The organism is Pleurocapsa sp. PCC 7327, from assembly GCF_000317025.1.
Lineage (GTDB): Bacteria > Cyanobacteriota > Cyanobacteriia > Cyanobacteriales > Microcystaceae > Hydrococcus.
Window position 1 is genome coordinate 4,157,258 of sequence record NC_019689.1, and the last position, 57,671, is coordinate 4,214,928.

At 44.6% G+C, this 57,671-nt stretch carries 44 protein-coding genes, 1 tRNA gene and 3 pseudogenes (2 of these 48 running past the window's edge); 24 read left to right on the forward strand and 24 right to left on the reverse strand.

All coding sequences use genetic code 11. The annotated features are described in order from the left end of the window. Positions 1 to 1,778, reverse strand: partial view of an ABC transporter ATP-binding protein gene (locus PLE7327_RS18785; protein ID WP_015145355.1) — the 5' portion only. It extends 46 nt beyond the left edge of the window; 1,778 of the gene's 1,824 nt are visible here — the first part of the coding sequence; the start codon lies at positions 1,776 to 1,778; its stop codon lies off the left edge, out of view. A 531-nt stretch (positions 1,779 to 2,309) separates the two neighbouring features. On the opposite strand from PLE7327_RS18785, the gene PLE7327_RS18790 reads away from it, so the two are divergent. Together PLE7327_RS18790 and PLE7327_RS18795 are read left to right on the forward strand one after the other, a co-directional pair. Next, positions 2,310 to 3,104 (forward strand): Crp/Fnr family transcriptional regulator, encoded by a 795-nt coding sequence (locus tag PLE7327_RS18790; protein ID WP_015145356.1) that lies wholly within the window; start codon positions 2,310 to 2,312, stop codon positions 3,102 to 3,104. Further along, the gene (locus tag PLE7327_RS18795) at positions 3,101 to 3,397 is read left to right on the forward strand and encodes a hypothetical protein (protein ID WP_186005338.1); all 297 of its coding nucleotides are present in this window, start codon (positions 3,101 to 3,103) and stop codon (positions 3,395 to 3,397) included. The genes PLE7327_RS18790 and PLE7327_RS18795 overlap by 4 nt, the downstream gene beginning before the upstream one ends. A 998-nt stretch (positions 3,398 to 4,395) precedes the next feature. Here the strand turns inward: PLE7327_RS18795 and dprA are convergent. Then, positions 4,396 to 5,523 carry a DNA-processing protein DprA gene (gene dprA / locus PLE7327_RS18800; protein WP_015145358.1) on the reverse strand — a complete coding sequence of 376 codons (1,128 nt, stop codon included), beginning with the start codon at positions 5,521 to 5,523 and terminating at the stop codon, positions 4,396 to 4,398. A gap of 962 nt (positions 5,524 to 6,485) precedes the next feature. On the opposite strand from dprA, the gene PLE7327_RS18805 reads away from it, so the two are divergent. Next, positions 6,486 to 8,672 carry a PAS domain-containing sensor histidine kinase gene (locus PLE7327_RS18805; protein WP_015145359.1) on the forward strand — a complete coding sequence of 729 codons (2,187 nt, stop codon included), beginning with the start codon at positions 6,486 to 6,488 and terminating at the stop codon, positions 8,670 to 8,672. A gap of 26 nt (positions 8,673 to 8,698) precedes the next feature. Here the strand turns inward: PLE7327_RS18805 and PLE7327_RS18810 are convergent, their stop codons facing one another. Then, positions 8,699 to 10,495 carry a sodium:solute symporter family protein gene (locus tag PLE7327_RS18810; RefSeq protein WP_015145360.1) on the reverse strand — a complete coding sequence of 599 codons (1,797 nt, stop codon included), beginning with the start codon at positions 10,493 to 10,495 and terminating at the stop codon, positions 8,699 to 8,701. 65 nt (positions 10,496 to 10,560) lie between these two features. On the opposite strand from PLE7327_RS18810, the gene PLE7327_RS18815 reads away from it, so the two are divergent. Continuing rightward, positions 10,561 to 12,276, forward strand: coding sequence for a glycosyltransferase family 39 protein (locus PLE7327_RS18815; RefSeq protein ID WP_015145361.1), 1,716 nt, complete (start codon positions 10,561 to 10,563; stop codon positions 12,274 to 12,276). A gap of 2 nt (positions 12,277 to 12,278) precedes the next feature. Here the strand turns inward: PLE7327_RS18815 and PLE7327_RS18820 are convergent, their stop codons facing one another. Continuing rightward, complete coding sequence (locus tag PLE7327_RS18820; protein ID WP_015145362.1) at positions 12,279 to 13,061, reverse strand: hypothetical protein; 783 nt, start codon at positions 13,059 to 13,061, stop codon at positions 12,279 to 12,281. A 141-nt stretch (positions 13,062 to 13,202) separates the two neighbouring features. Between PLE7327_RS18820 and PLE7327_RS18825 the strand changes: the two genes are divergently transcribed. The 5 genes and pseudogenes from PLE7327_RS18825 to PLE7327_RS18845 all read left to right on the forward strand — a co-directional run bounded on the left by PLE7327_RS18825 (position 13,203) and on the right by PLE7327_RS18845 (position 17,280). Further along, positions 13,203 to 13,412, forward strand: coding sequence for a hypothetical protein (locus PLE7327_RS18825; protein WP_015145363.1), 210 nt, complete (start codon positions 13,203 to 13,205; stop codon positions 13,410 to 13,412). Positions 13,413 to 13,702: 290 nt separating this feature from the next. After that, positions 13,703 to 14,546 (forward strand): annotated as a pseudogene (locus PLE7327_RS23705) (IS5 family transposase). A 137-nt stretch (positions 14,547 to 14,683) separates the two neighbouring features. Then, complete coding sequence (locus PLE7327_RS18835; protein ID WP_015145364.1) at positions 14,684 to 14,971, forward strand: hypothetical protein; 288 nt, start codon at positions 14,684 to 14,686, stop codon at positions 14,969 to 14,971. A gap of 148 nt (positions 14,972 to 15,119) precedes the next feature. Continuing rightward, positions 15,120 to 15,458 carry a hypothetical protein gene (locus tag PLE7327_RS18840; protein ID WP_015145365.1) on the forward strand — a complete coding sequence of 113 codons (339 nt, stop codon included), beginning with the start codon at positions 15,120 to 15,122 and terminating at the stop codon, positions 15,456 to 15,458. Between the two features lie 376 nt (positions 15,459 to 15,834). Further along, entirely contained in the window at positions 15,835 to 17,280 is a 1,446-nt protein-coding gene (locus PLE7327_RS18845; protein ID WP_015145367.1) for a S8 family serine peptidase, read from the forward strand. On the opposite strand, the gene PLE7327_RS18850 is transcribed toward PLE7327_RS18845, so the two are convergent. The 4 genes from PLE7327_RS18850 to PLE7327_RS23710 form a co-directional block, all read right to left on the reverse strand. Then, positions 17,275 to 17,688: a cytidine deaminase gene (locus tag PLE7327_RS18850; RefSeq protein WP_015145368.1), complete on the reverse strand. Its 414-nt coding sequence runs from the start codon at positions 17,686 to 17,688 to the stop codon at positions 17,275 to 17,277. The two genes, PLE7327_RS18845 and PLE7327_RS18850, sit on opposite strands and share 6 nt — an antisense overlap. A gap of 43 nt (positions 17,689 to 17,731) precedes the next feature. Then, positions 17,732 to 18,241: a TM2 domain-containing protein gene (locus tag PLE7327_RS18855; protein ID WP_015145369.1), complete on the reverse strand. Its 510-nt coding sequence runs from the start codon at positions 18,239 to 18,241 to the stop codon at positions 17,732 to 17,734. A gap of 148 nt (positions 18,242 to 18,389) precedes the next feature. Continuing rightward, positions 18,390 to 18,788 (reverse strand): helix-turn-helix transcriptional regulator, encoded by a 399-nt coding sequence (locus tag PLE7327_RS18860; protein ID WP_015145370.1) that lies wholly within the window; start codon positions 18,786 to 18,788, stop codon positions 18,390 to 18,392. 143 nt (positions 18,789 to 18,931) lie between these two features. Then, the gene (locus tag PLE7327_RS23710; protein ID WP_071880655.1) at positions 18,932 to 19,096 is read right to left on the reverse strand and encodes a metallothionein; all 165 of its coding nucleotides are present in this window, start codon (positions 19,094 to 19,096) and stop codon (positions 18,932 to 18,934) included. A 137-nt stretch (positions 19,097 to 19,233) separates the two neighbouring features. Here PLE7327_RS23710 and PLE7327_RS18865 point away from each other — a divergent pair. Next, positions 19,234 to 19,306 (forward strand) — tRNA-Phe (locus PLE7327_RS18865). 47 nt (positions 19,307 to 19,353) lie between these two features. Here the strand turns inward: PLE7327_RS18865 and purN are convergent. From purN to PLE7327_RS18880, 3 genes are all read right to left on the reverse strand, one after another. After that, on the reverse strand, positions 19,354 to 20,019 hold the full coding sequence (gene purN, locus PLE7327_RS18870) for a phosphoribosylglycinamide formyltransferase (RefSeq protein WP_015145372.1): 666 nt from the start codon (positions 20,017 to 20,019) through the stop codon (positions 19,354 to 19,356). Between the two features lie 162 nt (positions 20,020 to 20,181). Next, complete coding sequence (pbpC, locus tag PLE7327_RS18875) at positions 20,182 to 22,548, reverse strand: penicillin-binding protein 1C (protein ID WP_015145373.1); 2,367 nt, start codon at positions 22,546 to 22,548, stop codon at positions 20,182 to 20,184. Positions 22,549 to 22,697: 149 nt separating this feature from the next. Then, positions 22,698 to 23,303, reverse strand: a complete 606-nt coding sequence (locus PLE7327_RS18880) for a hypothetical protein (RefSeq protein ID WP_015145374.1) — start codon at positions 23,301 to 23,303, stop codon at positions 22,698 to 22,700. A 585-nt stretch (positions 23,304 to 23,888) separates the two neighbouring features. Here PLE7327_RS18880 and PLE7327_RS18885 point away from each other — a divergent pair. The 5 genes and pseudogenes from PLE7327_RS18885 (at position 23,889) to PLE7327_RS18905 (ending at position 26,663) form a co-directional block, all read left to right on the forward strand. Then, on the forward strand, positions 23,889 to 24,218 hold the full coding sequence (locus tag PLE7327_RS18885) for a metalloregulator ArsR/SmtB family transcription factor (protein WP_015145375.1): 330 nt from the start codon (positions 23,889 to 23,891) through the stop codon (positions 24,216 to 24,218). Between the two features lie 117 nt (positions 24,219 to 24,335). Continuing rightward, positions 24,336 to 25,490, forward strand: coding sequence for an ACR3 family arsenite efflux transporter (arsB, locus tag PLE7327_RS18890; protein WP_015145376.1), 1,155 nt, complete (start codon positions 24,336 to 24,338; stop codon positions 25,488 to 25,490). A gap of 5 nt (positions 25,491 to 25,495) precedes the next feature. Then, positions 25,496 to 25,756: pseudogene (locus tag PLE7327_RS18895) on the forward strand (arsenical resistance protein ArsH); the annotation flags it as partial. Between the two features lie 26 nt (positions 25,757 to 25,782). Then, on the forward strand, positions 25,783 to 26,199 hold the full coding sequence (gene arsC / locus PLE7327_RS18900; RefSeq protein WP_015145377.1) for an arsenate reductase, glutathione/glutaredoxin type: 417 nt from the start codon (positions 25,783 to 25,785) through the stop codon (positions 26,197 to 26,199). A gap of 5 nt (positions 26,200 to 26,204) precedes the next feature. Beyond that, positions 26,205 to 26,663 carry a dual specificity protein phosphatase family protein gene (locus tag PLE7327_RS18905; RefSeq protein WP_015145378.1) on the forward strand — a complete coding sequence of 153 codons (459 nt, stop codon included), beginning with the start codon at positions 26,205 to 26,207 and terminating at the stop codon, positions 26,661 to 26,663. Here the strand turns inward: PLE7327_RS18905 and PLE7327_RS18910 are convergent, their stop codons facing one another. Both PLE7327_RS18910 and thrC read right to left on the reverse strand, forming a co-directional pair. Continuing rightward, positions 26,664 to 28,601 carry a polysaccharide deacetylase family protein gene (locus PLE7327_RS18910; RefSeq protein WP_015145379.1) on the reverse strand — a complete coding sequence of 646 codons (1,938 nt, stop codon included), beginning with the start codon at positions 28,599 to 28,601 and terminating at the stop codon, positions 26,664 to 26,666. 514 nt (positions 28,602 to 29,115) lie between these two features. After that, positions 29,116 to 30,264, reverse strand: a complete 1,149-nt coding sequence (gene thrC / locus PLE7327_RS18915) for a threonine synthase (protein WP_015145380.1) — start codon at positions 30,262 to 30,264, stop codon at positions 29,116 to 29,118. Positions 30,265 to 30,719: 455 nt separating this feature from the next. Between thrC and PLE7327_RS18920 the strand changes: the two genes are divergently transcribed. From PLE7327_RS18920 to accD, 5 genes are all read left to right on the forward strand, one after another. Then, positions 30,720 to 31,385, forward strand: coding sequence for a hypothetical protein (locus PLE7327_RS18920; protein WP_015145381.1), 666 nt, complete (start codon positions 30,720 to 30,722; stop codon positions 31,383 to 31,385). Between the two features lie 144 nt (positions 31,386 to 31,529). Next, on the forward strand, positions 31,530 to 31,748 hold the full coding sequence (locus PLE7327_RS18925) for a hypothetical protein (RefSeq protein WP_051036479.1): 219 nt from the start codon (positions 31,530 to 31,532) through the stop codon (positions 31,746 to 31,748). A 45-nt stretch (positions 31,749 to 31,793) separates the two neighbouring features. After that, positions 31,794 to 32,609 carry an A24 family peptidase gene (locus PLE7327_RS18930; protein WP_015145383.1) on the forward strand — a complete coding sequence of 272 codons (816 nt, stop codon included), beginning with the start codon at positions 31,794 to 31,796 and terminating at the stop codon, positions 32,607 to 32,609. Between the two features lie 52 nt (positions 32,610 to 32,661). Then, complete coding sequence (locus PLE7327_RS18935) at positions 32,662 to 32,871, forward strand: hypothetical protein (protein WP_015145384.1); 210 nt, start codon at positions 32,662 to 32,664, stop codon at positions 32,869 to 32,871. A gap of 20 nt (positions 32,872 to 32,891) precedes the next feature. Next, on the forward strand, positions 32,892 to 33,827 hold the full coding sequence (accD, locus tag PLE7327_RS18940; RefSeq protein ID WP_015145385.1) for an acetyl-CoA carboxylase, carboxyltransferase subunit beta: 936 nt from the start codon (positions 32,892 to 32,894) through the stop codon (positions 33,825 to 33,827). A 215-nt stretch (positions 33,828 to 34,042) separates the two neighbouring features. Here the strand turns inward: accD and dacB are convergent, their stop codons facing one another. Continuing rightward, positions 34,043 to 34,912, reverse strand: coding sequence for a D-alanyl-D-alanine carboxypeptidase/D-alanyl-D-alanine-endopeptidase (gene dacB, locus PLE7327_RS18945; RefSeq protein WP_015145386.1), 870 nt, complete (start codon positions 34,910 to 34,912; stop codon positions 34,043 to 34,045). 47 nt (positions 34,913 to 34,959) lie between these two features. Next, a complete protein-coding gene (locus tag PLE7327_RS18950; RefSeq protein WP_015145387.1) occupies positions 34,960 to 36,033 on the reverse strand; it encodes a J domain-containing protein in 1,074 nt (357 codons plus the stop codon). Positions 36,034 to 36,486: 453 nt separating this feature from the next. Between PLE7327_RS18950 and PLE7327_RS18955 the strand changes: the two genes are divergently transcribed. Beyond that, on the forward strand, positions 36,487 to 37,752 hold the full coding sequence (locus PLE7327_RS18955) for a serine protease (protein ID WP_015145388.1): 1,266 nt from the start codon (positions 36,487 to 36,489) through the stop codon (positions 37,750 to 37,752). Positions 37,753 to 37,974: 222 nt separating this feature from the next. After that, positions 37,975 to 40,137 (forward strand): iron uptake porin, encoded by a 2,163-nt coding sequence (locus PLE7327_RS18960; RefSeq protein ID WP_015145389.1) that lies wholly within the window; start codon positions 37,975 to 37,977, stop codon positions 40,135 to 40,137. Between the two features lie 648 nt (positions 40,138 to 40,785). Here the strand turns inward: PLE7327_RS18960 and PLE7327_RS18965 are convergent. Then, entirely contained in the window at positions 40,786 to 43,953 is a 3,168-nt protein-coding gene (locus tag PLE7327_RS18965; protein ID WP_015145390.1) for a serine/threonine-protein kinase, read from the reverse strand. A gap of 222 nt (positions 43,954 to 44,175) precedes the next feature. Here PLE7327_RS18965 and PLE7327_RS18970 point away from each other — a divergent pair, with 222 nt between their 5' ends. Then, positions 44,176 to 44,745: a fasciclin domain-containing protein gene (locus PLE7327_RS18970; RefSeq protein ID WP_015145391.1), complete on the forward strand. Its 570-nt coding sequence runs from the start codon at positions 44,176 to 44,178 to the stop codon at positions 44,743 to 44,745. Positions 44,746 to 44,790: 45 nt separating this feature from the next. Here PLE7327_RS18970 and PLE7327_RS18975 read toward each other — a convergent pair whose 3' ends face one another. The 5 genes and pseudogenes from PLE7327_RS18975 to PLE7327_RS26755 all read right to left on the reverse strand — a co-directional run. Further along, complete coding sequence (locus PLE7327_RS18975) at positions 44,791 to 45,534, reverse strand: circadian clock KaiB family protein (protein ID WP_015145392.1); 744 nt, start codon at positions 45,532 to 45,534, stop codon at positions 44,791 to 44,793. A gap of 117 nt (positions 45,535 to 45,651) precedes the next feature. After that, positions 45,652 to 46,809: a type IV pilus twitching motility protein PilT gene (locus PLE7327_RS18980; protein ID WP_015145393.1), complete on the reverse strand. Its 1,158-nt coding sequence runs from the start codon at positions 46,807 to 46,809 to the stop codon at positions 45,652 to 45,654. Positions 46,810 to 46,965: 156 nt separating this feature from the next. Then, a complete protein-coding gene (locus PLE7327_RS18985) occupies positions 46,966 to 48,306 on the reverse strand; it encodes a hemolysin family protein (RefSeq protein ID WP_015145394.1) in 1,341 nt (446 codons plus the stop codon). A gap of 249 nt (positions 48,307 to 48,555) precedes the next feature. Beyond that, positions 48,556 to 49,243, reverse strand: a protein-coding gene (locus PLE7327_RS18990) for an IS1 family transposase (RefSeq protein WP_371265047.1) whose coding sequence is annotated in 2 segments (ribosomal slippage) — positions 48,556 to 48,921 and positions 48,923 to 49,243 — 687 coding nt in all. Because the reading frame shifts where the segments join, the coding sequence is not laid out codon by codon here. Positions 49,244 to 49,340: 97 nt separating this feature from the next. Further along, positions 49,341 to 49,490, reverse strand: a pseudogene (locus PLE7327_RS26755) (TetR/AcrR family transcriptional regulator); the annotation flags it as partial. Positions 49,491 to 49,630: 140 nt separating this feature from the next. Between PLE7327_RS26755 and mfd the strand changes: the two are divergent. Next, positions 49,631 to 53,164, forward strand: a complete 3,534-nt coding sequence (gene mfd, locus PLE7327_RS18995; RefSeq protein WP_015145395.1) for a transcription-repair coupling factor — start codon at positions 49,631 to 49,633, stop codon at positions 53,162 to 53,164. Positions 53,165 to 53,188: 24 nt separating this feature from the next. On the opposite strand, the gene PLE7327_RS19000 is transcribed toward mfd, so the two are convergent. From PLE7327_RS19000 to PLE7327_RS19010, 3 genes are all read right to left on the reverse strand, one after another. Continuing rightward, positions 53,189 to 53,848 (reverse strand): bifunctional 4-hydroxy-2-oxoglutarate aldolase/2-dehydro-3-deoxy-phosphogluconate aldolase, encoded by a 660-nt coding sequence (locus PLE7327_RS19000; protein WP_015145396.1) that lies wholly within the window; start codon positions 53,846 to 53,848, stop codon positions 53,189 to 53,191. A 77-nt stretch (positions 53,849 to 53,925) separates the two neighbouring features. Then, positions 53,926 to 56,133 carry a response regulator gene (locus tag PLE7327_RS19005; protein ID WP_015145397.1) on the reverse strand — a complete coding sequence of 736 codons (2,208 nt, stop codon included), beginning with the start codon at positions 56,131 to 56,133 and terminating at the stop codon, positions 53,926 to 53,928. Between the two features lie 96 nt (positions 56,134 to 56,229). Beyond that, positions 56,230 to 57,671: the 3' end of a peptidase domain-containing ABC transporter gene (locus PLE7327_RS19010; protein ID WP_015145398.1), read on the reverse strand. The gene runs 1,567 nt beyond the window's last position; only the last 1,442 of its 3,009 coding nucleotides appear in the window; its start codon lies off the right edge, out of view — the gene reads right to left on this strand; its stop codon occupies positions 56,230 to 56,232.

Consider the following 57,671-nt stretch of genomic DNA (forward strand, 5'->3'; position numbering starts at 1 on the left):
TAGCCATTTTGCGCTAGCAGTTGTTCGTGGCTGCCCAACTCGACAATGCGACCTTTATCTAGGACGGCAATTTGATAAGCTTTTTGAATAGTAGAAAGGCGGTGAGCGATCGCGAGAATTGTTCTATTTCGAGATAAGCGATCGAGTGCTTGTTGTACCAGTCGCTCGGAAGCCGTATCGAGGGCGCTAGTGGCTTCATCTAAAATTAAAATATCGGGATTGCGGATCAAGGCACGAGCAATCGCCAAACGCTGCCTTTGCCCGCCAGAGAGCATCACGCCGCGATCGCCGATTTCGGTGTCGAAGCCGTTGGGAAGTTGCATGATGAATTCATAAGCGTTGGCCAGTTTAGCGGCATCAATCAAGCGCTCTTCGCTGACATCTTCGAGTCCATAAGTAATGTTGTAGCGAACGGAGTTATTAAATAAAAAGGTATCTTGACTGACGATGCCCATCGCTTGTCTGAGACTTTTGAGGTCGTATTCTCTGAGGTCGATGCCGTCGATGGTAATGCGTCCTCCGCTTGGGTCGTAAAATCTTGGCAGTAGATCGGCTAGCGTTGATTTACCAGCGCCAGAAGAACCAACTAGCGCGATTGTTTTGCCTTTGGGAATCCACAAATTAATCTCGTTGAGTACCGCTCTGTCGGTGTCGGGATATACGAAACTGACGTTTTCAAAGCGAATGCCTTCCTCTAATTGTGAATAAATCTGAGGGCGATCGCGATTGACCATAAAAGGTTTGTTTTCTCTTTGCAGGAAGTTAGTTGCCATCTTGACGCTAAAGGCTTTTTTAGCTAATTCGTTACGAGCATGATTCAACTGACTTACAAAAGGAAGTAGCTTGTATAAAAGTAGAAGATAGGCTAATAAAACTGTTGTCACTGATGGTAAGTTACCTGCAAATAGATAGCGTCCCGAAATAACGATAGTTAGCAGTACGATAATTCCGAAAACTTCATTAATCGGCTGAATGGCTTGATCGTTGATTTGTAAGTAAAATTGAGATTTTTCTAAAGCTAAAACTAGCTGTTGAATTCTTTGATATTCTTTTTCTTCAGTTTTAGCAACTCTAATTAAACGATTTGCTGTTACAATCTCTAAAATTTTATTAGAGTACTGTTTGGAAACCTGAGAGAGTTCCTGCCCGAGTTTTTTGGAAATTCTTAAAAAATTTTGATTGAAAAAAAATATTCCTGCTATTAAAACAGTAGATATGACAGTTAGTTGCCAGGAAATTAAGATTAGAAGCCCAATATAAGTCAAGACAGTAACAGCAGTTCTTAAGATTAAAATCCCCGTCTGAATCGTTCCAGCCGTCTCATTAATGTCATGGGCCAGATAACTGATGATGTCGCCAGTTTTATTTTTGGCATAATAATCCAAATCTACTTCTAAGAGTAATTTAATCCCGTCTAGCTTCATGCTATTGACAAGGGAACGAGACAAGTGTCCGTTGACTAAAGAACTAAGATAGTTAGTAGCATTCTTGAGAACGATCGCGATAAAACCGACCCCAAACATAATCAATGGTTTAATCTCGTCAGAAAAACCATCAAAGCAAGACATAAAGTTTTTAAGAAGTTCTGGAGCTTTGTCTAACTTCAGTAAATTTCCTGACAAACCTCCTAATAATAAAGGAACAATTAAAGCCGTACTAATCCCATTAAAAAGTGCTGCTGAAAAACTCAGAATAAAAGTTAGAAAAATTAGGGAAGGATATTTGGCAGCATACCTAAAAACAAGCTGTTCGGGGAATATGGATGTTACTTTTGCCATTTTGACAAAAATTGGGGGATTACATTGTTTACAATAAGCCTGAGAGCATCAATGGTTCAATTGTAGAACTACGCATTCTCTATGTGTTCGCTCGGAACAATCCTGGTGTTATTACAGAAAAAGACGGGAAAAAACTTGTCCGGTTTGCGGAAGAGAGCACTATTCGAGCAGAAGTTGCTTAGAAGATGTAGGTTGGGATTTCTCTCCTCGTTGGCAACTCCTGCCAGATCGCGTTACAATTCAGAGTCCCTCAGTCAGCGATTTTAATCGCTGTTTCATAGGTAAAGTCGTTTTCATACGACTGTATAAGTATCTGAGTCCATTAAAATGGACTTCAGAGGTGGGTTTCAGGAAATGAATTTCCTGGCAGCTAATGCGAAGAGTGCAAGATATAAGTCGAACTTACTTTAAAATTTAATCCTGTATAACAAGAAATAAATTTCAATACATTTAAAATTCAATTGAATTTCAAAACTAGGTAATGCCGATTTGTGCCATGCTAAGAATAGAGATAACGTCTAAACCTAGAGTATGGCAAAAATCGCCAAACAGCAACAAAAGAACAGTCTGCTCAGACAACTAATTGAGGGAAACTACTTATTTAGGGGACTAGAGGAGACTTGGTTGAGCGATTATCTTCAAGACGATCGCCTTAAAATAGAGAAGCTGTTTTCCAATCGTCCGGTCTATACGGCTTTTCTTCCCAAGCAATATCTAGACGTGTTGTACGTCATTCTGGACGAGGGTTTAGTCATTACCCACAGTACCCCTCTCGATCGCATCATTGCTATCAACTATCCAGGGAGTTGTTTTGGCATGAGAAGCTTGCCGTTTAGCTACGGGTTGGCAAGTAGGGCATTTCCCTGTCTGGTAGAAGCTTATAAAACCACCCACGCGCTCAAAATTCCTTTGGAAACCGTTCAGAAAATGTATGAAGATAGCGAAATTTTCCGCGATCGCTATAGAATGTTATTTGAGTTGGGAGAAAAATTCCAGTATCACTTGCTCAATTGCAGTACCTATCCGCCACAAGCAGTAGCTTCATTGCTAAGGGCGCTAATTTATCAAGAACGCGAGTTAGGCAACCAACCGGATGCCAACGGTGTCTATTTATTCGATTTGCCTGTAGATGTCATTGCCCGCGCCTGTCAGCTTAACCAGCGCACCGTCGAACAGGTACTCAAAGGAATGCAACAGGTAGGTTTGCTAGAATCGCCTAAAGCTAGCGATCCTTCTGGAGATATCGTGCGCGTCGTCTCCCCAGAAGGGTTAAAAGAAGTCTACAGTGCGACTAGAGATAAAGTTTCTTGGTGGCCTCTGAAGTGATAAGATCGATCGTCGTGCTGTTGCTACTAGCGTTATCGTTGGCAGTTACTCTACCTGTCCAAGCAACTCCATTGTGTCGTAATTACAGCGATCGCGTCATTTGTATCCTGAGTATCAAGCGAAGTGCGAAATATCATTGGCAGTATCTAGCCACCGTCAGCATCGATGGCATTGTCAGACCGATGGAAGTTTATAACTGTCGCGATCGCTTTAGAATTCAAAAAGATGGAACCGTTCTATCGTTTGAACCCCATGGTGCAGGCGAACTCATTTGCAATTTTTTTAAGCGATGAAAGTTTGTAAGCTGCCGCACTCGACTTAACAACTCTCTTCCAAAAGAAGTCCCCCGATTTATCGGGGTGATGAATTTTGGGGCAACAGCTAAGATTCTTGACAAAATCTTCATATTGCTTGCACCAAAAGCGATATAGGATATAAAGAGCTGCTGAAATTTATCCGATCCTTGGCAAAATATACGAGTGAACCAGCCGTATTGGTTGTAGCCGCTAGCTCTACACTGTCTGTGAACATAAATCGGAGTAGCTAAAGAATCTGAGTTACAACTCAAAGAGTACCGCAGGACTTGCGGGAATCGAAAACGCCTATGCAGTCGGTCTGTCGGGGAACCAACGGTGGGAGTAGTCATACGCAATTCCCAACGTGTTCTAGATAAGAGACGAAAAGCCAGCAATGGAAATAACTAGGAATGCCCAATCGCGAGGTTGGAAAGCTCCCGATAAATCGGGAGAGGATGTCACCAGAAAATCATAGCGATATAAATAGTTCTCCCCAAGCACTTAGGTACTTGGGGGGAACTTGATTATTATATGCCAGCCATGTATAGAGAAGCGGCTGGCGGTTTTGAATCTCTAATCTTAAATGTAAACTTACATGTACTTTTCTTAGAAATGTTTTAATATTTTCTCAAGATTTGTACCGTTTCCAGTCAGCCAAGATGAACTCTAACTGTCTCAGTCTATAGATTTAGACTGCCACAAAATCATCGGTAGCTACTTAAGCCGGATAAACATTAAAACTTTTTTTGGTAAGTTTTATAAAAATTTTTAATATACAGAACCCGACCGACAAAAAAATGTCTCCAATTGGAGACATTTTCTGGGATTGTCGGCTGTAGGTGTTTGGGACAATGTGGAAATGGACCAATGGTAATAATCGAACCCGAACATATTTGGTACTGGCGGGTTCGTTCCGATGAAGTTTCGCTTATAATCGAACAACATTTACGCTCATCGCGTCCGTTAGTTAAAATGTTGTATCCGAAGTTTCACCGCTAATCTTTTCTTTGATACCGCATTCCTGGTAACTGAGAGACTAGCCCTAACAATTCCAGTTGCAACAAGATTCCCGAAATTTCTCCGGCTGGTAAACCCGTATTTTGCACGACGAGATCGAAAGAAGTTGGTTGAGTTGCGATCGCGCCCAAAACTTTTACATATTCTGGGGCTAAATCCGAGATGGGCGTGGTCTCTGCTGGCTCAAATAGAGATAGCTGTTTGCCCGCATCCAGCTTGGGAATCGCACCCAACATTTCTAACAACTCATTTTCTTGAATAATCATTTCCGCCCCGCCATGAATTAACCGCAGACAGCCACGCGCTTCTTCAACGTCGGGGGAATTGGGCAGCGTATAGACATCGCGACAAAAATCGTTGGCATATTGCGCTGTAATCAGAGCGCCCGATTTTTCTGGGGCTTCCATCACCAAAATAGCACGTGACAAGCCGGCAATAATGCGATTGCGAGCCGGAAAATTTCCTTTATTAGGCTTAGTTTCGGCTGGATATTCGCTCAAAAGCAATCCCTGCTGCTGGATCTCTTCGTAGAGTTGGCGATGACTTGGGGGGTAAATAATATCTAATCCCGTTCCCAATACGGCTAGGGTTCTTCCCCCTGCTTCCAGACAAGCGCGATGTGCCTCGCTGTCAATTCCCATTGCCATGCCCGAAACAACGGTAAAGCCGTGTTTGGCAAGGGCTGTACCAATCTTGCGAGTCCAACGGCGACCGTGTGCGGTAGGGAAACGAGTTCCGACGATGCTGATAAGTGGAGTAATGCCTTGATTTTCTAGAGAATCGGTTTGTCCTCGATAGTACAAAACTGGCGGCGGACTGGGAATCTCTAGCAGCAGGCGGGGATAGTCGCGATCGCTAGGAGTCCAGAAATTGGGATTGGTCTGAAGGTGTTTTTCTAAAAATTCTTTGGGATCGAGGCGCGATCGCGTTTCAATAATAACATTCGCCAACCGCACTCCCAATCCCTCTACTTGTGCCAAGGCATGCTCCGATGCCGTCCACGCCTCTCCTAACGTCCCGAAATGTTGCTGCACTCGTTTGAGCAGTATAGAACCGATTCCGGGAATTTGCGACCAAGCTAACCAGTAGGCGCGTTCTTCAATCAATTGTTTCTCTCGTTCTTCTCGTTTCGTTATTTGATAATGCTATTATTCCCCAATTCCAAAAAAAGGAAGCTAAAAGCTCCCCCGTTTTTTGGTTATGTTATCAAAACCTTCTCAGGCAGCGCGTTGCGTTTTCTTAAGCTTGCGACATCGGCGAGAAAACCTCTTACTCAGTATCTAGACCTGGTTGACTGACAAATCTTTGTTCCCTCATCTCTAAATCCCTTCTCCCATAAGGGGCGAAGGGACTTCAGGCAAAATTCTTAAGTGGAAAGCCCCTCTCCCGCTCGGGGAGAGGGGTTGGAGTGAGGGCGATTTGAGTTTTGTCACTCAACCAGGCATCTAGACATACATAGCAGTTTTCAGTTAAATGAGAGACAAAATTAGTAGATTGGGGGAAAGGGTGAAACAATCCTGTATTCTCTTTACTTGAAAATTGGTATAGATTCACCTTGCGATCGCCACAGCGCAGCCAAGCAGCACTATCGAACCAAATAAAGCTTCTAGTTCATTTGGTAAACTTTTGTTACTTAAGTTCGATCGAAAGAAGATGATTTGTTCTATATTTAACTTGCATAGCTTTAAAAAATCGATAAGAAATTATAATTCCTTTCTTTACTTGGTTATTTGCCCGATCTTTAAAAATTTAATTTAACCAAATAAATACTTGACAACTTAAAGTTGTATAAGTTTTCACAATTATTTATAATTAACATTTCATCGATTAAAAATAACACTCTAATCGATCGAAAACATAAAAGAGGCAAATGTTTAATTACCGATAACCGATGCAGCGTCTGTCATTGTATGGCAAGACCCCGTTAGTTCTTCGTAGATTTTGGCGATCGCAAAAAAGAAACAAGAGATGGGGAATTGCCGAGCGCTAATTCCTCTACGTTACCTATGGCAAGAGGAGAGGTCGAAATCTCCGATTATTACTCAAGCAAAGGGGAAGTATCCGAGCAATGAGGAACTTTAACAGGTTAGAGCAAGAACTTCAAGAGGCGCAACAGCGGTTGCAAACGATGCGGCATCATGCCAACGACTTGCCAAATCCGATCGAGGAATGGCAAACAGAAGCGATCGCAGAATTCTCTTTTGCTGTAGAGAAGTTGGATGTTGCATTAGAGGAACTGCGATCGCACAACGAGGAATTAAGCGCCGCTCGTCAAGAAGTAGAATTGGAGAGACAGCACTACCAAAAGTTATTTGAGTTCGCCCCGGACGGATACTTAGTCACTGACGAGCGAGCGACTATTCAGGAGGCAAACTGTGCGGCAGCCAATTTGCTCAACATCCCTAAACAGGATCTGGTGGGCAAACCGCTAGACATTTTCATCGCCCTAGCCGATCGAGATGCTTTTCACGGCCAATGGGTGCGAGTCACGAAATTGTTAGCTAGGAGCTGTAGCAGTCAAGAATGCGCGTCACAACAATGCGATCGCTACGCCAGTAAGCTCCTGGTCAAGGACTGGGAAATCCTTCTCCAGCCACGGGAGCGAGAACCGTTGCCAGTAGCGCTTTCTCTGTCTGCCACCTGTAACCGCCAAGGTAAAATCATTAGCCTGTGTTGGTTACTGAGGGATTTGAGCGATCGCCAGCATGCCGAACAGAAAATTCGCGAACAAGCGGCTCTGTTAGATATTACCACGGACGCGATTTTCGTTCGCGATCTAGGCGATCGAATTAGATTTTGGAATAAAGGAGCCGAGCGCCTTTACGGTTGGAGTGCAGAAGAAGTACTGGGAAGAAATGTTGATGAGCTTTTAAATCGAAAACCATTGCCTAAATTAGCCCAAATCCAGCAAGAAGTTTTGGAGAAAGGCAGATGGCAGGGAGAACTGCCTCAAGTTACTAAAGATGGCGAGGAGATTGTTGTTGAAAGCCGCTGGAATCTAGTGCGCGACGAGCAACAAAACCCCAAATCGATCCTTGTCGTCAATACGGACATTACTTCGACTAAACAATTGCAAGAGCAATTGCTCCGCACCCAGCGTCTGGAAAGCCTTGGCACTCTTGCTAGCGGGATTTCTCACGATTTAAACAATATCTTGACACCAATTCTGGGAATTGCTCAGCTTCTCCCGCTCAAATTCCCCGAAGCTGACGAGCACGGACAGCAGATGTTTAAGGTTCTCGAAACCAATGCCAAACGCGGCGCGGCATTGCTCAAGCAAATCCTGGCTTTCTCGCGCGGAGTCGAAGGGAAGCACGTGCTTCTAGCCGTCCGTTCCCTAGTCTGTGACATCGAGCAAGTCATTCGAGAAACCTTTCCTAAGTCGATCGCTATCCATCTAAATATCCCGCGCGATCTATGGGCAATCCGTGGCGATCTTACGCAGTTAGAGCAAGTTTTGATGAATCTGTGTTTGAATGCGCGAGATGCCATGCCAAACGGAGGCACTCTGGCAATTACTGCTGAGAATCTCGCGATCGACAAAAATTATGCCAGCAGGGAACCCGAAGCCAAGGTTGGTTCTTACGTTGCGATCGCAGTCTCGGATACTGGCATTGGCATGTCTGCGGAAACATTGGAACGGATTTTCGAGCCATTTTTTACTACTAAAGCAGCAGATAAGGGCACGGGACTTGGTCTTGCAACGACAATGGGAATTATCAAAAGCCACGGCGGTTTTATTAAGGTTTCTAGCGAAGTTGGCAAGGGAACGCAGTTCGCGGTATTCCTGCCAGCAGAAGAGACAAGGGTAGTCGTATCGGAGGACAAGCCAGAACTACCGAGGGGAGACGAAACGACGATCTTGATCGTGGACGACGAACCCGTGATTTGCCATATGATAGAAGCATTACTGAGAACTTATGGCTATCGGGTGCTAACTGCCACTGATGGAGTTGAGGCGATCGCGATGTACGCTCAATATCAGCACAAAATCGGTGCTGTCTTGATGGATATGGTCATGCCTTCTATGGACGGTCCGACAACCATCCTCGCCTTGCAAAAAATGAACCCGCAAGTCAAGATTATTGTTACTAGCGGACTGGTTTCGAGCGATCGCACTATTGAAGCTTTGGGGGCAAGCGTCAAGGCATATTTGGGAAAACCTTATACCTCAGAAGAATTATTGACAACCCTGAAAGAGGTTCTCGATTCTAACAGCGATACCAAGCCCAGAAATCAATTTCTATGCTCATAGCCAGGAACTTAAGTTCCTGGCGGACTTCATTCCTCTAATCCCGGTCGCGGTATTGGCAGGATTTTTCTCTTATTAAGCTGGCGCAACCAGAATCCGCCAGTCACGGCAACGACTAAAGCTATCCATCCCGTCAAAGACTGAAGCAGTAAAAACCCTCCGATTGCGAACATAGATCCAAACAAAAGTAAAGTAGCTGCAACAATTCGTAAAAACTCTTGAGCTAAATTTTGCGATGGTTCGACACCCGTTCGTTTTTGTTGCAACCTCCAGCCGATGCCTCCAGGTCGCACGCGCCGATAAAATTCATCTAGGGTTTCATCGGATTCTGGCGGGGTTAAAAACATGACTGCAATCCAAACGATAGCAGTGATAGAAGAAATTACCGCCAACCGAAGCCCAAAATCGGAGAAGATCTCGTCAAAACCGGGAAAAACGCTAGTAATCAAGCCAATAACAAACCCCGTTACCATTGCTGCCAATTCTGCCGCCGCATTCACCCGCCACCAAAACCAACGCAGAATTAACACCAATCCCGGACCAGTACCAATGGCAATCACTAAGCGAAAGACCGTCGCTACATCTGTCGCCAAAAAGGCTGCCACTGCCCCAAAAACGGTCACTACAACCGAGGCAATCTGCCCGACGAACACCAATTCCCTTTGACTAGCTTGGGGACGGAGAAAGCGCAAATAGAGGTCATTGGTTAAATAGGATGCCCCCCAGTTGATGGAAGTGGAAACGGTACTCATAAAAGCTGCCAGCAGCGAAGCGACCACCAATCCCAACATCGCTGGGGGTAGGAAGTCCAGCATCAGCTTGGGATAGCCCAATTCTGGATCTTCTAAATTGGGATACACCGCGATCGCGACTAATGCCGTCAAAATCCAGGGCCAAGTGCGGATAATATAGTTGAGGATATTAAAACACCAAGCAGATTTTTCTGCTTCTGCTTCATCTTTTGCTGCCGCCAAACGCTGGATAAACTCTCCGCCTCCATCGCTGCGGCGAAACGACCACCACTGCACTAATAAATAGGCAGAAAAAGTGGTTGCCGTAATCCCCGCCGCATCACTCCAAGTCAGCCCTAAAAAACCATCCCCGCGCGTTAGCGGAACGAAGGATAAAACGTCGAACTCCTTAGCTTGCTGTACCCGTGGCAGAAGTTCGCGAATGCCTCCTACATCGTTGACGGCTATAATTGAAACCGCGATCGCGCCGAATATGGCAAGGAAAAATTGAAAAAAGTCAGTGGTGACAACTCCCCACAAACCTGCAAAGCTGCAATAAATCAGCACGAAAAGGCTAACCCCCACCACACTCCAGAGTTTGAGGTTTTCGCCCGGATCGAATCCCAGACTCTGCCATAATTCCAACGCATCGACGGCTTTTACCATCGCTAGCATAGCATAGCCGATCCCGATACAATTAATCGGGACGGCAAAGAGAAAGGCTTTTGTCGCGCGTAAGATTGCTGCCATCTTGCCCCCGTAGCGGATTTCTATCAGTTGGGCATCGGTGACAATTTCGGATCGCCGCCAGAGTCGAGAAAAGATGTAAATTAGAACGATATGAGAAATCCCGAAACTCCACCATTCCCAATTACCTGCAATTCCTCGCGTGGCAACGATCCCGCAGATATAGAGAGGAGTATCGATAGAAAACGTCGTCGCCGCCATACTCGTCCCTGCCAACCACCAAGGCAGCGATCGCCCGGATACAAAAAAATCTTCTAAACTTTTAGAAGCTTTGCGAGATAAATGCAATCCTACTCCCATCGTCACGACGAGATACAGCAGGATAATTAGCCAGTCGATCGATTGCATAGTTTTTTATTTTTATTTGTTATTAGGTATTGGTTAGCGATCGTTGGCAGATAGCCATTTATTTTATGGAGTCAATCCAAAATCTGAAATCCCATAATCTGCTTTTACTGCTTTTATGGACTCTCATCGGTTGTCTGCTGCGATTCGATCGATTAACTGGCAAACCTCCGTGGACGGACGAATTTGCAACTTTAGTCTTTAGTCTGGGGAATGACTTTAACTCCGTACCGATCGATCGGATTATTTCCATCGATACTCTACTACAACCCCTACAACCTAACCCAGACGCAACTATATCGGATGTAGTTTCTCTTTTGCTTGATGAAGATAACCACCCTCCACTTTACTTCGTTCTGGCTCATCTATGGATGAAATTATTTCCTTTGGGAGGGGAATATGTCAATTTATGGGCAGCGCGATCGCTTCCTGCTATATTCGGCGTAATCTCTATTCCAGCTACCTATGGGCTAGCAAGAGTAGCTTTTAATTCTCGATTAGTCGCACATTTATCGGCAGCATTAATGGCTGTTTCTCCCTATGGAATTTTTATCGCCCAAGAAGCCCGCCATTATACATTGGCTATTTTATTTGTTATTGCTTCTTTGGGATGTTTTATCGGTGCAGCAAAACATTTATGGTATCGAACTAAATTGCCAATTAAGTTGGTTTTTCTATGGATAATTATTAATAGCTTAGGTCTGTCAGTTCACTACTTTTTTTGTCTAACTTTATTAGCGGAAGCCCTCGCTTTAATTATCTTATTCGTCTCTCCCTCTCCCCGTCCCCACCGTCTCCTTCTCTCAAAAAATTTGTGGCGTATAGGCATCGTTGCTGCTGGCGCGATCGCGGCTGGTTTGGCGTGGCTGCTGGTTATCCCAGAAGACTATGGCAATGGCATGATTGACTGGATTCAACACGAACAAACTAACCCTTTAGCATTAATTAATCCAATTTTTCAGCTATTAGCAGCCTGGATTACTTTTATCTCTCTTTTGCCTGTAGAATCTTCTTTTTTAGCTGTTGTCATTTTTTCTGGTTTTATCATGCTGGTCTTTTTCGTGTGTTTGTTCCCCAAAATAAAATTAGGACTTCAGGAGCTTTGGAAAATTCCTAATACCTATTTATCTACAAAAATCCTGACTAATTTTATTATTATTATTCTTTTTTTGTTTTTTATTCTGACTTATTTTTTGGAGATCGATATTACTCGCGGAGCAAGATATAGTTTTACTTACTTCCCGGCTATCATCGTTTTAGTAGGAGCTATATTATCTATCTTTTGGTGCGAACGAGACAATAACTCAAGTATCCTTTTTAAACTACCTCAAAATCCTCCAAAAAATGGATTAAAGATGTTTTCAATAGTTTTTTTAATGGGCTTATTGAGTGCTATTACAGTTACCTCTAATTTAGGGTATCAAAAATATTATCGCCCCGATCTTTTAGTGCCGATTATTCAACAAAAATCGGCTTCTGTTCCCGTTCTCATCGCTACAACTCATGAAAGTTTAGTCCAAACGGGAGAAATGCTAGGGATAGCTTGGGAATTGAAACAAAATGCTCTGCGATCGCAAGTGTCATTTCTACTCGCCCATCAAGAACGAAAGAATTCCCCAGAACCCACGATCGCTCTTCAAAAAAACTTGTCTCAACTCTCAAAACCTTTGGACTTATGGACAGTTAATTTTCATGCTAATATTAAATTAAATAATTGCCAAACTGACTCTCAATCCTTTCCATATATTAATGGATATAGTTATCAGCTTTATCACTGTTTTTAATTCTAGCGATCGCTATTGATAAATTTATTAATAGCATCGATAATTTTTTGTTTGTTTTCTCTATCTCCACTGTAAAAGTAAGCAGTTAGAGGAACGCGATCGCCAGAAGCTAAAATCAAAACAACTCTATCGGTATCCTTAGAGCTATCCGGATCGCTATAAGTTTCTCTAATCGCTTTAGTAAACTCTTGAAGGCGATATTTGAGAACTTTAGTTCCCAATAAACCTTTTTTAGTAAGAGTTACGCTTCCAAGAGTTTTGTTAAAGTTCAAATCAAGCGTTTGGGCAAAAAATGCAACGATCGAAATTCCAATAATTACAAAAATTATCGTTATAATAACAAACCAGCGATCGTCTTGTACAACCGTCAATTCCATCTGGTTAGAATTCTCTAAGAAACTATTTATTTGAGAAACTATAGCTCTTTTTGGAGCTTGATTAGAACTAGAGTAAGAAGTCAAGGGAATCTCGCCATTAATCGTCAGTAAAATCACTCGGTAATTATAATCATCATCGCTTCTGCTTTGCTCAACTCTCGCTCCCTGTAATATATTAAGTGGAATCTTCTTTACTGTTGAGTCAAGCAAACCTGTCTGTATCAAATTACAAGTTCCTTGAGCTTGAGTCGGTTCGATTAGCTGACGCTGACAAGTCAAAGTCGTTAATTTACAGAAAAGTACGCTCGTCAGAAGTCCTGCCAAAACAAAAATCCCGCCAAACATCCACAGGAATACAGGACGATGTTGGATAATAAGTTTAGTAGAAGTTTGTTTTACTATTTCCATAAATAGTGACTTTATCTTGTAATAGACTCTTTTTTAAGATTCCCGAAAAAGCCTGACGAAGATAAGCTGTTAAAATTAATTCATAAATTTTCTAGCTTAAAAATCTGCTCGGAATAACCTAAAGAATTTAAAGGGAAGCACATGACAATTTGGGTGAACGAACAAATCGATCCCTGTGGCATTATTCATTCCTGTCTTGCCTGTTATGACGAACAAGCAGCAAAAGAATGTCACCAAACTTGGCAAGACAACTTAACCGAAGAACAAAAACAAGAAGGATGGGAGGCGAGATTGAGAACAGTTGACTCTTGGGATGAAGTTCCCGTCAACGCCTTAAAGCTTAGTTATTAGGACTTACCTGACTAGCTTTTTATCTTTGCGCCTCTGTGACTCGGTGCGAAATAAAAAATCCTCGAAAGTATCACGATGTAATCTACCCAGGCGTTTGAAGTCTTTCTGCGGCAGCAGCTCTATCAAGCACTTAGGGGCAAATTTTCGTGCATCCTCTTAGGGGTAGTTTTTTTGGAAATAATTGCTGTATTTATGTCCTAAATTTATCTCTGATAAGGCTTTGATTTATTAGACCTCCAGCAAAAGTCAGAGTAAGTTAGGTAAAATAAAACCAAATTACAATTCGAGTTATGACTTACTCTCAAGTAAAAAATTTAAAACCGACAGAGTTTAAACGGCTTTGTGGAGTATATCCAGAGACGTTTAAAGAGATGGTAAAAGTTCTAGAAGCCGAAAAAGTCTTACAAAAAAAAACAGGACGACCAAATAAATTAAGCGCAGAAGACCAAATCTTAATGACTCTTGAATATTGGCGAGAGTATCGCACCTATTTTCATATCGGAACTAGCTGGGGAATAAACGAGACAACGGCTTTACGAATCACCAGAAAAGTAGAAGATATTTTAATGAAATCGGGACTTTTCAATCTGCCTGGGAAAAAAGCTGTTCAACCCCAAAATACAGAAATTGAAATTGTCGTAGTAGATGTAGCAGAACATGAAATAGAAAGACCGAAAAAAAACAAAAAGCTTACTACAGTGGTCGGCAAAAGTGTCACACGATAAAATCGCAAGTTTTAGCTGACGCAAAAACGAGACAAATTCTTTGTATTGCTCATGAGAAGGGAAAAAGTCATGATTTTAAGATTTGGAAAAATAGTAAAATAGGAATCGAACAACAGATAGAATGTTTGGCTGATAAAGGATATCAAGGAATTCAGAAACTTCATCCCAACAGTAGAATTCCCAACAAAAAAAGCGCAATCAACAGTTAAGTCTAGAGCAAAAGAAGTTTAATCGTAAGTTAGCAAGTGAAAGGATTGTAATTGAAAATATTCATCGCAGTCTAAAAATATTCAGAATTCTTTCAAGTCGATATCGCAACCGAAGAAGACGGTTTGGGTTGAGATTTAATTTGATTGCTGGCATTTATAATTATGAACTTCTTTCCCACTCCAATTATGCGATCGCGTAACACTTTTGCAGGAGGTCTATTGCTTTTTTTTGGATTTATGTAAATTACTAATCAAGTTAAACCCAATGGAAAAAATCACAATATTTTCCATTAATCTTGACTCCTGTTGTTGATAGTTAATTTAGAAGGAAACTAAAATGATCGAGATCGACAATCTCATGAATTCTCGTCAGGAAAATTTTCTAACTCAATCTACTTTAGTTGACTTAACTGAACGGGAACTAAAAGACTTGAAGGGTGGTGGGGCTGCTGGTTTTGCCAGTGGTTTTCTCGGTAGCTTAGCTGGCTCGGCTTTTGACGCTAGAAGTACTGGTCAATTTGGCTTTTCTAATCTCGGACGAGCTGCAACTGTAGGTCTTGCCACAGGAACTGTTGGCGCTTTGGCGGGATCGGTAACTGGCGCTAGTTTAGCTGGAGATGACTAGATCGTAAACTAGATCGTAAAATATATCCCTACTTGAACTCTCCCTCGCATTTCAACCGAGAGAGAGTTCAACTGCTGAAGTAAGTTAGGTTTAGTTATAATAGGTTTAATTATAGACTGTCGATTATTTAATTAAGAAAGATTTAGATATGCATAATTTGACAGAAATAGACCAAGCTGTAGGAATCGGTATCAGTGCTGGCTTTGTTAGTGGTGTGGTTTATGGGGCTATAGATGAAGTGTCCGAACTACTTATTAAAAGTAGAGAGATAAGCCTTGGAAACACTATACGTAAATGCATTGTCTTGGGCTGTACTATGGCGATTATTCTTGGTGTAATGACATTTGCTTTTATTTCTATTACGTCTATCCCCATCCAAATAATTACTCAAGTTATTGTTGTTGTTGCAATTAGTTTTGTAGTGGTCGGTTTGTTCGCTGGAAAGGTATTTGAAATGATCTCTTCAAAAATCTTTTCTCAGCGTTGAACTAATAATTAATTACGAGCATTTCAATATGTATAAAATTGCGAGATTCAAGCTATCCAAACCTTACCTCTTCTCTTATTTTTAGTCCTCACTGAGAAATTTACATTTAATATAAAGCTAAATCAACATTTTACATTTTTATTTTGAGTTTGGTAATAAATTTAGTAAGTTGTATGATTTACACTTTATTTGCTGAGTATTCCCCCCTAGAACATGGGTATGGATCGAGCCGGTTACTACTAGGAGTAGATTATAGTGAACAGCGTTTGCCTAAAAATGCCCAATTATAAACTTTTCAGAATGTCGAAGGTAAACTAATAATCGCTCTCATTAGTAATTTCTTTTCTATAAACCAAAGCATGTTGGATGGATTCAAATGAGTAGCAAGGTTATAACTGAAGGCGATCGAGCATTAAAGGCTAATGTTGCTCGCGAGCTTTTTAATATTGATGGCGCTGGAATTAAGGTAGGCATTATTTCTACCAGTTTTGATACACTTCAACAAGCTTCAGATGATGTAATTAGCGGTGACTTACCTGGAACGGGTAATCCAGATGAAAGAATTGCGCCAGTTCAAATTTTGAGAGATCTTAGGCAGGGTTCTATATTTGCTAATGACGAAGGTAGGGCTGTAGCTCAAATAATTCATGACATAGCACCGGGGGCTAAACTACTCTTCCATACAGCCATTGGCGATGATGGTGGCGATCCTAGCGATGTAAATGATGAGAGTTACACTAAAGCAGTTAATGCGCTTGTGGAGGCTGATGTAGATATTATCTTCGACGATGCTCAATTTTCGACATCAATTTTTCAAGACGGTAAAGCTGCACAGGCAGTTCAGGATGCTGTGTCTGACGGAGTTGTTTATGTCTCTGCTGCTGGCAACAACGGTATCCTTTCCTATCAAGATGATTACAGAGGTAGCAATGAAGCTTTTTCTTTCGGCGGTAAAAATTTTGAGGCTTATGATTTTGACCCTGGAGGCAATGTAGATCTATTTCAAGATATAACTGTAACTAGAGACGGTACTTTGCTCCTTCCAACTCTGACTTGGGATAATCCAGTGGGTAAAGTAACCTCTAATCTGGAGATGTTGTTGCTCGATAGTCCGAGTCTTCCAGGACAAGGTGGGAATGTTTTGGCGGTTTCTGACATTCCTTCTCCTAGTGCTGCTGAATATCCCATACGGTCTTTAGCTTATGCACCTATTAAGGATCGAAAACTCTATTTGTCAATTGGTAGAGAGTTGAATGATGCTCCTGCTCCCGATCGAGTTAAATGGATTAGTCTTGCTAATGGACTCGATCGCACTACCAAGTATCAATATGTCAACGATAGCGATCGAGAAACAGGTAGTCCAACTGTGTTTGGTCCTGCAAATACGGATGAAACAATTACAGTCGGTGCCACGGACTACCAGCAAAATCTAGATGCTGGAGTAAATTTACCAGAACTCAGAAGTTATTCCAGTCGTGGTGGAATTCCGATTTTATATGATGAGGATGGCGATCCTCTACTCAACCCAGACATGAGGTCTAAACCAGAGGTAACAGCACCTGATGAGGTTTTGACTACATTTGAAGCTGGGACGCAATTCAATCCCTTTAGAGGAACTTCAGCTTCTGCTGCTCATATTGCAGGAGTGGTAGCTTTAATGGAACAAGCTGCTGGAGGATCTGAGAATCTTTCACCAGAAGAGATAAAAACCATTCTACAACGCACATCTATTCCTCTATCCCCACAACCAGGAGTACCTAGTTCCACTGGTTTTGTCCAAGCAGATTTGGCAGTAGCTGCCGCAGAACTCACTAGCTTATGAATCCTCTAAACGAAAAGACAGAGGCAATAAATCTTCGATCCCAAAAGATCGATCGCACCCACAAATAATAATCTCAGCCGTCGCCGCTAGTTCTGCAATCCATTGCCTACAAGCGCCGCAAGGTGTTATCGATTCAATCTCTTCGGGATTGGGGGCATCAATACAAGCGATCGCGACCGCCTGAAATTTTCTTTCTCCTCTCGCGATCGCACTCGCAAAAGCAGAACGTTCCGCACATAAAGTCAACCCATAGCTAGCATTTTCTACATTCGTGCCGACATAAATCCCTCTCTGTCCCAAAATCGCCGCACCAACCCGAAATTTAGAATAAGGCGCATAGGCTAACCGAGCAACTTCTCGCGCTGCTTGGCAAAGCTTTTCTCGCTCTTGTGAAGATAATTGACTCACCTATAAAAGAAACATTTAAATTTAATCTTAAAAATCTTGTCTTTTAAATATCGAAATAATAACGAATTGCACCCGATTTAGGGTCGTTATCAATGTATGCTATTCCTTTGCGCTGGGCTTTCTTTAGCAATTCTTCTACCTCTTCGTGAGACATCCCTGTAGATATCATCGCCTGACCGATAGAAAGGACATTGCCATTAGCTGCCGCTGCTTTTAAAAGCTTAAGCATTGGATCGATTTTCTCTTCTAATTGCTCTGATGCGTCGCTAGCGACGGGATTAATTTTTATATTTTGTCCCGTTTCTATCATATTTAATAATCTATCTGCTCGCGCTTTCTCCCACAAATAAAGATTTCTTTCTTGCACCATGCCAGGAATGAGAACTACGTCAATAAATTGACCAAAACCACACAAACCTGCTGTTAATAACCAGACGATCCCGCTAGTAGTTTTGCCCATGTAAAAACGGTGAATTCCACAGATACCAAAAAAACCTAATGCCCACAAAAGATAGGCAATGCCTACATTGATTTTTGGTTTTTGAGGATACATAATATTTTTCTAGCTTGCTCGATCTACATCGATACTAGCCTACAATTTAGCAACAAGACGGCACTAAGCCAGTATCGGCGACGCGATCGCTTTTTTTCGGGTTGAGATTTTACAATAATGCTTCTTATTTTTCTAAAATCTAGGTCGCTTACTCTTCGCTAACGGATTCATCCAAATGTTCGGCGACGGAATGATAGAGATCGAGTACGTGATGGTCTGAAAGCTGGTAGAATACTTTGCGTCCTGCCTTATGATAGCGCACCAATCGCATTGTACGTAGCGTTCGCAATTGATGAGAAACGGCAGACTCGCTCATGTCCAAAGTGGCTGCTAAATCGCAAACGCAAAGTTCTTGTTTTGCCAATAGGGAAAGAATGCGCAAGCGGTTAGGATCTCCCAATAGGCTAAAAAATTCCGCCATCCTTTGTGCTTTTTCTGTATCCAGAATCGTCTCTTTGAGATGAGTGACGTTATCGGTTTCTATAGGATGGGGTGGGTTACAAGTAGGAGTTGCACGAGGGGCTTGAGCAGAAAATTGAGCCGACATTGAATTGTTATTTATAACTTTTATCTAGCCTAGCGAATTTGTATCGCAACGTTGGTAAAAGACTCTATAAAAGGAATCGGGCTTGAGAAAATCTTTTAATAGCTAATCGAATTGGTATTGAGTCCCGATTCCCTATCGGATCTTTAGCCGCAAGTACAGCCTGTATGACCGCAGCCTTTTTCGTTTACATGACCGTCAGCACACGCTTCGCAGCAGTAGTACTTTCCATTTTTTTGTAAGGCGTTCTCCAGCGAAACAATGCACAGACAGGATTCGCAGGCACATTTCATAGAAGTGACGGTTGTCATGGTTTTTTCCTTATTGCTAGCCGTTATACTCAAAGTATAACATTTGAACATATGTTCAGATATTAAAAAAATTAATTTCGATAAAGACTTGCAATGAACTGTTAATTTTGCTACCTTAGATAAGCGCCAAATCAATTGCCGGGATAGCTCAGTTGGTAGAGCAGAGGACTGAAAATCCTCGTGTCGGCGGTTCAATTCCGCCTCCTGGCATTTAGAGAAATCAAACCAAACACTGCGAGAGCTGATTTGCAGGTAGCTTAAGTGCCAAATTTTTTAGCAGCTAGCGCGATCGCAACTGGAAATATTCTATGTTCTTGGACTTGTATTCGCTCGTGTAGAGTTTGGGGGGTATCGTCTGGTAGGATGGGAACTGCAGCTTGCATCAAAATCGGACCGCTGTCTACGTCTAGAGTTGCGATGTGAACCGTACACCCCGTAATTTTTACCCCCGCCTCCAATGCTTGTTCCACTGCACGAACGCCTTTAAAACTGGGCAACAGACTGGGATGGATATTAATGACTCGATTGGCAAAAGCTTCTAGAAGGACTGGCGTGACAATTCGCATCCAACCCGCCATAATAACCCATTCCACTTGGCGTTGCTGGAGAACTTCTACAATTGCCCGATCTAAGTCTTCCCGACGCTTGAAGGCGCGATGGTCGAGCAAGACTGCCGGAATACCCCATTTTTCCGCCCTTTCCTTGACTTTAGCTTCGGGATTATTATAAATCAAGACTTGAATTTGGGCATTTAATTTCTTATCCCGAATAGCTTGAGCCAAAACTTCAAAATTCGTGCCGCTTCCAGAAGCCATTACCCCTAGTTTCAAGGGACGATCTAAATGAAGTTCCTGAGGCGGTAATGTGGGCGAAACTAATGCTGGGGTAGAAGAATTTTGCTTTTTATCGAGTTGAACGGTCATAATACCATTTCTAAAAAAGAACGCTACAGATGCTCGATGAAAAAGCCTTACACACAGAGCTGCTGACTAATTGCGAACTGATAATTGCGAATTGATATAAGCTAGTCAACATCAATTGAGAAGGCAGATGTCAAGATATTTTATGGAAGGTCTCTACATATATTAGGGGGTATTTGCAGGCGCTGCGGTAGAAAATCCGCGACGATTATTTTTTTTCTCGCCCACTCGCACTTGAAAAGTAACTCGATCCATCATCTCGCCGCTTTTAACGTCTAAAGTCCAATTCCCCGGACGCAGTTGCCAGAATAAAGAACTAGATGAATTTGTAGCTATTTTCTCTCCATTTAACCGCCACTCTACAGGTTGATTTCCGATTCCCCCTAATTTGAACTCCAATCTCTGCCTTTGAGGGTCGGCAGGATTGATGAGAAAATAATCTCCAGTATTGGGCGATAAAATCTTGAGCGCACTCGGCATTAGGTTGGACGACTGTGGTTGCTTTGCCAGCCATTCGTCGTACTCTCTTGGCAAATTTAAGCGATATTGTCCTTTCTGGGCAGATACGGTTTGATAAAAAGTATCAGGATGACTTTCATACTCGCTGAGGTCTTCTGGATAAAAATATTCTTGCACTACCGAAGGACAAGCGGCAGTTGGTTTTAAACCAGAAAGGGCGCAAATCGGTCGCTTGACCATTCCTGGCGGAGAGGGAAAAGATGCGGGTTCGCGCTTTTCGTGCAAGTGCAACATAATTCGATTCCATAGCGGTGCAGCACCCGTCACGCCTGAAACTTGTTTCATCGGTTCGCCGTCGAAATTGCCAACCCAAGTGGCAACTGTATAGTCGGTGGTAAATCCAACCGTCCAAGTATCCCGAAAATTAGAAGAGGTTCCAGTTTTGACAGCAGCGGGAAAGGGTAAATTCAGTGCCGATTCTACTCCAAAGGATTTGGCACGCGCATAGCGATCGCTCAGCATATCAGTAACCAGCGACCAACTTGATGAGGAGATAAGGGGACTTGGGGAGATTATAGAACTGATAACTGGTAACTGTACGGGCGGGTTTAGAGTTATCGCTATCGAATCAGATTGATTGCCTTGACCATACCTGCCCTTACTAATTACTGATAACTGATAATAGGCGCGGGCTAATTCCCAGAGACTGACTTCGCCGCTGCCAAGGGTTAGCCCCAATCCATAGTATTCCGGATCTCGTTTGAGATGTTCAAAACCAAGTTGGTGGAGCCTCTCTAGAAATGCAGCCACACCAACTTTTTCTAAGACTCTGACGGCAGGAACGTTAAGAGAATTGGCTAGGGCAATGCGAATGCGAACGGGACCTTGAAAGGTTTCGCTATAATCTTTAGGACTATAGAGTTTTGCCCCAGGAATAGCGTAATGGGTTGGCACGTCGGCTAAAACAGTGTTGGGACGAATGAGGTGCTTTTCTAGGGCAAGTTGATAGAGAAAAGGTTTTAATGTCGATCCGGGCTGGCGGAGGGATTGTACGCCATCGTTGCGTCCTAATCGTGTCTGGGCAAAGTAATCTGTCGAACCGACATACGCTAAAATTTCTCCCGTGCGGTTGTCAATGACGATCGCAGCCGCTTGATGAACGTTATGAGGCGCGAGACTGCGAACGATGTCTTTGACTTGAGCTTCGACAAATTGTTGTAGGGGGCGATCGATTGTCGTTTGGATTTGTGAGGGATGTTCTTTTGGAAGTTGGCTAGCTACCCAGAATAAAAAATGAGGGGCAGCGATAATTCCTTGCTGGCGAGGTTGAAGGACAACGACTTCTTCATAGGCGCGATCGCGTTGGCTGCGATTAATATATCCATCCTCGACCATGCGATCGAGAACGTATCGCTGTCTCTTCTTTAAAGGTTCCCAGTAATCGTAGGGATTGAGATAGTTAGGATTGTTGGGAATTGCCGCCAGCAGGCTAGCTTGGGAGAGATTTAAGTCAGCGGCAGGAATGCCGAAATAAACGTGGGAAGCTGCTTCTACGCCATAGATATTCCCTCCCATCGGCAAGCGATTGATATATGCCTCCAGGATGTCATCTTTATTCGTGCCTGCCGCTATGCGCCAAGAAAGCCAAATTTCTTTAATTTTTGCCGAAAAAGTGCGCGGGGCGGGTTCAAGCATTCGTGCCAGTTGCATGGTGATGGTAGATGCCCCGCTGACAATTCGTTTGGCTTGAATCGCTTGCAGCAGGGAACGAGCGATCGCCCGCATATCTAAGGCACCGTGTTGATAAAATCGCCCGTCTTCGGCAGCGAGGATGGCATGAATAAACTGAGGCGAAATCTGTTGGAGAGGAACGACAGCCGTATGATTTTGGTCGCGACTTAAAATAGTTCCCAATGGAAGTCCGCGACGATCGCTAAATTCGATCGCGACTCCTTCTCGAACCAGATCGCTCGCTCGAATCGGCGCTAAATAAGGCAGCGATCGCACTATCAGAACTGCTAACAGCAAAACCAGAACGGCTCTTGTTTTGCCTAAAATCTTTCTCAGAGCCACTCCGTTCAACGACCGTTCTTCCTTCCTTAAGAATTAGCCCCTCAATCCTAAATTTTAATACATTGAAAATTGGGTTGGTCTGGCAGAAATTCCGCGATCGCGATGAACCCATCACAGCTATTCATGCAACAACTCATAGTTGGTGGTTTTTATTGGGAAGAGTCAGATGGTTGCGCTTTCTCTGTTGGGGTTAACCTCTGAAAAGGTGACTGGGGTTTCTCTGGTTGCGGTTCTTCGGCGGGAATGGGTTGTTGGGTTTCGGGGTTTGGCGGTCGTTGGGGAGTTTGCGGTTGTTCTGCTGGAGCTGGTTGCTGTTGCCCTGCTGGAGGTGTTGCTGGTTGAGGCTGTGCGATTGGCTGCTCGAATCCGAGCAAAAATTTGCTATCCGGGTAGTAAGTCGCCCAACGCTGGATTTCTGGGGACTTACTCCAACCACTACGACTAACTTTTAAGGATAAGATTGGCGCGATCGCGCCTTGATTTTCTCCATTAATCGCCACTCTCAGCTCGGAAATGGAAGCATCTTGCTTAAAGCGACTTTGAATCGTTTTCGCTGCCATGGCTTCCGCACGCCGCAAAAAGTTTTCATAAGTCTCTTCCTTCTCGCGCGCGATCGATACGTTAATGTTGGCTGTTTGAGTAGCAACGGCTTGAGAGGAAATCATTTCTGGCGTTAGCAAACTTACTCCCGTACAGCTAACCAGAATAAACAAGCTAATAGGAATCGTTGGTTTTTGAGTAATGCTTCTAATCATAAGTATTTCTTTTAATCGAGGCACTGATTAACCTTGAGGCTATGCAGTTATCTTAGACTCTAACAGCCATTTAAATGTGCCTCGTTTCAAGCTAGCTCCATCGAATCTCTTTTTTGTCAATAGCTTGTCAAAAATATTTATCTTAGTTTGGATGACTTTACAAAAAAAAGTGCTTTGGGAGCGAGTAAAGTTTTTGCCTTTGAGACTTTAGGAGATTAAAAAATAATGAATTAACTAAGGTTTTAGAAATTTTAAAGATTTTAAAGTTAAAAATTAACCAATTATATCCTTACATTGAAAATAGCAAAATCTCTAAAAAAATGCAAATTCGTCGATCGATTAAGCCAATTTCAAAATATAAAGTTAAGTTAAGAAAAACGATTAATTAAATATTTAAAACCTAATAAAGATTAATCCAATTTTTTTTTATAAAAAAGCGATCGCGTCGCTTCTGCATAAAATTCCGTCTTAACTTCTCCGGGACAACTGGAGGATTTAGATAATTCTGCGAAGGGCAAACCGATATCAGCAACGGAAATAGGTTAAGGTGGTGTTAATCATTCTCAAAAATTTCAATTTTATTTGATGAAGGCAACTCTTTCCAATCCATCAACAGATATTATTTTGGGATTTCACGCCTTGTCCGACCCAATCCGGCTTCAGGTGCTAGAACTGTTGCGATCGCAAGAACTATGCGTGTGCGAGTTGTGCGAACATTTGCAAATGAGTCAGTCGAAACTCTCGTTTCACCTCAAAACCCTCAAAGAAGCAAAATTAGTGCGTTCTCGTCAGGAAGGACGATGGATTTACTACAGCTTGAACTTAGCCCAGTTTATCGCCTTAGAAGAGCATCTCGCTTCCTATCGCCGTTTTAGCCCTATCTTACCGGCTCGGAATTGCTTGGAGCCGACCTAATTTATCAATATTTTTCAGAATTTTGCCTAAAATCTCGCCAGCCAGATTGCTTGACATATCAATTTTTTTTGAAATAACCTAGTCTCTAAGTAATATTTTAATTCCAACAGAGATTTGATGAGTTCAAAAAAATCTCGCGCTAACACATTAGCCGTTCGAGCTGGGAGTAATTTAAGTTTTTTTGAAAGATACCTGACCTTATGGGTGTTTTTATGTATCTTAGCTGGCATTGCGCTAGGTCGTATATTTCCCGGTGTGGCTGTCGCACTCGATGCCATGAGCATCTATCAGGTGTCAATTCCGATCGCGATCTGTCTCTTCTTCATGATGTATCCCATCATGGTGAAGATTGACTTCACTCAGGCAGCAAATGCGATACGCGCTCCCAAACCCGTGATTCTGACCTTGGTAGTGAACTGGTTAATCAAGCCATTCACGATGGTAGTATTCGCTCAGTTTTTCTTAGGATGGCTGTTTCGTCCTCTAGTTGAAGGGGCAGAGTTAATTCGCGGCAGTGAAGTCGCCCTAGCAAACTCTTACATTGCAGGCACGATTTTATTAGGAATTGCCCCTTGCACGGCGATGGTACTGATGTGGGGATATCTCTCCTATGGCAACCAAGGACATACGTTAGTGATGGTGGCGGTAAACTCTCTCACTATGCTGTTTCTGTATGCTCCCTTGGGAAGGTGGTTACTGGCAGCAAACGATTTAACCGTGCCTTGGGAAACAATTGTCCTGTCGGTACTCATTTATGTGGGATTGCCGTTGCTAGCGGGAATGTATAGCCGCTATTGGATTCTCAAGCATAAGGGGCGGCAGTGGTTTGAGCGCGAGTTTCTTAAATATCTCAGTCCGATTGCCATAACTGCTCTGTTGATTACCTTGGTGCTGCTATTTGCCTTCAAAGGGGAACTGATTGTCAATAATCCCCTGCATATTCTGTTAATCGCCGTGCCGCTGTTTATCCAAACTAATTTCATTTTCCTGATTGGTTATGTAGCGGCTCTGAAGCTAAATATATCCTATGAAGATGCCGCACCCGCGGCCTTGATAGGAGCAAGCAATCATTTTGAAGTAGCGATCGCGACGGCAGTAATGTTGTTTGGCTTAAACTCCGGTGCTGCCTTGGCTACCGTAGTGGGCGTGTTAATTGAAGTACCAGTAATGTTGATGTTGGTAGAGTTGTGTAAACGAACAGCAGGATGGTTTCCCAGAGAACCAGAAAAAGCAACTCTGCGCGATCCTCGATGCACCAGTGCTTTTAAGTAATATGAATGCGGATGTTTACCATTCCCAATCAATTTTCGGTTGCCAAAGCCTATCAAGAGTTTCACGAAGACGGAACGATGAAGGATTCGCCTTACCGCGATTGCGTTGTTGATGTGATGGAAGAACTTTATAAATTTACCTTGTTGTTGCGCGACCAGCTAGATTATTTGACAGATCGCTATAGCGAACGAAAGGAAAAAGCAGCAAAAGAAACAATTGCAGTAGCGAATAAAGCTCTTGAAGTTAATGCTACCAGAAATGCTTAAGCGATCCAGTAATTGGAGGTTAAACGATGAAAAAAGTGATGTTTGTGTGCAAGAAAAACTCTGCTCGTTCCCAAATGGCAGAAGGATTTGCTAAAACGTTGGGAGCAGGAAAAATCGAAGTCACCAGTTCGGGGTTAGAAGCGAGTCAGGTACGTCCAGAAGCGATCGCGACCATGAGAGATATCGGGATCGATATTAGCGACCAAACCTCGAAACCCCTAAGCGATTTTAGTCCAGAAAATTTTGACGCGGTGATTTCTCTATGCGGTTGTGGGGTGAATTTGCCACCAGAGTGGGTGACGCGAGAGGTGTTCGAGGACTGGCAACTCGACGATCCCGCAGAACAACCGGAGATCTTTCCCAGAGTACGAGATGAGATTAAAGAACGGGTGATGCGACTGATTGAATCCCTTGAAGCTGCATCAGTGGGACAAAGCGGATAGCAACAATGGATCGGCAAGCAATTGAACCGATTAGAGCAAACTTGTGGTGGGTAATTGAAGGTAAACTAGCTGGCGTTCGTAAGCCAACAGCAGAGGAAATATCCGAACTACACGAGGCGGGGATTGGGGCTATTGTCTCTGTAATGGACGACCCTTCTAATTTGGATTTGTATCAGCAAGCGGCTATGCCTCACCTGTGGTTGCCCACCAAAGGAGGCACGGCACCCACTACCGAACAGATTCAGCAGTTAAAGCATTTTGTTGAGATGCAAAATCAGTTAGGTCATGCCGTTGCGGTGCATTGTACCAGTGGCAGACGGCGGACGGGAACGATGCTGGCTTCTTACCTGATTCTATTGGGTTACTCTTATGATAAGGCAATGCAGACAATTTTGGATGCCAATCCTGATGTTGAACTACGAGAGGCACAGATTGCCTTTCTCAAAGAGTTAGCAGGAGAATAGCTACTTCTGTGGCTTACAAGAATCTGCATAAAGAACGCAGGGCAATCCCACATGACCTACACTTAGTGTCGGAGAAGGCGGAGGAAACAGCGCTACTACATGAGGAACGGGACGGGGGGTGTATCCTACTAGCGATTCTCCTTTATATGCGAGTGAAGTACTTGCGCCCGAATCTAACATAATCGCATCCCGCAAACCTAACTGATGCAAAATTTTTCCTAACGATACAGAATCAACAGGAGTTTTCGATACGCCGATCGCGGGTTGCCCGGCTTGGTTAATCCCCCAGAAGGCACGATGGCGGGATGCATCGAAGTCAAATAAGCTACCAAAGGCTTCGGCAGGTTGGGGTTTGCTGTTTTTCACCAGCCATGCCGCCCCAACAAAAGCATCTGTCACCCCCTCTGCATCCGAGGCTTCTGAGAGAATACCAGACAGGGTATTGTGTTTATCGGGATCGAAAGGAATAAACTTAACCCACTCAGAATTAATCAACACTAGCGGTCTTCCTTTCAGCTTGAGATTTTCTTTTACATTGCCAGGAATAAAGCCTCGATTTTGACTCAATACCGGACCAATCATCGCATTGGAGTCGAGGTATTTAAGAGAGAAAAAGCCGCCATCGACGGCTGCTACTGCCCCAGTTCCTCGCTTAATTTCTGGGACTTGATAGCGACTGTCTGCATGAATTGTATTCGGTTTGCCGCCAGTAATAAGAATTAAAGAAGTTCCGTCAACGGTATATTCTTCTCTATGGATGGGAGTATTAAAGTTAAATCCGCCATCATTTCTCGGCAGCGGATGACCTCCCCAAGCTTGCAACGCAATTTCCTCTAAGCGAGACTGTCCGAAGCGTCCAATTGCTAATAAATCGGGCGAGTCTCCGGCAAAATGTTCGCTGAAATCGTCCATCGAGAAAGCTGCCCGATAGCCTGCTGCTGTCACCCAATGTTTTACCCGCTCATCGTACTTTCCCACTGGGTAGGTAAAGTAACGGATAGGAATCCCTAATTTCTTCTCTAAGATACGTTTCGATTCTATTGTCTCTTCCTTTAAGCGATCGTCGGATAACTCGCGCAAATCGTCGGGATGGGTAGTGCCGTGGGAGGCAATTGTCACTAGGGGATCTGCCGCCATTTCTTGAAGTTGTTGCCAGGTTACGCCAGATCGCCCCGTTTTGCTGCCGATTTTGTTAATGTAAATGGAAAATACAGCCGGATAACCATAATTTTTTAAGAGAGGATAGACATATTTATAGTGACCGCCATAGCCATCATCAAAGGTTAGTAAAACTGGCCTTTCTGGAAGAGGAATTCCGGTTCGCAAATGGGCAATTAGCCAATCCATACTAATTGGCGTTATCCCCTGCGACTTAATGAATTTAAAATCTGCCTCTAGTTCTTGGGGCGTGACATCAAAAAAGACTTCTTTTTTTGGTAAAATATCGTGATACATCATCACTGGAACCTTAGCCAATTTTGCCTGTTGATGAATTTGCGGCCAAGGAGCTAGTTTAAGACTTTGAGATCGCGAATCTTGCCAGTTATTTAAGAAAATGTTTGAGTTTTTATTGGCAAGAGTTTTATCAGCTTCGCGATAGTCAGAATCGGCTAAATTTTTACAAGTTCGAGCGAGATGCTTGAGAAAATTGCGATCGCCAGAAGTTAAAGATGATGTTAAATCCTGTTTAACTAATGACGTAAAAGGCAAAGTTTCTAATTGGTTTAGCAAAGTTGCTGTTGGTTGAAACAAACAGGGCGGATCGAGATCGCTAAAAGTCAGAGGAAATAGCAAATCAAAAGGGAAAATTGATGATTCTTGCTTAGTTTCTGAGGTGACAGCTTTACTCAAAGTAAAAATACAAGCAGCGATCGCTAAAAAACCGCTAGAAATTGCCAAGAATTTATGATAGGATAATCTGTTAAGTAAAGAGCGCATATGTTTTTCTCAATCGCCTCAAAATAGAAAAACACAGGCATACTTTACTGTTTTAGTCTTAAGAAATAACTGTCAAAAAATTATCAAATATTTAAGAAATTTAAAAGGTTAAAAGTAAGCTATTTCATTCTAGTGGCCAGAGAATAAATTCTATGTCTACGATGCCAAAGTCCGTTTAAAATGGAATCTTGCACCATTCTCAACAACTGCTGTTGTCATTAATTTCCTGGCCGAGCGAAAAAGTCTTCTACAGAAGACCCGATAGGAATTTCAGTCGATTTTAATCGAGTTGAGCTTGGGTCCTAGAACTTTAGTTCCAGGCGTTGATGCCAAAGGTGCAAGATCTGAGTCTTATAGGACTTGATATTCGGGTTCCAAGAAATTGATTTTTTGATGAGATCGAGTCAGAATAAAATTACTCTGGGACAGAATTATCGGAAATTCTGCGATCGCCCCTACAACAAGCTTAGCGCGATCGCAAGCCGCTGCGTCTAAGACAGATCCTTGCTCCTCTTCAATCCGACACACCCTGCTCAAATCCCATCACCTTGGCAACTGCTGATAAATCCGGTGCAACTCCCGATCTAACGGCGTTATTACTATTTTTAATCGCACAATCGGGGTCTTTGAGTCCGTTTCCCGTGAGGACGCATACTACAGTAGCATGACTAGGCACGCGATCGCGCACTTTCAACAAACCCGCCACCGAAGCAGCCGAAGCGGGTTCGCAGAAAACGCCTTCATGAGATGCTAGGATGCGATAGGCTTCTAGTATTTCTGCATCCGTAACGGCATTGAATTCGCCTTGACTTGCCTCCTTAGCTGCCAACGCTTTCTCCCAGTTAGCCGGATTGCCGATACGAATGGCAGTCGCGATCGTTTCTGGATGGGGAATCGGTTGTCCGCTAATGAAAGGTGCCGCACCCGCTGCTTGAAATCCCATCATTTTCGGCAGGCGATCGCATTTTTCCTGTTGGCGATACTGACAAAATCCCATCCAATAGGCGCTAATATTCCCTGCATTGCCTACTGGAATACACAGCCAATCGGGGGCATTACCCAACACGTCAACAATTTCAAACGCTGCCGTTTTCTGCCCTTCCAAGCGATAGGGATTGACCGAATTAACTAGCGTAATCGGATAATTATCCGACAATTCCCGAACGATCTTTAACGCTTGGTCAAAATTCCCCTCAATAGCAATAACTTCAGCTCCATAAACCAAAGCTTGAGCCAATTTTCCCATTGCCACGTACCCGTCGGGAATCAAGACAAACGCTCGCATCCCCGCGCGGCGTGCATAAGCGGCGGCAGCAGCAGAGGTATTGCCCGTACTGGCGCAAATAACGGCTTTTGCCCCGGCTTCCTTGGCTTTAGAAATCGCCATCGTCATGCCCCTATCTTTAAAACTCCCCGTAGGATTTAAGCCGTCGTATTTGACGAAAACCCTAACCCCGCGACTGATGAGTTGAGAGATATAGGGAACGGGAATTAAAGGCGTGTTTCCTTCAAGCAAGGTCACTACTGGAGTTGCCGCGCTAACGGGGAGATAGGGGCGATAGGCTTCGATTAACCCCTGCCAGCCGAAAGTCGTTTTCTGAAGTCTGAATTCTGAAATACTCTCGTCCGTTGATTTTTGAGGTGTCAGAGGTTTAATTTCCATAAATATTCTTGCGTTCAGACTCCAGATAGCGTTATGTAAGTGTATGACAGCTTACTAAAGATCCAGTCCCCTATTTTACAAAAAGATTACGAAATTTGTAATGGAACACTTACCAACTTAGAAAGTCAAAGTTATCGACAACCCAGGACAGCGAACTGAAATCAAAAGAGCGATCGATCGCATCTAGCAAGATCTGCAAAAGGAGCGATTGTTTGTAAAAATTGAGACAGGTCATTGAAATTAGAAATTCCTAGCAAAGATTTGTTAAAATCTCCTTCATCCTTACAGGTTGTCTGAAAAGTATAGAATGTCATGTTGAACGTCGCGATCGCGAAGCAAAATATCTTATAGCAGTTTTCAGTTAGATGAGAAACCAAATTGGTCGATACTCAGAATGACAAAATGAACTTTTCAGATGTCCTCTTATACGATCCTATCGTTATTGCTTGAATACCATGCAAAAATTATTTAACTTCTGCGTCCGCTTGAGCGCGGCAATTTCTTTGCCAACCATTTTATTAACCCTCTCGATTCCTATCCGTCCTGCCGCAGCAGCAAATGAATTTAGCGTCTGCGTTAACGAACTGATCGATCGCGGCGTTCCAGCTCAGCAAGCCGGGGTAGCCTGTTCGGATGCGCTTATTCCCAAAGAATTATCTGAGTGTGTTAGCAAAATTAGAGAGGGAACCCCGATAAAGCCTGAAGAGGCTCTCACAGCTTGTTACAGAGTCAGAAGACCCGTCGATCTGGCTAACTGCGTGGTAGATATTCATGCAGAAGTTTTATCAGCTTCGACCCCTCAAGCTAACAAGTCGGAAACTTCCGCTAAAACCAACAAGAATGAGACTTCCCAAGTAACGACTCCAGAACCTCCCCCCGAAACAGAAGAACCTGGCGGCATCGAACCAACCGAATCGCCAGCCAAGGCAGATACAGAAGAATCTCCTTCTCTGGTGGCGTTAGACTCATGTCGTCGGAGTCTACTACCCGGTCGCCATTCTGAGTGCGTTATTGCTTTAGCTAAGAATGTCCCGAACACTTCACCAGTGACAGCAATGGCAACTTGTCTGTCGGCAGAAGATTTTCCCCGAGAGTTGTTTCCTGCCTTCACTAACAATTAATTTGAGCCAAAAATTTATGTTTGCTCCTCTAATCCTTGTGTACCATCTAAAATAGATAGAATTTTGGCTTTAATTGTTTAAAAGTGAGGGGAGAACGGAATCGTGGCACGAATACCGGAACAATCTCAGAACCCAAACAAACAGATGGAGATCCCAATCTTCTTAGATCCTTCGCTTTTGAGGGCAGCCCAGCGAATCTACCGCAATTATTGCACTTTGCAAAATAAAGTGGACAGGCGACCTTGCGGAGTTGCTATTAACCGCGATACCTATCGAGGTCAACTCATTTTTCGAGAAAATCCAATTTTGCTGCCCAGAGAGTGCTTTATCCCCCTAAAGCAACTTGAAGCCGAGGTTTTTTAAACAACTTTCGACACTTGAGATTAATAATTAGAGTAGTTCAAGGCGATGGACATCATGGTTGTAGCGATCGCGAGTATTTTTGCGTTCGCCTTAGGAGCTTGTATTGGTAGCTTTTTAAATGTAGTCGTTTATCGCATCCCCGCAAACTTATCCCTCATTCATCCCCCTTCCCGCTGTCCCCATTGCTTGCATCGGTTGGGTGCCACAGAAAACATTCCTGTTTTTGGCTGGTTGTGGTTGCGAGGTCGCTGTCGCTGGTGCAGAACGCCAATTTCCATGCGCTATCCTCTGGTTGAAGCAGCAACTGGCTTGTTATTCGTCCTGGTTTATTGGAAATTTGGTCTCAATCTAACTGCCGTTAGCTATTGGACTTTGTTGAGTTGGTTGCTAGCCCTATCGCTGATCGATCTCGATACGATGACCTTGCCAAACGCACTGACGCAATCGGGGTTGGTGGTAGGATTGGGCTTTCATACCCTGCAAGGCTGGCAGGAGGGTCACATCGCTAATTATTTAATGCTGGGGATTGGCAGTGCTGTCTTGGGAATCTGGCTATTTGATGCCATCCGTTTGATTGGATCGATCGCTTATGGACAAACGGCGATGGGAGGAGGCGATCCCAAATTGGCGGCAACGATCGGAGCTTGGTTGGGATGGAAGTATTTATTGGTGACTGGGTTCTTAGCTTGTGCGGCAGGCGCATTAATCGGAGGAGTAGCGATCGCGTTTGGGCGACTCAATCGCAGGCAGCCAATGCCATTTGGTCCGTTTTTGGCGCTGGGAGCCGTCTTGACAGTGTTTTTTGGAAATGAGATCGTATCATCTTATTTGAAAATCTTTTTTCCGCTTGGGAGTTGGTGATATTTGAGATCGCTATATCGGAGAGTATTCTTAGCTTGATACAATAAAACCTGTGTCATGGATCGTCGTAAGAACAACTCAAGCTCGCTGGGAAGCAGAACTAATGCAGCAAATACTGGCAGCTTATGACATTCCAAGTCGAGTCGTAGATATTGGGACTGGAGTTTATTGCGGTCAAGGAAGTCAAGCGGCTTTGCAAGTGCGATCGCAAGACCAGTGGACTGCCCTGCTGCTTTTGAGTTCGCCAGAAGATGAAAATTAGATATTTTATAGCAGATTCTTATGTCCTTATTTGATTGGTTTGCCAACAGACAAAAAGCGGAACCCAGTACCCAACAAAAGCAAGAAAGAGAAATTGCCGATGGATTATGGACGAAGTGCCAAGCTTGCGGGGTGTTAGCCTACACGAAAGACCTAAAGGCAAATCAGCTGGTGTGCAGCGAATGCGGCAACCACATGTTCGTTGACAGCGACGAACGCATCCGCCAGTTAATCGATGCTAATACCTGGAAGCTGCTAGGCGAAAATTTATGCCCGACCGACCCGCTACAATTCCGCGATCGCAAAGCCTACAGCGATCGTCTCAAGGATATGCAAGAGAAAACGGGTCTGCAAGACGCAGTACAAACGGGAACCGGATTAATCGACGGTCTGCCCGTTGCCCTTGGGGTGATGGATTTTCGCTTTATGGGCGGTAGCATGGGTTCGGTTGTGGGCGAAAAACTCACTCGCCTCATCGAACACGCCACTCAAGAACGCTTGCCCGTCGTCATTATCTGTGCTTCTGGCGGCGCGAGGATGCAAGAGGGGATGTTAAGTCTAATGCAGATGGCAAAAATCTCCGGCGCGCTGCATCGCCATCGAGAAGCTCGATTGCTTTATATTCCCGTCCTGACTCACCCGACCACGGGAGGAGTCACGGCAAGTTTTGCCATGCTCGGAGATATTATTCTGGCAGAACCCAAGGCAACCATCGGGTTTGCAGGCAAGCGGGTCATCGAGCAAACACTGCGAGAAAAGCTGCCCGAAGGCTTCCAGACTTCTGAATATCTCCTCCAGCACGGATTTATAGACGCGATCGTGCCTCGAACCCAGTTGAAGAAAACTCTGGCGCAGTTGATTAGTCTCCATCAACCTTTCTTCCCCGTGCTTCCTCACCTAAGTGCAGAACACCAGCATCGGGATGAATTGGTTAAGTTAGATTCAACCCAAATTTAGCGTGAGTTCGACAGACTGGTTCAAGAGGCATTCAGCAAGGGAGTTGATGCTGATGATTGCCTTCCCTTACCCTTTCCCCTTTCCCCCTTGCCTCGATCGCTTGAAAACACTGTCATCGAACTCACGTAAGGCTTTCGAGATTGGCAAAATGTCATTCACACAGAAGATGGCGCGGCGCGGGAAAGCGGACATCCCAACGCCAACACTTTGAAAAACTACTCGCAAGGCATCAGCATACTCAGTTGTACAACAATGTCATCAATCGTTTTGGAGAGAGCTTTTCCTGAGAGTCTGGGATGATTGCCGATGATGCTGAAAACTAGCGTTCCGTAGCGAGGATGCTCGACATAGCCAGATAAAGCCCTCACGCCCTTTAAAGTTCCTGTCTTAGCATGAACCATGCCTTGGGCTGGAGTATAGCGCATTCGATCTCTGAGCGTGCCGCTCATGCCTGCAACGGGTAAGGAAGCCAGAAAAATGTCTTTTCCTTGAGCATGGTACATTGCCTTGAGCGTCGAAACTATCGCTCTAGGCGTGGCAGCATTGCGCCTAGACAAACCAGAACCGTCCGCCAAACGATAACCATTGGGACTTACGCCTAACTGAGATAAAGCGCTTTTAGCAGCTTCAGCTCCGCCAATGAAACGAAATAAGACATCTGCGTAGTTGTTATTGCTTCTTTGATTGGTAATGGTTATCCACTCGCCGATCGATCGCGATCGAATAGTGCCATCAGGATCTAGTCTTTGCAGGGCAGCAGCAGTGGTAAATAATTTGGTATTAGAAGCAGGGATAAAATATTTATCGGCATTATGACTGTATAAAACTGTGCCATCACTCAAAGATTCGACGAGAATTCCCCAATTATTGGAATAATTGCCGATAATAGAGTTAATGCCGGGTTCTAGGAAAGCCGCGCATATCCCATTGGTTGAATTTTCTGGTGGGGGAACGTAAATATCTATAGCGTCTGCCCCGTTATAGAAAGTTGAAACAGTTTCATTAGCTAGGGCAGGATTTGACCAAGCGAAAGTCGCTGCCGTCATTAATGCCAGTGGAGTCAGCCGATGTTTTTTTTGATGCATGCGTTTTCTGGGGTGAGTAGCAGATTTAAGACTCTAGATTGTATCAGTTAACGAGAGAGTAGCGGTTTTAGCCATTCTCGAATTTTATCGAACAAATTGGCGTTATTTTTGATACTCATTCGTTCTGCCATGGAAGGAAATGGATGGAGAGATTGGTAGCGTTCGTAGGCGACATTAATTCGGGAAGTTACTTGCGTGGCATAGGGATGCTTGTTCAGATCGGGATGCCAGAGACGAATTAGGTTTTTATAGGCTCTCTCTACCTTTATGGGATCGGCAGAGGGAGATACCCCCAAAATTTTCCACCAAGGACTCGATTCATCGGCGATGAAGTCCTCCAAAACGGATCGATCTTCATCGAGCATTTGTTGAATCTTGTTCCAGGAGCTTCCATAACAGACTCGATAAACGGTATCCAATGCCTCTATACCAATTTGCTGGCTGGCTAACTCGTGCCACTCTTTGAAAGCTCGACGCATGGCTATCTGCACGCGCCAATCTAGATTGGCAAACTTGCCATCATCCATAGAGTCTGCAAAAGCTACCAATAAGTTCCCAACTTCTTTGGCACTTTTAAGGGACTTGCAGAATAAATCTTTTCCTTCTCCTAAAGCTGACAAAACTTGTTTGGCATAGCCTTTCGGTTCGGGTAACGTTAGCAGCAGCGACAACTCGCGACAAACCTTATCGGATTCGGGTTTATCTTTCCATTCCCAATAATGAATGCCCGGTTTTCCCAGTTGCCGAGTGTAAAACTCCTGCCAAAACTCAGTTGCAATACAAGCTAGAGGAGTCATTAAAGGAGTCGCCAATTCATAGACTTGACCTTTGAGGGCAGTTTCTGGAGCATCTTCTAGAAGACAAGCCAAAGGAGTCATGATAGGAGTGGCGAGTTGATAAGCTTGACCTCTCAAAGAGGATCGCGGGGCATCTTCTAAAAGACAAGCGAGTCGGTAGAATTTTCCTTTGGGAACGATTTGAGAGCGTTTAGGAATCTTGGCATGGGAGCGATCGCGAGAGGAATTTTTAGACGTATAGCTAATTACAGAAGTCGTGCAAATGCTTAAACCAAATAAAAAGAAACTCAGTAGGAGATTTTCATCGATAGGAATGACTCCCATGGCAATTTTCCTCGCGCGAGTGAGGCAGGCAGCTTTGACAAGATATTTACCAGATTTTTACCAGACTCAAGGGGGTTTTGGCAATGTCGCTTTTATATTTTCTTACTTAAAAAGCCTTACACCCAGAGCCGCTGACTAATTGCGAACCGACGTAGACTCCCACGCAGCGGAGGAGCATCGGCGAATCGGTATAAGATGGGGGTCGCGATCGCAAACCCTATCCGTACAAATTAATCTTGGATTTCGTTGCTCAAAAGCGACTTGCTACGAAACGCAGCGATCCTTCAATCTATACAGACTTTTTAGGTTAATTATGTTTACTTTATTTATTGCTCCAAAAAATTAATAAAAATTTTGATAAAATTTAGCATCTTTACATTTCTTTTATTTTATTAAGCAACGCCAATCTTTCTGCATAACATAGAAATGTAGAAATATTATATTTAAACCAATATGTTTTCTTTAAAAAAAACTATAGCCTCTCTAGCTGGAATTTTGCTGAGTTCCGTGACTGCTACTCCAGCTTTAGCAGAACTCTCAGTCGCGGAAATTAACTCAATTGCCAGGCAAACAACTGTTATTATTGCACCCGGACTAACACCAGAATTAGTCAAAGCTTTAGAAGAAAATCGCAATAATCCTCTAGCCAGAGAAAATAACCCAGATGGAGTTTGGAATCCTGGTTCGGGAGTCATCGTTGCCAGAAAAGGAACAACTTACTATGTTTTAACCGTTACCCATAACTTTAAACAAAATGATTTAGAACAAAATTTGTCCTATGGCATTCGCACCTGGGATGGCAAAGTTCATGTAGTCGAACAAGCCAATGATGGTAGAAAGTGCCCATTGATAGACGTACCATCTCTAAAACCCGTAACGAGATTCGGCTGTTATTCGATCGCGATTCCCAATAGAGTAGCAGGTCCCGATCTGGCTGTTGTTAGCTTTGAGAGCGAGCAAGAATATCCCGTCGCGTCCCTAGGTAACCCAAGCAAGATCGCAGGTACTGAAAGGATTTATGTGTCGGGGTGGCCCGATCCAGAAAAAGAACGAGATCCCCAGACAGGCAAGTGCCGGGGAAGGGTAGCTCGTCGTCAACGACGTTTGACTTGGGGCCCCGTCACCAGAATGATTCAACCAACCGAAGGTCAAAATGGCTATAGTATTTTTTATATCGATCGGACTCGTCCAGGGATGAGTGGCGGTCCTGTGTTCGATAGCAACGGCTTAGTCATTGGCGTTCACGGTCGAGGATCGGCGGACAAAGGGCAGCTATTGAGTCAATACTGTTCTCTGAATGCAATCCAGGGTAAGCTGGCGTTAGAGTCGGAAGATGTAACTAAGACGGTATCGGAAGCAGCCACCTACGAACCCCCAATTCTACATACTCGCTTTAGCAGCGCGCAAAATTTGAATAACTTTTTGACCTTGTGGGAGCAGCTAAAAATTAACCTCCCGTTTAATTGGCAGATTCCTTCGCGAGACTTCATTCAAAGAGCGCTATCTCCTATTCAAACCAATACGAGTGACAGTGGCGTTCTTGATATAGCTGTCGAGAAAGATATTACAGGAGCAATTGAGGATTCTGAGGATGTTGTAGAGGATATCTACGATCTTTACACGTTCAAGCTAGAAAATCAACTCAGAGATGAGCCATCGGCAGGATGTGCCAGTATTCTGCTGGGTGACGAACGAGAACGCTGCCGCAGAGATCGCTAATCTAATAGTTTTCAACTCATAGCTATTCTGGCGTTGCATATTAGCGGAATGATTTGAGGAATATTTCTTTGCGTCTTTGCAACGGACTATATTTCCATGATTATGCAACGCCAATTTTTCCGATCGCTTAAAGAGTCATTAAGGATTTTCACAATTTTCTATCCCATTAGAGCTAAGTTCGATAGAATACCTCCAATTTAAAATTAAGTGTGAGGGGGAACGATGAGGGGAAAGCTTTTCTTGCTCGGTAGTTTACTATGGCTTTTACTTCCATCTGTCGTTCGGGCAGAGCCTTTTCAAGAAATAAATTTAGAGGCGATCGCATCCAATTTTGAGAAAAATAAGTTATCAGCTCCTCGACTGCGATCGACTAATTGGAGCCAATTTTCTGACATAAATCTTAACAGTTTTGATGCTCAACTGTCAGCTGAGAATTTAGAAAATCGTGCCCTCCCTCGCGTCGCTCAGCTCAAAACAGACAACCCAATCGTTCCGGCAACGACAGAAATAGAAGCAGAATCTCTCGCTCAGTTCAATGATGAGTCATTAGCGATCGACATTTTCTCTGACGATATCGTAGAACAGGTGACCAATGTCTCTCAGTTGCGAGACGTGCAGCCAACTGAATGGGCGTATGAAGCGCTGCGATCGCTTGTAGAACGATATGGCTGTATTGCTGGCTATCCTGACGGGACTTTTCGGGGCAACCGGGCAATGAGTCGCTATGAATTTGCTGCCGGATTAAACGCTTGTATTAATACAATGGAGCGTCTGATCCAAGAAAATGTCTCCATCCTGCGCGAAGACCTTGAGGTACTGAAGCGGTTGGGCAAGGAATTTGAAACCGAACTGGCTGCCTTGGGAGGTCGAATGGACAACCTGGAAGGTCGCGTTGCTTTCTTAGAAGACCATCAATTCTCGACGACGGTCACGATGAATGGAGAGGTAATTTTTGGACTCGCAACCGTCTTTGGGGGCGATCCGCCAGGAGGATGTTTAGTCTTGCCAGACGATACTGGATTTTTTTTCGGGGCAGTCGATGCAACAGGAGATGTCAATACTAATGATGAAGTTGACTGTACAGATCGGAACGAGCCAGACAGAAATACAGTCCTGGCTTATCTAGCACGTATAGGATTGCAGGCTTCATTTACGGGTAAAGACCGCCTTCGCATGTTTTTAACAACTGGCAATTTTGATGACGGCGGTTTTACCCAACCTGAATCGCTGAATACCTACATGGCTCGCTTAGGCTATCAAGCAGGTTTGAACAACAATGTATTCTTGGACATACTGGAGTATCGATTTCCCATTTTTGACGATCGGGTCGTTATCTCCGCCATTCCCTATGGTTTTAACTTAAGCAGCGTTCTCAGTGCTAACTCTCCCTACTTTGATATCGGACGAGGTGCCATTTCTCGTTTCGGACAACTCAATCCTATTTTGAGAATCGGCGGACCTATGGAAACCGGGGTTGGGATAGATTGGTTGATTGCCGAACCGGTGCGTCTGCAAGTCGCCTATGGGAGTAGAAATAGCAGCGATCCGGAGGGAGGCTTTGTCGGAGCAGACCATAGCGCCCTCGGCGTGCAAGTATTGGTGCAACCATTTGAGACAGTTGCTGCTGGAATTACTTACGTAAACGCCTACTCTGGTGATGGAACCTTGGGAACATTTACTGGAAGCGTTAATGCAGAAACGGGTGGATTATGGGCTGGTTCATCTATTCCTGATAGTATCTTAGGAAACCCCAATAATCCTCAAGTTGGCGCAGAATCAGGCTTTGGGGCTTGCTGTGGAAATTTTATCGGAGATTTTCCCGCCCAAATTAATGCTGTTGGCGGCAGCTTGCAATGGCGAATAACAGAGAATCTGATCTTTGGGGCTTGGGGAGGGTACATTTTTACTAATTTCTTAAAGTCACTTCCTAACGATCCCGTGCTTGGGGATTCTGCTGGGCAGAAGCCTTTTGCGAACGCTGCTACCTTTGCGGTTTCTTTGGGACTTTCCGATCCGTTTGGTCGAGAGGGAGATTTACTTAGCTTTATTTTTGGTATGCCCCCCAAATTAGTTGATGCGGGACCTGAGACGCAGGGTACGCCCGTACCCTTTTTTGAACAGGTCGTTAGAGATGAAGATCCAACCACAGTAACCGATAATAACCCCAACTTAAATACGGTTGGCGAAAGAAATTTGAATGCATTGCCAAAAAAAGTTGGACAGGAAGATGAAGCGACTTCGCTTCACTTTGAGGTTTTCTATCGCTTTAAAATCAATGACAATATCTGGATTACACCAGGCGTTTTTATGGTCACTAATCCAGGACACATTGACAGCAACGATACCATTTTTGTTGGAACTATCCGCACGACTTTTCGTTTCTGAGCAGTTCAGTTCTCATACCAAGTTCCACTCAAAGATATTATATTAAATCCGGTTGAACGATCGTAATACCCAGTAGTGCGACCATCTTGGTCGCGAGCAGGAATGATTGGCGAGCGGGAATGATTGGCGAGCGGGAATGATTGGCGAGCGGGAATGATTGGCGAGCGGGAATGATTGGCGAGCAGGAATGATTGGCGAGCGGGAATGATTGGCGAGCGGGAATGATTGGCGAGCGGGAATGATTGGCGAGCGGGACGCTCGCACTACATACTAATTAAACGGATTTGATATTACCTGTTATTCTGAGCGATCGCGAAGCATCTCCGAGATCGTTAGCTATCGCGAACGATGACATTTTCAAACGCAACTTAGTACGGAACTTTCAGCATACAAATGTATTAAAACAGGACTTAAAGCCTTGCTTCGCAGGACTTTAAACCTATGTACTGATTAACTCCTGTGTCCATGTAAACTCTTGTTTAATTTTAGCGATCGCGGTATAGTCAAAGAATAGGTGCGATTGCCTTAAAACACGCTTTAGATACGCCTAACTAGAGATTGTACCCAGTAACAGGGTCTTTCAAAATTGATGGAAGCTTCTCTGAATAGGGCTTTCGTTGATTTTTCAATCTGAAAGTTCCGTTAGTATCACAAGCCATCGGTGGCAGGAAGCGAGCGATTATCGTTTCCCTGTATTTGCTGTAACCGTTCTAAGGCGTTAATAGCGGGTTGAAATCGCGGATCGAGATCGCGGGCTTTCATATAAGAATCTCGCGCCTCTTGAAAGCGACCCCATCGTTCCAAAGCCAATCCTCGGTTCATCCAGACAAAGGGATCTGACGGTTGCAGCCCTACGGCTTTGTTAAAGGAAGCTAGAGCTTCAGCGCGTCGGTTGAGCGAGGAGAGAGCAATTCCTCGACCGCTCCAAGATTGGTGGTCGCTCGGCTCGATTTGTAAAGCGCGATCGAAAGACGCGATCGCATCTTTGTGACGATTGGCTTGAGAGAGGGCTAAGCCGCGATCGCGCCAAGCATGATAAAAATTGGGACTGATGGCGATCGCCCTGTCATAGGATTCGATCGCTCCAGCAAAGTCTTTTTTGCCATCGCGCAACAAGGAACCGCGATTGTGCCAAGTCAGATAAGATTCCGGTCTGATTTCAAGAGCTTTGTCAAAGGCTGTCAAGACTTCATCGTAGCGTCCCAAAGGAAAGAGAGCATTGCCTTTACTCAACCAAGCGAGATAGGAGTCCGGTTTGATTTTCAATGCTTTTTCATAGGAGGCGAGGGCATCTTCGGGACGCTGCAATTTAATTAACACGTTGCCGCGATCGACCCAAACCGTTACATTATTAGGTTTACGTTCTAGGTCTTTGTCGTAAGCAGCTAGCGCTTCTTGATAAACATCCAGCGCCTCTTTACGGCGACCTAAGTACTGTAGGGCTAAGGCTTTATTTTGCCAAAATTTAGGATCGAGCGGTTTAATTTCCTGCGCCTTATTCAAGACACCCAAAGCTTCTTCGTATCTGCGCAAGCCAATGAGAGCAATCCCTTTATCGCTGAGAGCTTCAGCGTAATTCGGTCTAATTCTGAGTGCTTCTTCCTGAACTGCTAACGCTTCTTGAGGACGCTCCAGTTTATACAAAGCTCTGCCTTTTCGATTTAAAGCTTCGGGATCGCGAGGCTTGAGACTCAGCGATTTATTATAGGCAGACAAAGCAGCCTCGTAACGTTCCAATCGATAGAGGACATCTCCTCGACCTTTCCAAGCACGAGCATCGCGAGGCTGTAATTCAATCGCTTTATCGTAGGCAGCCAGCGCCTCTTGATAGCGCTCTAGGGCAAACAAAGCTTCTCCTCGACCTTGCCAACCTTGTAAATTGTTGGGGCTGATGTCTAAAACTTGCTGAAAGATAGGGAGCGCCGCTTCGGGTTTTTCCTGCTGCATCAAACGATCGCCTTGATGCGCTATCAGCATCGGTCGCACAGTCGGACGAATAGTCTCTATGACTCCCAGAAGAAAACCTATCCCTGCCACAATTACCAAAAGATACCAAGGAGTTAAAAAGCGTCGCCTGCCGCGAGCGAACCTATCTGCTAAATCGGCGGCAGTTTCTCGTCTCGCTCTCGATGTAGAGGTTGGCGAAGATATGCGTTCGGACGTGGTAAGGAACCTGCTGGATTCCCCCAGCGCATTCAACACTTTGTTAGCAGAGGAGTAGCGCTTATTGACATCCAACTTCACCATCTTGTCTATGATTTTTGCTAGCTTCTGGCTTATCTGTACGTTTTCGTGCCAGATCGCCTCGCCCGTTTTTGGATCGGTCTGAAGTTGCTCTGGAGATGTTCCGGTAAGCGCTTGGATAGCAGTCATTCCTAAAGCATAGATATCGCTGCTATAGGTTGGTCTACCCGCCATTTGCTCTGGAGGCATATAGCCCTTCGTTCCTACTATCCGATCCGAACTGTCTGAGTCACTTCGAGCGGATAGCCGTTTCGCGATCTCTTTAATTAAACCAAAGTCAGTCAGGACAATTTTATTATCTTGTCGTCGTCGGACGAGATTGGATGGCTTGATATTGCGGTGGATGACTCCCTGCTGGTGAACGAACGCTAAAACTTCTAAGACATCGTGAAGAACGGCTATAACCGTTTCTTCGCTCAAGTGCTGGTTTCTTTGAATCTCTTGAGAGAGAGCCTCGCCATCAATAAATTCTCGAACGATGTAACAGTCTTGCCCTTCCTCGAAGCAATCCCAAAGGTGGGAAATTTGAGGATGATTGCCCAAATCCTCTAAAACGGCTAAATCGTCTGCAAAGAGACGTTCTACATCTTCTAAGATGGAGGGGTCACTCGTTTGAGACTGGAGTTGTTTGAGGATACAAGGCGATTGGTAATGTCGCACCAAATTTTCTGCTAGATACGTATGACTCCCAATCTCTCCTCCTAAGTAGCGGCTAATTTTGTAGCGTCCACCTACTGTTTGTCCGATCTTGAGCAGAGGCTGTAAATCCTGAAGAACTTCAGCAACGGAGTGATAGCGCTCTTTCAAGTTTGGGCGTATCATCTTGTTTAAAATTGCGGCTAACTGCGGACTCACCCGCGTCAACCGCTCCCAGTCCTTTAGTGCGCCCGATTGCATATCTTCTAATTCTAGTGGCGATCGCGCCGTCAAGGCATAGATGGCTGTTTTGCCCAACGCATAGATATCGCTACTATAAACTGGTTTGCCGTTCTGTTGTTCTGGTGACATATAACCAGGCGTTCCAATCGCCTTGGTCATCATTGCCTGCGTCTGAGCATCAAATGACAGGGTGCCAATTTCTTTGACTGCACCGAAGTCAATCAGCACAATTTTGTTATCCCTTCGTCGTCGGATGAGATTGGATGGCTTAATATCGCGGTGGATGACTCCCTGCTGATGAACGAATGCTAAGATTTCTAAGACTTCCTTAAGGAAGTAGGTGACTTGAACTTCTTCTAGAGTCTGACGACCGACTTCAATTCTAAATTCTTCCCCATCAATAAATTCCTGGATCAGATAGAATTCTCCATCTTCTTCCAGATATGCTAAGACTTGGGGAATGCGATCGTGATTGCCTAGGCGCTGCAATACTTGCGCTTCGATCGAAAAACGTTCTTTGGCATTTTGCCATAGCGACGCACTATTAAATCTGAGTTGGAGTTGTTTGACAACGCACAAAGGTTGGTTAGGAAGTTCGGTATCTTTGGCTAGATAGGTCTTGCTAAACCCTCCACTTCCCAACTCTTGTAAAATTTGGTATCGACCACCTATGATTTCTCCTAACTCAGGCATGGTATTTGCTAAATTAATTCATAAATAACCTTAAGAACAGCCTATAACCCTAATAAAATTCATTATCGTTATAAAAAAATTCCTCCTTAAATACTAACCTATGAATAAGCCTTCAGATGAATAAGCTTTTCGAGAATCTGGAATGATAGGAGTAGTGTTTGTAGACCCATTTAGATCTAGGGTTATTTATCAGTCTTTTACAAAAAGTAAAGAGGAATGGATATGAAAAAGATGTCCGAGAAAAGCTGGCTTAAAAAATTATCTGGTTTTACAGGAGTTGCAGGGGTCAGCACCCTACTGAGCTTTCCCGTTTTGGCTCAATACTATTATCCCCCATCTAGTTTTTTTCAGCCTACTGCAAACTATTACGAAAGCGAGCAGGAGCCGATTGTTGATATCCTACTCAAATCTGGCGAATTTAAAACTTTTAATGCTTACTTAAAAGAAACAGGGATTGTTGAAACTTTAAAAGGAGAAAAGATGTTAACCATTTTTGCTCCAACGAACGAAGCGTTTGAGGCGTTACCTGAAAATGTTCGCGAAAAATTATCGCAACCTGAGAATTTGGAGAAAGTGCTGAAATATCACTTAGTTGCTGGTCTTATTGCTGAAGAAGATATAAAACGCGGAGAAATCGCAACTATTGAGGGACATTCGGTGAAAATTACGGGAGTTCCTATAGGCGATCGCGTTGGGGTTAAGCTCAACGAGGCGATGGCTAGCGATCCTCTTAAAGCTAACGATGGCACGATCGTTCCGATCGATGAGGTACTTTTACCCCCCAATTTTTAGAGTTTCGATAGTGAAGGGGAAATTTTTTAGATGACTCTAATCTAATCAAGAAAGAACGATTTGGATCGCTCGTTGCAAGTCTTCTAGCTCCCCGACAATGCGTCTTACAGGTCGGGGCCAAACTCGCACTAAAGTAGGCGTGGCAGAGACTTGGTTAGTTTCGGCTAGTTCTGGATGCTTAAGGATGTCTATCACTTTGAGCGTATAAGGATGTTGAAGCTGCTGCTCCAGGACTTGATGGAGCGTCTCCAGAGTTCGTTTGGTAGTCAGATCGTTACCAGCTACAAATAAGCGCAAGACGTAACTGCGGATTTGTTCCTCAGAAGGCAAGCTTTCTGAGGTTTCACTAAGAACTCGTCCGACTTTTGGGCGAGTAAGTTGCTGTTGGTTGTCCAAACACGCGACGAGATCGTGGTTTTCCCAAAGTGGAGCAAACGAAGGACGATAAGTTTCTAAAACGATAGGGTTGCACGTCTCCTCTTGCCAAGGTGCAAGCTGCCAAACTAACCCCTCCGTTCCAAAGATGGTATTGAGCAGGGGTTGATAGCGTCGTACTGCCGGATATACCTCAGCAAAGGTTTGTAGTTGCTGAGTCTGGGGATCGAACCAACGATCGACAGTCGCGGTGTATCCCGGAACTAGAAAATGAGGAGGTTCTGACAATCCTAGTAATTCTTGCAAGGCAACGCATAAATGTAAATGCCAGCGATCGCGTTTACTAGGATCGACACAGTAGACTAAATCTCCTCCAGGGGTAAACAACGCAATGCCTTTAAATATTTCAGGCACGATAGCAAAAAGAATAAAGTGCGCAATGAACTCGCCGAACCCTGCTAGACGCAAGTTCTAGCCCAACGGCAAGGAAAAAGGATGAAGGATAGAACACTTCATCTTTCATCCTTCTTTCTAGATTTTACCGCGCAGCATCATCGCCATTTCATTCGGCGTAGGTGATAATGCTAAGGCAGTCTCCTCGGTAATGCGTCCTTCTTGGTAGAGATTGAAGAGGGATTGGTTAGTAGTAATCATGCCATCGTACTCGCCTTCCTTCATCAGTTCTAGAATTTCGTCATTCTTGCCTTGGCGAATGTAATCTTTAATCGTTTCTGTATTAATCAGGATGTCGTGGTAAGCAGCCCGCTTTCCATCTGTAGTACGGCACAAGCCTTGGGCAATGATAGCAACTAGCGATTCTGCGATCGCGACTCGCATGGCATCCTGTTCCTCGGCGCTATAGAGGCTGAGAATACGCTCCAGGGTCTTGACAGCGCTGTTGGTGTGTAGGGTTCCCATAACCAAGTGACCCGTTTGCGCTGCTTTGAGAGCCGTGTTCACGGTTTCTTTATCCCGCATTTCCCCTACCAGAATGATATCGGGGTCTTCTCGCAAGGCAGCTTTGAGGGCATTGTCGAACTTGTGAGTGTGAATACCGACTTCGCGCTGTTTGATCAGAGAACGACGGCTTTGATGGACGAATTCGATCGGATCTTCGATGGTGATGATGTGCTTGGCGTGTTCTTTATTGATGTAATCTACCATCGCAGCCATGGTAGTAGATTTACCCGAACCCGTAGGACCCGTCACCAAAATAAGTCCTTTGTGTGCGTTGGAGATATCCTTAAAAACAGGAGGCAATCGCAACTGTTCCAAAGTTAAGATTTTCAAGGGAATCAAGCGCAACACCATTCCTGGACCTCTGAGACTGTCAAAAATGTTAATCCGAACGCGGGCGAAGTCGTATTGGGTTGCGCCGTCAAATTCTAGTTCTTTTTTGAAGCGCTGAATTTCTTCCTCGCTGAGAATCTCCCGCAGCCAACTCATGAAAGTGTTAATGTCCGTCTCTGGATATTCTAAGATAATCATTTCACCGCGATCGCGCATGCGCGGCAGTTCTCCAACTCCCAAGTGAACGTCAGAATAACCTTCATCATAGGCACGACGAATCAGTTGTGCCAGCGACGGCTGATTGGGGGCGCGTCCCGCTGCTCTAGGAGGCGGAGTAACAGCGGTTCTGGGCGGCGGTGGCGGAGGGACTGGCGGAACCGAACGCGGTGCTTGGGTCATAGGAATCTCCAGAATCTAAAAACCTAATTTCTCTATCCGTTATCGCTAGTATTCCCAAACCCCAATCATTGATAACATCGATCGCCATCAGCGATTAGATAGTAGAGTTGTCGATGGTTGCTTGTCCGACTTCCGACCTTCGTCCTTAGAAAGTTCTTAGTCGCCTTGAATATAGCTTTCGGCTTCGTTCCCTTCTTTTGCTATCGGCGTTACCAAGACTTTATCAACTCGATTCCCATCCATATCGACAACTTCAAATCGTAAATTCCCCCATTCAAAACTATCAGCTGCCATGGGAATTTTGCCGAGAAGGGTAATCACAAATCCGCCGACAGTATGATAATTTCCCTCTTTTTCTCCCGGTAATTCTTCGATGTGAAAAACTTCTTTAAAATCTTCAATCAATAAAATCCCATCGACTAACCAGCTACCATCCTCGCGTTGGACGATTTGCGGCGCTTCTGGCTGACCTGTTGTCGGAAGGTCTCCGATAATGGCTTCTAAAATGTCGGTGATAGTAACTAAACCTTGAATCACGCCATATTCGTCTACTACCAGTGCAAGATGATTGCCGCTTTGTTGAAATAATTCGAGAACTTTTAATCCCCTGGTACTTTCGGGGACAAATAACGGCTGTCGTAAAGATGAGGTAAGATCGAAAGGTTGATTGGCAAAACAAGAGGCAAGTAAATTATTGACCTGCACGATCCCTAAAACCTCGTCTAAACTGCCTTGGCAGACGGGGAAACGAGTATAGTTGCTGGTAATAATTTTTTGGCGATTGACTTCGGAAGAATCTTCGAGATCGAGCCAGACAATTTCCGGTCGCGTTGTCATGAGGGTGCTGACTCGGCGATCGCCCAAGCGCAAAACTTGCTCTAGCATATCCTGTTCGGCTTCCTCAAAGGTGCCCGCCTCGGTTCCCTGTTGGATCAAAATTTTGATTTCTTCTTCAGTAATGAGGGGTTCGTTAGAAACCGTTCCCGCACCCAAAAGGCGCAGCACCAAATCGGTGGAAAAACTCAACAAGCGAACGATTGGAGAAACCCCGCCAGATAGCCAGCGTAAGGGCATGGCGACGAGTCTGGCAATTTTTTCGGGATTATTTAAACCGAAACGCTTGGGGACTAATTCGCCAATCACTAGCGATAGATAGGTGATGATCAAAACCACGATCGCAAATGCGATCGCTTGGCTTTGAGCGGCTAGAATGGGAACTTGTTCTAATAATGCTGCCAGACGTTGTGTGATGTTTGCGCCTCCATAGGCACCAGCAACAATCCCGATCAGGGTAATGCCAATCTGAACTGTGGAGAGAATTTGGTTGGGATTGTTGGCGAGTTCTAACGCTACCCTAGCCTGTTTGTCCCCTTGAGCGCTAAGCTGTTCTAGGCGGATTTTGCGGGCTGAGACAATCGCTATTTCAGATAGAGCAAAGACACCGTTGAGGACGATTAACAGAAGAATGACTAAAATTTCGCTAGCAACAGAGAACATAGATTAAATAACTTGAGCTGCCTTGCCTCGTTGGCAGGATAGGCGAATGCCGATCGGGTCTAGTATTAGTCAAACATCATCATAGCTTGTATCTCTCGTACAATCTGTTAAAGAACAACAGGCGCTATCTACTTAGGAGATACTTTGCGAGGCGTTGCATCATTGCGAGATGATTTGTCACTTTTTCTTAACTTGAAAAGTTGGTTATTTTTTCGCGATCGCCAACCTAATAAAACCCCCATATTGAGCTTATATGACTCCATAAATATTTTTCTCTCTTAGATCATAAATCAGGAGTTTGATTGATAAAAATAACATCTCCTTCGACTTGGAGTAACAAAAAGTTTTCCGGTGTAGTCTGGCTAAATCATGTCGTAACCTACTAGTTTCTCCTTCGACTCTCGTCATCGATATTTTACTAATAATTTGGTCTCCATCTGGAAGAAACTTTGGGTAAACTTTATAGCCATCAGTTATCCCAAAATAACAATTCCCATGCTTAACCTTTTTCCATAATAGTTCAAAAGTTTTTGCCCTTCTATCGCTGATTACATCCTCTAATATCTCACAATAGTCTTTGTCTAAAGCTGTCCAAACCCAGATTTTATTTTTTTTTACCAATAAATGTTTGTAATTCATCTAGTTGTCCCACTTGTGGAATTCGGCTCTCATGATTCCTATCTGGTAACTGATTGGCTACCGGTTTAACCCAACGAATCACTGTGTTATGATTAACTTTAGTTATTCTTTCAATCGCTCTAAATCCATTGCCATTTAAGTACAGCATCAAACAGTCTTCTTGAACTTTTTTAGAATAACCTACTTCCGAATAGGACTCAATAAATTGACGACCGCAATCGGTGCATTGGTAATTTTGTTTTCCTCTTCTAGGACCATTTTTTCTAATTTTATTAGAATTCCATTTTGGACAGTTCATCTTGATTTTTTTGGGCTGGCGATCGCGCCGGTAAAATTTCCACCTTAATTCTAAATCATCCCGCAAATATGCAACGCCCTTTGCGATCGCGAATTCGCTACAGAAAATAACTTTGCAAATAGCTCAAGGTTAATTTTTTAGACTCTGCGACTAGACGTTGCCGAAAAGCATCTTCTTGACTCAGAGACAGCCACAGTAGAGTCCCGATCGCTTTCACCACTACAAAGGCGATCGCTTCATAATCGGCTTTCTTAACTCGCTACTCGCTCGTGACGACACGTATGTTTTATAGGAATCAAACTAGCTATCAAAAGCACTAAAGCTATACTGTTAGAGAGATAAGGGTCTTTCTTCCATTGAGATCGTTATTATCGACAAATAATTGAAATGACATTAGAGTCCGTCGTCCGTGCTTTAGCGCGATCGCCCCTCACTCAAGAATTGCTCCAAAAGCTGAACCAGCAGCGATCGCTGCTGTTGTCTGGCATGCCTCGCTTACCGAAGGGATTAGTTGCTTCGAGTTTGGCGCAATCTCAAGACAAAAATCTATTAGTCGTCTGCGCCACGCTTGAAGAAGCAGGGCGCTGGGCGACACAATTAGAGGCGATGGGGTGGAAGACCGTACATTTCTATCCTACCTCGGAAGCATCGCCCTACGAGCCATTTAACCCCGAATCAGAGATGATTTGGGGACAGATGCAGGTGTTGTCCTCTGTCGTTATTAGTCATTTGTCATTGGTAGGAGAAAAAGAACAAAGGACAAAGGACGAAGGACAAAAAACTAATATTGCTATCGTTGCAACGGAGAGGGCGCTACAACCTCATTTACCATGGCCAGAGATTTTTCAATATTATTGTTTGGAGTTCGAGCTAGGAATGGCGCAGGAGGCAAAAACCCTAGACTCGCACTTGGCAAGATTGGGTTACGAACGAGTCCCTCTGGTAGAAACTGAGGGGCAATGGAGTCGCCGAGGGGATATCGTCGATATTTTCCCCGTTTCGGCAGAATTGCCCGTGCGCCTGGAATGGTTTGGCGACGAACTAGAACAAATTCGAGAGTTCGATCCGGCAACGCAGCGTTCCCTTGATAAAATCGATCGCTTGGTTCTCACCCCGACAAGTTTTGCACCGATTATTGCTGCTGCAATTAAAAATATAGAAGATTCGCTATCGATATATCTTTCTGCTCAAGAGAAAGAAGCTTTTAGTACGGGAAATTTACCGGAAGGAATGCAACGATTTTTGGGAATTGCCTTTGAAAAACCCGCTTCTTTATTAGAGTATTTACCCAAGAATACTCTATGCGTATTTGATGAAATCGAACAATGTCGCGCCCATAGCGATCGCTGGGTTGAGTATGTCGAAGATCGATGGTTAGAGTTAGACAAACCTTTACCAAAAATTCATCGTTCTTTTGAGGAATCTTTTCAATTAGCCGAACAATTTCCAATTGTTTATTTATCCGAACTTGCCGAAGAAATCTATCATCATTCAATTTATACAGTTAATCTTTCCAGCCGTCCCATTCCAACAACTCCCCATCAATATGCAAAACTAGCTGAAATTTTGCGAGGAAAGCGAGAAATTTATAGTGGCATTACCCTCAGTAAATATGCTAGCTGGATTATTTCCGCTCAACCTTCTCGGACGGTGTCGCTATTACAAGAACACGACTGTCCCGCACAATTTATCCCCAATCCACGCGACTATCCAGCCATAGAAAAACTCAACGCGCAAAATACAGCAGTTGCCTTAAAATATTCTGGCTTAGCAGAATTAGAAGGGTTTATTTTACCGACTTATCGTATCGTCGTCGTTACCGATAGAGAATTATTCGGACAACACGCATTAGTAAGCCTTGGCTACGTACGAAAACGTCGCCGTGCTGCCTCTAAACAAGTCGATCTCAATAAATTGCGTCCGGGAGATTACGTCGTTCATAAAAGTCATGGAATCGGGAAATTTGTCAAGCTAGAGACGTTATCCGATCGCGAATATTTAGCCATTCAATATGCCGATGGATTGTTGAGAGTTCCGGCAGATTCTTTTGATAGTTTATCTCGCTATCGCCAGGCGGGAAATCGTCCTCCCGAATTACATAAAATGTCGGGGAAAGCTTGGGAAGCGACCAAAAATAGAGTTCGTAAATCGGTCAGAAAATTAGCCGTCGATTTATTGAATTTATATGCCAAGCGATCGCAACTTTCCGGTCATGCTTATCCCGCCGATACGCCTTGGCAAGCAGAATTAGAAGATTCTTTTCCCTATCAACCCACGCCGGATCAACTCAAGGCAATTCAAGATGTCAAGATAGATTTAGAAAGCGATCGCCCGATGGATCGTCTCGTCTGTGGCGATGTCGGTTTTGGCAAAACCGAAGTGGCAATTCGCGCCATCTTTAAAGCCGTCACTAGCGCACACAAACAAGTCGCTTTTCTCGCGCCAACGACGATTCTAACTCAGCAACACTATCACACGCTAAAAGAACGATTTGCTCCCTATCCTATTAACGTTGGCTTGCTCAATCGCTTCCGAACTGCATCGGAGAAAAAAGAGATTTTACAGCGCCTCGCAACAGGAGAATTAGATATTGTCGTCGGCACGCATCAGCTATTAGGAAAAGAGGTTAAATTTAGAGATTTGGGAATGTTAGTCATCGACGAAGAACAGCGATTTGGAGTCAATCAAAAAGAAAAAATTAAAGCGATGAAAACGCAAGTCGATGTACTAACTTTGACAGCGACTCCGATTCCTCGAACCCTTTATATGTCTTTGTCGGGAATTCGGGAAATGAGTTTAATTACCACTCCCCCGCCTTCCCGTCGTCCCATCAAAACCCATTTATCGCCCTACAATTTAGAAGTCGTCAGAACAGCCATTCGCAACGAACTCGATCGCGGCGGACAAGTATTCTATGTCGTTCCCAGAGTCGAAGGCATTGAAGAAACTGCTGGACAATTGGGACAAACAATCCCCAGTGCGAGAATTGTCGTTGCCCACGGACAAATGGACAGCTCCGAACTCGAAGCAACCATGCTTGCCTTTAATAACGGAGAAGCCGACATTCTGGTGTGTACGACGATTATTGAATCGGGATTGGACATTCCCAGAGTCAACACCATTATCGTCGAAGATGCCCAGCTATTTGGATTATCCCAACTATATCAGTTACGCGGACGAGTCGGGCGATCGGGAGTGCAAGCACACGCTTGGTTATTATATCCCAGCAAAGGGACACTAACAGATACCGCACGCCAGCGCTTGCGTGCCTTGCAGGAATTTACCCAACTCGGTTCTGGCTATCAATTAGCTACCCGCGACATGGAAATTCGCGGCGTGGGCAATCTGCTAGGGGTAGAACAGTCAGGGCAAATGGAGGCGATTGGGTTTGAGTTATATATGGAGATGTTGCAGGAGGCGATCGAGGAGATTCAGGGACAAGAAATCCCGCAAGTGGACGATGCGCAAATCGATCTGAAGCTGACTGCTTTTATTCCGACCGATTATATTCCCGATCTCGAACAGAAAATGGATGCGTATCGGGCAGTTGCGCTGGCGAATTCCAAGCGAGAATTGCAACAAATCGCCGCAGATTGGAACGATCGCTATGGCAAGCTGCCTACACCCGTAGAACAGTTGTTGAAAGTGGTCGAACTCAAACAAATTGCCAAGTCGCTGGGCTTTTCTCGCGTCAAACCGGATGGCAGCCAGCACGTCATTTTAGAAACCCCCATGGAAGAACCTGCCTGGAAGTTATTGCAAGAAAAGCTTCCCGAACACTTGCGATCGCGTTTCGTTTACAGTCCGAAAAAGGTGACGGTGAGAGGATTGGGCGTATTGAACCCCCAGCAGCAGTTGGAGAATTTAATTGATTGGTTGGGTAAGATGCTCGATGCTTTACCTGAGGCTAAGGTTGTTTGAATTTCGCGCACGGATAAAACCCGACTAAACGAGAAGCTTTTGCCGCAGGGTTTTTGCCTGTTGCGCGATCGCGTCCCAATCTCTTGTTTCTATAAGTTGTTGGGGAAATAATTGACCGGAAAGACCAACAGCGATCGCGCCTGCTTCGATAAATTGACAAGCATTTTCTATGCTAATCCCTCCGGTGGGAATCAGCGGAATTTCCCGCAAAGGACCTTGTAAACTTTTGATGTAACTGACTCCGCCAACTGCATCGACGGGAAAAACTTTGACGCAGCTAGCACCGGCTTGCCATGCCGCGACAATTTCGGTAGGAGTAAGCGCCCCAGCAACGATGGGAAGATTGAATTCGATCGCCGTTTGAATGAGTGGTAAATTCACGTGAGGGGTGAAACAGAATTGAATGCCGCAGGCGATAGCATCCTTAAGGCGATCGACGGTTAAAATCGTGCCAGTCCCGATGATACAGTTAGGTAATTGCGATCGCAGTTGACCAATTAACTCAGCAGCGCGATCGCTATTCCAAGTAATCTCAATTAAGCGCATTCCTCCTTCAGCAGCGGCTTTCGCCATTGATAAGCCTAGTTGTTTGTCAGCGGAACGAATAATTGCAATCGCTCGATGGTGTTGCAGTAGTTGCAACCAGTCATTTAAACCGCGAGATGACGAATAGGAGTCAGACATACGCTCACTTTAGCGCCAAACAATGCTCATGAACGTTTTTGAACTTTGAATTTTGAATTTTGAACGATTTCGGTCAACTATCGGACTTCCTTGAGCGTCTCTACTTTCTTAGTGAACAGTTCGGTAAATAAACTCAAGACGGTGCGATCTTCTCGGATTTTGATGTTGGCAGTGACGCCCATGCCCGATTGGAGGGGAAGTTCTCTCCCACTAGAGATCAAAACCTGTTTATCTAATTTGATTCTGACGGGGAATCGCTCAAAACGCTCGTTAGGGTTAGTTTCACTAGGCGGCAAGGCATCCGAGCCGACAGAAATCACCTCCCCTTTGATATCCCCAAATTCGCTATACGAGTAAGTGAGCAGTCTGACATCAGCTTTCTGTCCTTTGCGCACGAAACCGATATCTTCATTGGTCACGTTCACTTGAGCAACTAAATAATCATCTGGAACGATTTTGAGTAAAGGTTCGGTTTGGGTTTGCGGCGCGACGTAGCCTGGGCTAGCTTTTAGATCGAATACCGTTCCAGCGACGGGCGCTCGCAATTCTTGATATTTTAGGATGACTTTGGCGCGACTGATTTGACTGTCGAGTTCTGCGATGCGATTTTCATTGTCTACCATTACCTTGGTTAGTTGGCTGTCGATTTCAGCAATGCGCTTTTCGTTTTCTGCCATCTTATCGCGGACTTCTTTACCAGACAGGGCAACCGTATTGTTTAACTCTTCCTTTGCCTGAGCGATATCTAAGCGCAACCGCTTCTCTTCTTCGAGGAGTTTTTCGATTTCAGCCCGACGGGTTTGAACTTGTTGTTGTTGCTTGTTATATTCAATCGTTCCGTCGGATCTTTGCTTAATTAATTCCGCGCGGCGATCGTTAATCGATTGTCGCTGCCTCTCTAATTGAAGTTTGGCTAATGCTCCTTCTGCTAGGAGCGGTTCGACATCGCCAAGAATTTTTTCTTCAATAGCTAAACTTTCTTCCGCTTGTGCGACTGCTTTTTTGTTTCTCGCTTCGATTTCTGCGAGCGTTTTTCGATCGTCGTTTAGCTGTTTTCTAGCATCGGCTAACTGGACTTGATTTTGCGACAGTTGTTTTTGGAGTTGCTCCATCTCTAGTCTCGCTGCCTCGACGCGGGACTTCGATTCGTCGATAGCATTTTGTAGGCGAGCGAGTTGTTCGGCACTGAGTTTGCCTTGCTGCGCCGTCCCGCTCAACTGTGCCTGAAAGAGTTGATTTTCTGACACGAGCGCCGTGCGATTGCGAGCAAGGGCTGCCACTTGTTTGGGCAAGTTAAGTCGAGCGATCGCGCGTTCGACTTCGGACGGATTTAAAGGTCGTTCCATCAAGGTTTGATAAAATTCATTTTCTCGCTGAAGCGACTGACGAATTTTTTGATAGGAGATAAGTTCGGCTGCCGATGCTGTAGAGTCTAGCGTCACCAGAACCTGCCCTTTCTCTACCTTCTGTCCATCTTCTACCAAGACTTCTTGAACGACCCCATCGACGGGAGCTTTAATTTCTTTGACTTTCCCTTCTGGCTTGAGTGAACCTTGAGCGGGAACGACCTGTTCGATCCTGGCAAATGCCGCCCAAATCATTCCAAAAGTCGTTACGCCGATCAGCGACCAAATAATTGCTCGCGACCACCTGGGAGATTGGCGCAGAATAACTGTTTGCTCGAAGGGAAGGGTTAGCGCTTCGGACTTGGATCTGACTGCTAGCGTAGATTTTGCCGAGCCGTTCCCCAAGCCGACGGAAGACACTAACTTTCCTCTAAGCTGTCCGGAAGTCGGTTTTACGATTGCCGCGCTCCCTACTTCTGCTTTCGTTTTGGGAGCTATTTTTTCAAACAGTCCCGGTCCGATATGGACGTAGCCTTTATAGATTGAGCGAATAGCTTCTCTGAGTTCTTTGGCTGGGGTTCCTTTGAGCAAATAGCCTTTAGCTCCCGCATCGAGAGACTCTTTGACGTACTCGTGGTTATCGTAGCTACTGAGAACGAGAACTTTAACCTCGGCAGATTTTTGACAGATTGTTTGCGTGGTCGTTACGCCGTCTACGTCCGGCATTTCCATATCGACGAGAACGACATCGGGTTGTAGCAATTCTACCTGCTCGATCGCCGTCCGACCGTCAGCAGCCGTTCCAACGACTTCTAAATCCGGCTCTGTATCGAGTAGCGCCTTGAGACCTTCTCGAATCATTCTCTGATCGTCTACGACCAGGATGCGAATTTTTCCTTCGCGATCGCCGTTTAGTTGGTTGCCGTTTGCTAAATTCATACTTCCCAATTTATATTTCTTTTTGGTTAGTGGTTAGTGGTTAGTAGGGAAAAAATTGACTAACTGCCAACTACTAACGATTAACTATTATCTAAATTACATTCTGGCTTCTTGTTGTTGATACAAATAGTAATAACGTCCCTTGAGTTTCATTAGTTCTTCATGGGTTCCCTGTTCTACTACCGAGCCAGCGTCCATCATAACGATAACGTCGGAATTTTTAATCGAGCCGAGACGGTGAGTGATAAAAAAGACTGTGCGATCGCGAAAAGCGTCGATGAGATTAATACAGACTTGTTGCTCGGTGGCGTAGTCGAGGGCGCTAGTTGCCTCGTCGAGGACGAGAATGCGAGGCTGTTGCAGCACCGTCCGCGCGATCGCGATCCGCTGTCGCTGTCCGCCAGAGAGCGCCGAACCTCTTTCGCCGACTCTGGTATTGTAACCATTGGGCAAGGTCATGATGAATTCGTGGGCGGCTGCGACTTTAGCGGCTTCGATAATTTCTTCTGTCGTCGCGTCGGGATTGGTCAGGGCAATATTTTCCTGCACCGTTCCATCGAACAGGAGCGTTTCTTGGGGGACAACGCCTATCTGACGGCGTAAGGAGTACAGCTCTACTTTGCTAATGTCGTACCCGTCGATGAGGATACGTCCCGATTCTGGCTCGTAAAGCCTTGAGATTAGTTTGGTTAGGGTACTCTTGCCTGCCCCACTTTGTCCGACGACGCCAACAAAGGTTCCGGGAGGAAAATCTAGATTGACGTTATACAGTTGTAAGGGACCGTGACTCTTGAAGCGGAAGGAGACATTTTCGTATTTGACTGCCCCTTCAATCGAAGGCATGGGAATGTTGGTGCGGTCTTGTTCGGCTTCTTGCGGCGTATCGACGATATCTGCCAGTCTTTCTAAAGAAAGGGCAGTTTCTTGGAAATTCTGCCACAGTTGCGTCAGGCGCAGGATAGGAGAAGTTACGTAGCTGGCGATGATGCGGAAAGCGATCAACTGACCCAAGGTAAGCTGTTGGTCTAGGACTAAAAAAGCCCCAACCCAAAGAACCAGAAGTCCGGAGAGCTTGTTGAGGAAGCTACTGGTCGAACCTGCTAGGGTCGAGGTAATGACGGTTTGGAATCCCGCCGAGACGTAGTTAGCGTATTTTTCTTGCCACTGCCAGCGCGATCGCAGCTCGATATTCTGTGCCTTGACCGTTTGAATGCCAGTCATCACTTCGACGAGATAGGATTGGGTTTGGGCATTGCGTTCTGCTTTGGTTCGCAGTTGTCGGCGAATGATGGGCGAGAAAAAGAGGGTCAGACCGATAAAGAGCGGAATAATCCCCAATGCTACCAGGGTTAGGATCGGGCTGTAGACGATCATCGCTACGATGTAGACGATCGAGAAGATCGCATCCAAGACCACGGTCAAAGCGGTTCCCGTGAGAAACTGCCGAATGTTTTCCAGTTCGTTGACGCGCGTGGAAATTTCCCCGACGGGTCGGCGCTCGAAATAGCGCAAGGGCAAGCGTAGGAGGTGGTCGATAA

Bases quoted from the DNA above. Each gene is read 5' to 3' on its own strand.
- PLE7327_RS18905 (WP_015145378.1), top strand. From the start codon at position 26,205: ATGGATCGGCAAGCAATTGAACCGATTAGAGCAAACTTGTGGTGGGTA.
- PLE7327_RS18815 (WP_015145361.1), top strand. From the start codon at position 10,561: ATGGAGTCAATCCAAAATCTGAAATCCCATAATCTGCTTTTACTGCTT.
- PLE7327_RS18970 (WP_015145391.1), top strand. From the start codon at position 44,176: ATGAAAAAGATGTCCGAGAAAAGCTGGCTTAAAAAATTATCTGGTTTT.
- PLE7327_RS18880 (WP_015145374.1), bottom strand. From the start codon at position 23,303: ATGATTAGAAGCATTACTCAAAAACCAACGATTCCTATTAGCTTGTTT.
- accD (WP_015145385.1), top strand. From the start codon at position 32,892: ATGTCCTTATTTGATTGGTTTGCCAACAGACAAAAAGCGGAACCCAGT.
- arsB (WP_015145376.1), top strand. From the start codon at position 24,336: ATGAGTTCAAAAAAATCTCGCGCTAACACATTAGCCGTTCGAGCTGGG.
- PLE7327_RS18835 (WP_015145364.1), top strand. From the start codon at position 14,684: ATGATCGAGATCGACAATCTCATGAATTCTCGTCAGGAAAATTTTCTA.
- mfd (WP_015145395.1), top strand. From the start codon at position 49,631: ATGACATTAGAGTCCGTCGTCCGTGCTTTAGCGCGATCGCCCCTCACT.
- PLE7327_RS18980 (WP_015145393.1), bottom strand. From the start codon at position 46,809: ATGACCCAAGCACCGCGTTCGGTTCCGCCAGTCCCTCCGCCACCGCCG.
- arsC (WP_015145377.1), top strand. From the start codon at position 25,783: ATGAAAAAAGTGATGTTTGTGTGCAAGAAAAACTCTGCTCGTTCCCAA.
- thrC (WP_015145380.1), bottom strand. From the start codon at position 30,264: ATGGAAATTAAACCTCTGACACCTCAAAAATCAACGGACGAGAGTATT.
- purN (WP_015145372.1), bottom strand. From the start codon at position 20,019: ATGACCGTTCAACTCGATAAAAAGCAAAATTCTTCTACCCCAGCATTA.
- PLE7327_RS18855 (WP_015145369.1), bottom strand. From the start codon at position 18,241: ATGTATCCTCAAAAACCAAAAATCAATGTAGGCATTGCCTATCTTTTG.
- PLE7327_RS18920 (WP_015145381.1), top strand. From the start codon at position 30,720: ATGCAAAAATTATTTAACTTCTGCGTCCGCTTGAGCGCGGCAATTTCT.
- PLE7327_RS18845 (WP_015145367.1), top strand. From the start codon at position 15,835: ATGAGTAGCAAGGTTATAACTGAAGGCGATCGAGCATTAAAGGCTAAT.
- PLE7327_RS18820 (WP_015145362.1), bottom strand. From the start codon at position 13,061: ATGGAAATAGTAAAACAAACTTCTACTAAACTTATTATCCAACATCGT.
- PLE7327_RS18885 (WP_015145375.1), top strand. From the start codon at position 23,889: ATGAAGGCAACTCTTTCCAATCCATCAACAGATATTATTTTGGGATTT.
- PLE7327_RS19005 (WP_015145397.1), bottom strand. From the start codon at position 56,133: ATGAATTTAGCAAACGGCAACCAACTAAACGGCGATCGCGAAGGAAAA.
- PLE7327_RS18925 (WP_051036479.1), top strand. From the start codon at position 31,530: ATGGAGATCCCAATCTTCTTAGATCCTTCGCTTTTGAGGGCAGCCCAG.
- PLE7327_RS18950 (WP_015145387.1), bottom strand. From the start codon at position 36,033: ATGGGAGTCATTCCTATCGATGAAAATCTCCTACTGAGTTTCTTTTTA.
- PLE7327_RS18805 (WP_015145359.1), top strand. From the start codon at position 6,486: ATGAGGAACTTTAACAGGTTAGAGCAAGAACTTCAAGAGGCGCAACAG.
- PLE7327_RS18985 (WP_015145394.1), bottom strand. From the start codon at position 48,306: ATGTTCTCTGTTGCTAGCGAAATTTTAGTCATTCTTCTGTTAATCGTC.
- PLE7327_RS18965 (WP_015145390.1), bottom strand. From the start codon at position 43,953: ATGCCTGAGTTAGGAGAAATCATAGGTGGTCGATACCAAATTTTACAA.
- PLE7327_RS18860 (WP_015145370.1), bottom strand. From the start codon at position 18,788: ATGTCGGCTCAATTTTCTGCTCAAGCCCCTCGTGCAACTCCTACTTGT.
- PLE7327_RS18910 (WP_015145379.1), bottom strand. From the start codon at position 28,601: ATGCGCTCTTTACTTAACAGATTATCCTATCATAAATTCTTGGCAATT.
- PLE7327_RS18790 (WP_015145356.1), top strand. From the start codon at position 2,310: ATGGCAAAAATCGCCAAACAGCAACAAAAGAACAGTCTGCTCAGACAA.
- PLE7327_RS18955 (WP_015145388.1), top strand. From the start codon at position 36,487: ATGTTTTCTTTAAAAAAAACTATAGCCTCTCTAGCTGGAATTTTGCTG.
- dacB (WP_015145386.1), bottom strand. From the start codon at position 34,912: ATGCATCAAAAAAAACATCGGCTGACTCCACTGGCATTAATGACGGCA.
- PLE7327_RS18840 (WP_015145365.1), top strand. From the start codon at position 15,120: ATGCATAATTTGACAGAAATAGACCAAGCTGTAGGAATCGGTATCAGT.
- PLE7327_RS23710 (WP_071880655.1), bottom strand. From the start codon at position 19,096: ATGACAACCGTCACTTCTATGAAATGTGCCTGCGAATCCTGTCTGTGC.
- PLE7327_RS19000 (WP_015145396.1), bottom strand. From the start codon at position 53,848: ATGTCTGACTCCTATTCGTCATCTCGCGGTTTAAATGACTGGTTGCAA.
- PLE7327_RS18930 (WP_015145383.1), top strand. From the start codon at position 31,794: ATGGACATCATGGTTGTAGCGATCGCGAGTATTTTTGCGTTCGCCTTA.
- PLE7327_RS18825 (WP_015145363.1), top strand. From the start codon at position 13,203: ATGACAATTTGGGTGAACGAACAAATCGATCCCTGTGGCATTATTCAT.
- PLE7327_RS18960 (WP_015145389.1), top strand. From the start codon at position 37,975: ATGAGGGGAAAGCTTTTCTTGCTCGGTAGTTTACTATGGCTTTTACTT.
- PLE7327_RS18810 (WP_015145360.1), bottom strand. From the start codon at position 10,495: ATGCAATCGATCGACTGGCTAATTATCCTGCTGTATCTCGTCGTGACG.